The sequence below is a fragment of the Gaoshiqia sp. US2 genome (assembly GCF_059705485.1).
The window spans coordinates 1,153,431-1,210,668 of the sequence record NZ_AP048550.1; the positions used below are offsets into that span (position 1 = coordinate 1,153,431).

Here is a 57,238-nt window from a genome sequence, read left to right on the forward strand (position 1 = left end):
ATTCGGGCATTTCTTCCACGATAAAAAAGACGGGCGAGTCGTCTTCCGTTTCTTTCTCATTGCTGAAAGCCGTCATAACCGGTGTGATGTCAATGGCTGTTTGGCGGTCGGCTTCGGTATCTTCAATGTCCAGCTCAACTTCTATTTCCGTATCGTTGGCGACAATGTTCAGCACTTCGATAACTTTGGGAGGTGGTGGCGGTTCCGGAGGTTTCACCTGCTCCTGCCGGGTGATCGGGATCATCTCATTTTCGATTTCCTGTACCGTGGTGGAGCCCAGTTGGCTGGTTTCTTTCATTGTTGATTTCCATTCAAAAGCAAGTAAGCAAATGCCCAAAGCCACAATCAGACCAATTTCAACAAAAATGTTGTGATACCGGTCCATATCGACATTTGGATATTTCTTGGTTTCCATTTTGGTTTTTTTATTATGTGATCACTGATACTGAGGTACATTAAATTGTTTGTTTTTGACGCATCAAAAAAATAGTGACATGTTAGCCTGAAGGGATAATCCTCGGAAGAGGAGATGAACACGGTTCATGGATTCATGAGTTTTAACGAATATTTTTCAATGAATTATACGATGTTCAGTCGATGCAAGTTTCCAAATGACGAAAGAAGAAGTATGTTAATGAAACTGTTGTTAGACAGAAAACCGGTATCGGTTTGTATTTTTTAGAGTAATTTAATCGAGACTGAAAACCCCCTGTTCCTTCACGCATCCAAAGAACGCTTCTATTTCCTGTAAGGTCGATTCCGTTTTGGGAACATCTTTTACGACTTTGCCTTTATCGAGAATGACAATTCGGGTACAAACATCTGTGATGTTATCCAGTGTATGTCCCGAGATCAGAAAAGTTGTTTCGTTCAGCGAAGCCTGCCTGCGGATCAACGACCTGAGCTTAAATTGTGAACTGGGGTCGAGGTTGGCAAAAGGTTCATCCAGGATCACGAGTTCCGGCCGACCCATCATGGCCGCTGCAATGCCAACTTTTTTCTGGTTCCCTTTCGACAGGTCGCGGATAAATTTCTTTTTACCCCGTATTTCACCGTTAAAAAAATCGTCAAATTCTTTCAGGTAATTTTCCTGGTCGGCTTTGTTCATTTCGCGTAATTCCCCCATAAAATTAAAATACTCATCAGAAGTGAGGTAACCGATCGTAAAGCTTTCATCAATAAATGATCCGGTGAACGCTTTCCAGTCTTCCGATTCGTTTACCGGGATGCCGTTATTGATGATCCGGCCCCGGGAGGGAACGATCAGGTCGAGGATGAGGTTAAATAAGGTTGTTTTTCCGGCGCCGTTGTTTCCTACAATGCCAAATAGCTCACCTTTGTTGATTTTAAGTTCAGGAATATTGAGTACGATTTCTTTTTGATAAGCTTTTATCAGTTCAATCAGTTCAATCATGGCTATGAATTTTTATAGTTTTTAATCAGTTGATGTTTTTTCTGGCGGTATGCTTTTGCAAAATATTCGAACAGTTGCGGCTGAAGAATGATGCCCGCCAAACCCAGACCTGCCAGGAACAACAGCGCCCCGGTACTGCCGGTTGCTAATTTCGCAAGGCTAAAGAAAAGGATTGGTCCAACGATGAGGGGAAAGCTGATCAGCCATTGCGAGGCTCCCATGCCCTGGTAATTAAAAACGGAAGAGCTACTTAAGTCCAGCGCGCGCTTGCTGTATTTTCCGAAAAAGAAGATTACATTCATGTTGACGCCAATGTGATAAAAAAGCATGGCCGTGTGAAAATAAATAATCCGCGTATCGATCAATGCATAAGGTAAGGTTAGCAGGTAATAAATGAAAGACACGACCACGTTGATGTAATAGAATGATTGCAGAAACTGTTTCATCTTAAAATTCTGGCACATCAGCATGGAAAAATAACTGCTGTGCCAAGCCGGGAAAAATTGTCCGATAGAGATGGAAAACATCGAAACCATAAATAATCCGCCAAAAATAAGCATGACTTCCGGGATACCCTGTCCCTTATCCTGATAGAGGATGAATCCGTACAACAAAAAAATGACTGTCATCACGAATTGGGAGCGCGGGCGTTTGTTCCGCCAAATCATTCTGACTTCAAGGGAAATAAATTTGCCGTAATCGCCAAACCTGTTCATCCACGAGAAATCGCGGATCATTGCCGTCTTTTGGTTGCTTTCAACCAGGTTGAGGTACAGTTTCCGCTGAAGGTACCGGTCGTTCATCCAATAGAACAGGACAGGAGCGACGATTAGCGAAACCGCGGGAGCCGGTTGTTCCAGGATGAGGTCGAAGAACCGGCCAAATGCACCGCTAAAATCAACCACGCCGAAATGGTTCAATCCATAGAGGGACGCAAAGACCACCATGAACATATAAATTCCGTAGCTGCTCTCGTTGATCCACCATTTCAGGTACAGCGAAAGAAAATGATTGGTGAATATCATCAGAACCAGTCCGGTAAGCCAGGCCAGTACGTTGGCCTGGCGCCACCAGGGTGAAACAAACAGGCACAAGGAGGAAAAGGGGCAAAAAATTGAAAAAGTGGAAAACCGAACGGAATAGGAGGTAACGTGAGATCTCGCGGCGCCGGATGTTCAACACGATCAGCGGTTTAAAGCTGATGGTCGGTAGGCTTTGAAGCAGCTGTCTGATCAACAGGTCGAAGGCGAAATAAATCAGCAGCAGGCTGTTAAATACGCTAACCGGATCTGAATCGGGATACTTTTCTTTCAGTATCTGCGGTAACGAAAGGCCCAGCGCCAAAAAAATCAGACCAAAATAAAGGGCCAGAAAGCCAAGCATGATGTTTGTGGCAACACTTTTCCCGAAAGCTGATGAGCGGGTGATCTCCTTCCAGGTTAGGTAGAAAAGCTTTAGTTTCATTTAATGGTTTTTTAGTTGAGCCTATTTCAATTGTTCAAAACAAGTTGATGCCTGTTTTGCAATCAGCTTTTTATGTATGAGAAGATACGTCTTATTCCTTGTCCGTTTGTTACATAAACCAGTGTTTTTTTGTTTGGTCTCAAAATAACCGGTCGGTTAAGGTACAGCTTTTCCTGATTTGTTTGACTTGTCCTGCCGGGCTGGTTAACTCGATGTAAATCACATAAATGCCAATGCGGGCTTTGCTTCCGTCGGCCAACATTCCGGTCCATACCCATTCTCCTTCCTGGCCGACTGTTTCGTTTTTCACCAGGTCCTGCAAATAGTGTCCGCGCGAGTCAAAAAGTTTCAGGTTGGCCTGGTAGTCGGGCTCCGGTAATTGATAGTATATGCTCAGGTAATCCCGGTAACCATCGTTATTCGGAGAAAAAACGGCAGGTTCCAGGCGTATTTCGGTTCGAACATATTCCGGGTGCAGTTGCATGGAGTTTGGACAGCCGGGCGTGGCAAAACCGGCTGTTGACGCGGCAGATAACCAATTCTCAGGATCATCGCTTTCCCGGTCGGCCGAAACCCGTTCAAGGGAAACACCTTTCCGGTTGGCCAAAAGCGGGTGGTGCATGGTTTCCCGATAGGCCAGTTCATCAATTACATTCAGCGAATCGTCGAGCAAAACCACATAGCCGGATGCATTCGGGTAGGAGGGGAGTTTTTCCATATGCCAAAAACTTTCGGGGCATGAGCGGGGGTAAAAAAACGGAATACCGGCGGTGTCTTCACTGAGCAGGAGATACGTGCCCGGCTCTATGTAATCGGGCGCTGCCGAAACGGCGTAAATCTGCCTGAGTTCCTGATTCCCGTCGCGCGAAGCCACAAAGAGGTGATCGAGACGGATTGATTTTTCGGACCGGTTGAAAAGTTCTACAAAATCGGATCCTTCGGGATACGGGTTAAACAGCAGTTCGTTGACCAGGATATCGCCTGCCTGCGCCAGGTTTTCGGGAAGCAGGGGCGGATCCTCCGACTGGATGCTTACATGGTCAAAAATTACCTTGTCCGAAGCATAACTGCTGTTCAGTTTGACGATAATGCGGAGTGAATCGCCATTCAATCCGCTTTGACTGACGATCGCCTCGCCCCAGTTACCCTGGTTTGTACCGTTGCTTTCAAACAGCGTTTCCTGCTGGTTGTCCAGTTGGTAAAATACGTACAGGTACTTCCGGCTGGCCGTGTTGCCGCTGCCTGTTTCCCACGCGGTTAATTCGCAGCTTACATTGGTCTTGTTTTTAATTGAGATCCATCGCGACATCCAGATGGCCTCTCCGTCGCAGTCCTGGGCTTCAAACCTCCCCCCGGAGGTAGAAACTGTTTTCACGTAATCGTTTTCGGCGGTGAATTCGCAGAAGTCGGTATTCAGGGTCCATTGATCGATGCCTTCCATGTCGGTATGGATGGTAACACCGTCGGCATCTCCCCAGGTTCCTTTGTTGGGAGAGTTAAATTCTTCGGTCCAGACAGAACCGGCGTAACTTTCAATTGTTAAGAAATTTACAAGTAGAATGAGAAAAAACCAATTATTAGTGTTCATCTGCTGTAAAATTAAAAGTAAACTACTAATTTTGGAACCTTTATGCGTTAAGCTGAAGGGATTTATAAACAAAGATTAAATTAACAAAATTTTTTTAATTATGAAAGTTGCAGTTGTTGGTGCAAGTGGCGCGGTGGGCCAGGAGTTTCTGAATGTACTGGCAGAAAGGGATTTTCCACTGGACGAGTTGGTATTATTCGGGTCGGCAAGAAGCGCCGGTACTGAATATGTGTTTAATGGAAATAAACTGACAGTCAAGGAGTTGAAACACAACGATGATTTTAAGGATATTGATATCGCTTTAACATCCGCAGGCGCATCGATTTCGAAGGAATTTGCATCAACCATTACCAAATACGGCGCGATCATGATCGATAATTCGAGCGCCTTCCGGTATGATCAGGATGTCCCTTTGGTTGTTCCTGAAGTGAATCCGGAGGATGCCAAAAATCGTCCGCGTAATATTATCGCCAATCCAAACTGTTCGACCATTCAAATGGTTGTGGCGCTGAAACCCATTAACGACCTGTCGAAAATCACCAGGATACACGTGGCCACCTATCAGGCTGCAAGCGGCGCCGGTGCGCAGGGAATTGCCGAGTTGGAAGAGCAAACCAAACAACTGGCAAATGGCGACGAACCTACGGTCAGCAAATTTCAGTACCAGTTGGCAATGAATATCATTCCTCATATCGACGTATTTCTTGATAATGACTACACCAAAGAGGAAATGAAAATGAACTGGGAGACCAAAAAGATCATGCATACCGACGCCGAAGTCAGCGCTACCTGTGTGCGTGTTCCGGTTGCCCGCTCGCACTCCGAGGCCATCTGGGTCGAAACCGAAGAAGCCTTATCGGTAGACCAGGTTCGTGACGCTTTTGACCGGTTTGACGGACTGACTGTTATCGACAATCCGCAAAACAAAGAATACCCGATGCCTTTGTTTGTCGCCGGACAGGATGATGTTTATGTCGGACGTTTACGCAAAGACATCACGAATCCCAAAGGACTGACTTTTTGGTGTGTCGGCGATCAGATTAAAAAAGGCGCTGCGCTGAATGCCGTTCAGATTGCAGAATGGTTAATTAAAAACGGAGAAATTAAATAAACAGATTCGGTTTTTGCCTGATAAAGAGCAAGATATGCTGAAAAATAAAAGAAGCCGGGGAGAATTCCACCGGCTTCTTTTGCGAAATGGGTTGATTGGGAAGAAACTAACCTACCGTTTATTCAGAAAAGCGGGAATAAGTAACCCCGCTTTTAAAAATTTTAAACGAATGAATGTGTTTTTTGTGCGAAACATGTTTTTTTTACTAACGAACGACATGTTTTAGGTTATTTCCGCATTTTTTTGAAACAACGTTTATGCCCATTTATCCAACGCGGTATTTAAAAAACGGTTGGCTTTGTATAATTCGCGGAACACCTTCACCGAATAATCGACAAGATCGCCGTTCAGCAGTTGTTTGTCGCTTACTGCGATCCCAAATGTGTAGGATTTGTATTTTAACAGATCGATATCTTCAAAATCTTTATCAAAACCTTTCGGCGCCGTTTTCAGCTTTTCGCCTTCAATCCCGTTGAAATAGGTTTTAAAATTCGGGTCGTTCAGTATTTCTTTCAGTCCGTCGGCATGGTCCAGTATTTCGAAGCGGATCGCTTTTAACTGTTCTGCAGGAGGGCACCAGATTCCACCACCCAGAAATGAATTTCCCGGTTCGATATGGATGTAATAACCGGCCCGTAAACTTTTTCGCCCGCCGTTGGCAATGAAACTTCCAAAATGGGTTTTGTAGGGAGTTTTGTCATTCGAAAAGCGAACGTCCCTGAAAATACGAAATAAACATTCTTTCGGACTGATCAGCGGAATATCCGGATCAAATTTCCGGATTTCTCCGATCAGGATTTCTGTAAGAAAAAGCATTTTGTCACGATTCTCTTCGTACCGGCCGCGGTTGTCGTCAAACCAATCTTTGTTGTTGTTTTTTCGGAGAGTGTTTAAAAATTCCAGTAATGTTTCCATGATTGTATCTGTTTTTTTGATGTTTATCTGTTTTGCTTTCCGTGTGAACAAAACAAAATTAAATCTTTTTAGTTGTCAATAAACAAGAACCTCCCGGAAGTTTTTTTGCTGTTTCAATCAAACGAAATACACGTTTAAATAGAAATGGAACGGGATGGATTGTTATTTTTGTCGTTAACATTCAACATCATGGAAAAGTTTGCATTAATTGTCGCCGGTGGTTCCGGCAGCCGGATGGGAGGCGAACGGCCAAAACAGTTTATGGAACTGTTAGGTAAGCCAATTCTGATGAGGACGATGGAGCTTTTTGTATCGTATGATCCTTCGGTACATCTGGTGGTGGTGTTGCCCGAAAATCAGTTTGAAGCCTGGAACGCTTTATGCCTGAAACACGGGTTTCGCCTGAAACATCGATTGGTGCCGGGTGGTGCAAGCCGGTTTCAGTCGGTGAAGAATGGTCTGGCAGAACTTCCTGACGAAGGTCTTGTCTTTATCCATGACGGCGTGAGGCCCCTGGTCTCTTTTCAAACCATAAAAAACTGCGAACTAACTGCTTTGGGGAAAGGTAACGCGCTCCCGGTTGTTCCCGTTGTTGAATCGCTGAGGCAGATTGGACCCGAAGAAAGCCGGCATGCCGACCGGGCTTCTTTCCGGTTAGTTCAAACGCCGCAAACTTTTCAGAACCGGCTGATAAAAGAAGCCTACCGGCAGCCGGAAAATCATGCTTTTACCGATGATGCTTCGGTTTGCGAAGCGATGGGTGTAAAGATTCACCTGGTAGATGGGAATCCCGAAAATATTAAAATTACCTTCCCAACCGACCTGAAAATTGCTGAATGCCTTTTTAACCGGGATTAATTCGGGCGTCATATCCGTACTATCCGATACTTTTTGGCTCAAATTCTCCATTCCTCGGTATTATCTCGTCGTTTACCGATTCCTGCTAACAGGTTTTTCCCCGGATGAAATACTTTTGGACGGTTATTTTGCGATTGGATTCTGTTTATTTCTTAACGTAAACTTAGGAAACTTTTAATGAAACAATAGTTTCCGTTTATGGAAATGAGCATACATTTGCAGGCATGTTAGAAGACAGAAAAGAAATCATCCTGAAGGAAGTCGGTCAACTTTTTTTGCGATCCGGCATCCGTAGTGTAACCATGGACGATATCTGCCTTGAGTTGGGAATCTCAAAAAAAACATTGTACCAATTCTTTAAAGACAAAGAAGATCTGGTTAGCCAGGTTGTTGATGTTTTTTTTATGAATAACCCGGATTTCCGGATTACCCACGAGACCGGCGAAAATGCGATTGACCGGGTATTGAAGATCAGGGCGCATATCGCGAAAACACTTCGCTTAATTCAAAATAACGTGGATTTTGATTTACGAAAGTTTTATCCCCGTGTTTACCGGAAAGTAGTCGCATTTAAGAGGAATAAGATCTACGAAGATCATTTTGCGTTATTGGAGCAAGGAAAACAGGAAGGTTTATTTCGTGAAGAATTGGACAGCGATTTTATTTCGCGCCTGATTGTCGGGCGATTTTTGTTTGTTTTTAACCCGGATAACGGGTTGTTTTCAGAAGAAGAAGTTCGCGCGATCAACTTGTTTGATGCGGCTGTTGATTATCATTTTCATGGGATTTGTACAGAAAAAGGACTAGAATACTTTAAACAACAATTAAACAACAATTAAACAATGTTCAGAATGAAAACTAAATTGAGGCAATTCGTTCCCTTGCTCTTTTGCCTGTTGGTCGGTGGAACGGTGAGCGCTCAGAACGCACTTAAGTTTTCTTTGGAAGAGGCGAAAGCCTATGCCCTGAAGAATTCTTATGTTGTTCGGAACAGCGGGATCGATGTGTTTTCCGCGCGTAAGAAGGTTTGGGAAACAATTGCTACCGGATTGCCACAGATTAACGGAGAAGCGAATTATTCCAATTTTCTGAATTTGCCGGTTTCGTTAATTCCGGGCGAATTTTTCGGTGAAGAACCAGGGACCTACGTCCCGGTAAAATTCGGGCAGGATTACAGTTCCGATTTTGGATTTACCGTCAATCAGAAGATTTTTGACGGTTCCTATCTTGTTGGGATTGGCTCCGCAAAAATTTACCTGCAGCTATCAACTCAGGCTCTGGAGAAAACCGAGATCGAAATCCGTTACGCAGTTGAACAGGCTTATTATATGGCCTTAATTGGGATCAAAACAGCTTACGGTAACAGCGCCAATTTATTTAAGAACAGTGTCCCCTGGTTTAAGTCATCGATGTGGGGGGTCAATATTTCTGTTCCGATTTTTTCGGCGGGCGAGCGGATAGCCAAGGTCAGACAGGCCGAGTTTGCCTACGAGAAGTCGGTCAACGACCAGAAGCTGGCTGTTCAATCCTTACAAAAAGATTACCTGACAGCGGTTGCCGATGTGGAAAGCGCTATCGATCAGCTTAAAAACGATGAGGACAATAAAATGCTGGCAAAACGGATTTTGGATAAAACCGTGATTAAATATAACAACGGGATGGTGAGCAGCACCGAACTGGCGCAAACCGAAAGCCAGTACATCCAGAGCCAGGGAGCCTGGGTGTCATCGGTGATGCAGCTGTTAACCTATAAGATTAACCTTGATAAAGCAACCGGAAAATAAGAAAACAATGAAAACAATAGACGTAACAACAATGAAAAAAATGAACCGGATCGGAGTATTCGTCCTTGCAGTGACACTGGCAGCCTGTTCCGGTACTCCGGATAACAGCGCCGAAGCGAAACGAAAAGAATTGAACGGGTACAAGCAGGAACTGCATCAGTTGGAACAGAAAATCGCTCTTTTGGAACAGGAGTTGAAAGAATCGGCAGAAGTGGAATATGTTGACGTTGTCCTCAACCGCGTTGAGCCCCGGTTTTTTGAACATTTTTTTGAAGTAACCGGTAGTGTTGAGGCCGACCAGGAAGTAAATGTAAGTCCCGAAGGTTCGGGCCAGATCCTCGAGATTAAAGTGAAAGAAGGTCAGCGTGTTGCCAAGGGCGCCGTATTGGCTGTTCTGAACTCCGAACCCATCAACAGAACCATCGATGAAGTGAAAATCAACCTGGAGCTGGCAAAAACTACTTTCGATCGTCAGCAAAAATTATGGGACCAGAACATTGGCTCCGAATTGCAGTATCTCCAGGCCAAATCGGCCAAAGAATCGCTGGAGCGGCAATTGGAGGGACTGATGGCCCAGCAGGATATGTCGATTATTAAAGCGCCGGTTGATGGTACCATCGATGTTATTTACCAAAAGCAGGGACAGATTGCCAGTCCGCAAATACCTTTTGCCAAATTGGTCAACATCGAAAAGATTAAGATTTATGCCGAAGTCACAGAGGCTTATTTGACAAAGATCAAAGAGGGCGACGAAGTTTTGGTGAACTTCCCCTCGCTTGGTAAAAGTGTCAGCACAAAAATTCAGCTGATCGGTAATTATATCGATCCGGGCAACCGGACATTCCGTATCCGGCTTGACCTTCAAAACAGAGATAAACTGATCAAACCCAATATGGATGCTGTGGTAAAAATCAGAGATTATGTGGCCAACCAGGCAATTGTTATCCCGTCGTTGCTGATTAAAGAGGACTTTAAAGGCAAATACACCTTTATTGCCGAGAACAACGGGAAGTACCTGGCTGCAAAAAAGATTTACGTGAACCCGGGCGTATCGGACAATAATGTGACTGAAGTACGCGAGGGTCTGATAGCGGGGATGGAGGTTATTTCCGAAGGTTTTAGCCAGGTGTTTGACGGATCGGCTGTCAGGGCAAACTAAGTATTCCAAATTTTATTTGCTGTAAAACAATGTAACATGGTTAAAGAACATCAGAGCGATAACACGCAACATATACATCGAAAATTTAAGCCAACCTACCTGGCCCTGAAGAACCGGACCACGGTGTTTATTCTGACCGGGATGTTGGTATTTTTCGGATTGTTTTCATACAATAGCATGCCCCGGGAAACCTTTCCCGAGATTGTTATTCCCTACATTTTTGTCCAAACTATTTATCCGGGCAATTCGCCTGTGGATATCGAGAACCTGATTACCCGGCCCATCGAAAAACAACTGAAAGGCATGGACGGGGTGAAAAAAGTGTCTTCGGCTTCGTATCAGGATGTAAGCACAATTGTGGTTGAGTTTAATACCAGTGTGGAAATCAAACAGGCGCTTCAGGATACCAAAGATAATGTGGACAAGGCGCGCTCCGATTTGCCGGGCGACCTGGAGGATGATCCGCTGGTGATGGACCTCGATTTTTCTGAATTTCCAATCCTGAATGTTAATATCTCAGGTGATTTCAGTATGCGCGAGTTAAAAAAATTCGCCGAAATCCTTCAGGACGAGTTTGAAAGCCTGAGCGAGGTATCCGAAGCAACCATCAGGGGGATTGACGAACGCGAAATTCAGGTGAATGTCGATCCGTTTAAAATGGAAGCGCGAGGCATTTCATACGACGACATTGCTTTTGCCCTGCAGGAAGAGAATGTGACCATTGGCGCGGGTGAATTTATAGCCAATGAAACCCGGCGCGTTGTCCGTACCGAAGCCGACTATACCGGCATGGATCAGATTGAAAATACCATCATCATGCTGAACAACGGCAAGCCGGTTTATGTGCGCGACGTGGCAGATGTGGTTGATGGCTACAAAGAAAAATCGACCATCTCGCGGTTGAATAACAAACCGGTTGTCACACTGGCGGTAACCAAAAGAAGTGGCGCAAACATCCTGGAGGCTACCGAAAAGGTCAACCAGGTGCTTAAAGATCAGGTTCGCCTGGGATATCTGCCCGGAAACCTCGAAATCGTAGTGACCGATGATATGTCGACTTACATCCGGAACGAAATTGCCAACCTGGAAAACAGCATCATCCTGGGGATGATCCTGGTGATCTTCGTGTTGTTCCTGTTCCTCGGGTTCCGCAATGCCCTTTTCTCGGGCCTGGCGATCCCGATCTCCATGTTCCTGTCATTTATTATACTCGACCAGTCGTCGGTCACCCTAAACAGCATGGTCTTGTACAGTTTGATTTTGGCGCTGGGTATGTTGGTCGATAACGCCATTGTGGTGGTTGAAAATGTGTACCGGCTCCACTCGCAGGGATATTCTCTGTTAACGGCTACCAAAAGAGGCGTGAGCGAGATCGCCTTCCCGATTATTTCGTCCACCTTAACCACGCTGGCTGCGTTTTTCCCGCTGATTTTCTGGGATAGTATTGTGGGCGAATTTATGAGCATCCTGCCCAAGACCCTGATCATCGTTCTGGCCTCGTCGTTATTTGTCGCTTTGGTACTAAACCCGCCGTTTATTGCCAAATTCATGAAGATTGACGATATCCGGGTGAAAATTGATTGGAAAAAAACGGTTAAGCGGGCGGCTATTCTTGCTGGTGTTTCGGTTGTGTTTTATGTTTCGGGCATTTATTTACTGGGTAATATCCTGGCTACCATTGCGCTGCTGATGGTGTTGAATGTATTGATGTTCAGGCCGCTGGCCCGGTGGTTCCAGACCCGCTTTCTGGTGTGGCTCGAAAATTTTTATGAGCGGCAGCTACGCAGCGCCTTAACAGGAAAAAGGCCGGTCCTGTATTTTGCCGGAACATTTGTTTTGCTGATCGTGTCAATTTGGTTTTATGGTTACCGGAGCCCGAGTGTGGTCTTTTTCCCGGATACCGATCCGCAAACCATTTATGTGACCATGGAGCTTCCGCTGGGTACCTCCATTGACAGAACGGATGAGGTATCCCGCAAAGTTGAGAACATTATTAATAAAACCATTGAGCCTTATATGCACATTGTGAAATCGGTGACCACTTCGGTGGGTACCGGGAAAGCACAGATGTTTGAAAGCTCGGTTAGCCCGAACAAATCGTTGACTTCGATCTCGTTTGAAGAGTATAAATTGCGCGGAGGCATTAACACGTCTAAGATTATGCAGGAGTTGTCGGCTAATTTTGCAGGTTTTGTGGGCGCAAAAATATTTGTTGAGAAAGAAGATGAAGGCCCGCCTGTAGGAGCGCCGATAAACATTGAAGTAACCGGCGACGATTTTAACCAACTGATTAAAATCACGGACGATTTTATCAACATGATCAACGATGATAATATTGCCGGTATCGATGAACTGAAACTGGATATCAATATTCACCAGCCCGAGATGCTGGTGAAGGTTGATCGCGAACGGGCGCGGCGTTATGAACTGTCGACCCGGCTGATCGCGATGACTCTGCGAAATTCGCTTTACGGCTACGATGTGGGCGATTTTAAAGACGGCGAAGACGAATACGACATTTTCATTCGCTTAAAAGAAGAATACCGGAATGATGTTTCCACCCTGATGAACCAGAAACTGTTGGTTGAAGGGAAGTTGATCCCGATCTCGGCAGTAGCTGATTTTGAATATTCGTCTACTTACGACAAAGTAAACCGGATTAACCACAAACGGGTGATCACCATATCGTCGAATGTGGTGGAAGGCTATAATGCAAACGTCATCAACGAACGCATTCGCCAGGTTCTGTCAAATTACAACATGCCAGCCGGTTACGATTATGCCTTTACCGGGGAGCAACAGGAGCAGGACGAAAGCAGCCAGTTCCTGATATTCGCGCTGTTGATTGCCGTAGCCCTGATCGGATTGATCCTGGTCACCCAGTTTAACTCGTTTATCAGGCCGGTCATTATTATTGCAACGGTATTGTTCAGTACAATTGGGGTGTTTCTCGGTCTGGCCGTTTTCAAGATGGAGTTCGTGATCATCATGACCGGTATCGGAATTATTTCGCTGGCGGGTATCGTGGTGAACAACGGCATTGTGCTGATCGATTATATTGACCTGACGCGTCAGCGGAAGCGGGAAGAACATGGCCTTAGCGAGGGCGCTTTTCTGGCGCTGAAAGAAGAAATTGAGTGCCTGGTGATCGCGGGTAAAACCAGGTTGCGGCCGGTATTGCTCACGGCAATCACCACCGTGCTGGGTCTGGTTCCCCTGGCGGTTGGGTTTAACTTCGATTTTATTTCGCTGTATACCCACTTTGACCCGGATTTTTCACTGGGCGGCGAAAGCGTGGCTTTCTGGGGGCCCATGTCGTGGACCGTTATTTTCGGTTTGACCTTTGCGACCTTCCTGACCCTGCTGCTCGCTCCGGTGATGTATTTGCTGACGATCCGCATTAATTACCGGATTAAAAAGATGCTGGGGATTGTTCCGGAAGACAGCTTCCCGGAGGATTAAGCCGGATCGGTTCGAATTAACCAATTAGACGAAGGCGCAGGTAAAGCCAGGAAGAGCATCGCTCTGATCTGCAGGCGTTACAGGCGCCTTCGTTTTTTAAAATTCCTTTTCAATAATCCGGCAGGCTGTTTCAATAAAACGGGGACAATGGGTGTGGAACAGATCCCGTTCTTTGGCTTCCGCATTGCCTTCAGGAGTGGAGATATTGATGCCGAGCAGTTCTTTGCACACCAGACTGCCGTGTGTTTGTGTGAACAAGTGACTGAACCGCCTGATTTTTTCTTTGGTAGCCGCTTTGGCGTCCGGATTATTAGAACTGTGTCCGTGTTTTAAGCCGATCACCATATAGGCCCCGGTAACGGCCCCGCAGGTTTCGCCGCAAGCCATTCCCCCGCCAAAACCACTGGTAATTTTCAGGGCAGTTTCCTGGTCCAGGTGAAGATCGTTGGCAAAGGCCGAAATAACAGACTGACTGCAATTGAGCTCCTGAAATGTCTCGATGGCTAATTGTGTTTTATCCATAATCTTTTTGGTTAAAGTTAGAAACTGTTTAAATTTTATTTTTGAATTCTGTTAAGTATTAATTTTATCATTGCAATTTGAATCATAGTCTCGCTTGTATCAGTTAGATATTCAAAGTCTTTACTAAGCCTTCGATAGCTTTCAAACCAGGGAAACGTTCTTTCAATATCCCCAGTGTTCTTCCATTTGACGAAATAGTAATAGACTAATTCCCATTTTGGAAAACAGCCCGGGAGCATACGCCATTGACAGCCTGTTTTAACTAAATAATAGATAGTTAATGGTTTATATTGATTTATTTTATTTTCAAACAGTTTCTTTGAAAATTTTGATAAATGAAAAGTTACTAGCATTATATCTAATCACAATAGAAAGTTGTCATCGAGCAGCTAGGAGTTATTATCTAATTTACCAGCTTAGATTCAATTTCCTCCAGGGGAATTCCCTTTGTTTCCGGCATCATATAGCGGACAAATAGTAATTGTAAGATCATAAAAAAAGCGAAAATAGCGAACACAAACCAGGAGGAGAACGCATTAATGATAACTGAACCTAAGAGAGCGATTGTTGCTGCAAATAGATTCAATAAACCTGCTCCCCATGCTTGTCCGAACGGCCTCACACTGTTTGGGAAAATTTCAGGAATAAATACCCAAATTACAGCGCCTTGCCCGATTGCATGCGACGCGATGAAAAGCAGGATAAAAATAAGCATGTAAATGGTTTGAAATTGAATATAAAACCCCAAAGCCACCATCGATAAACTGATTATGTAGCCGGTTGTCCCAATGTACATCAGTTGTTTTCTTCCCTTACGGTCAATTAAATATATTCCGGCGAATGTGAAAATCAAATTAATTATTCCTAACGAAATTGAACTCAAAAGTGATGCTGATGTGCCAAGTCCTGCCTTTTCAAATATCTCTGGAGCATAAAACAAAATAAAACTGATCCCTGAGAACTGGTTGAAAAAGGCCATTAGAAATGAGAGCCGTAAGGCACGGTTATATTTCCCGGAAAACAGGCCGGATCTGTTTGATTTACCAATTAGATCCGTTTTGTTTTTATGATTCACGAACCATCGCGGACTCTCAGGGATCATAAAAAGCAGCGACAGGAATAATGAGGCAGGTAATACTTCCACTCCAATCATAAGCCTCCAGGTGTTGCCGAAGGGGAGACCTTCCAATAAATAATTGGATAAATAGTGTCACTAAGAAAACCTGCAATGATTTACAGATCAACAATATAGTGTTAATAACTTTTTTGAATCTTTTGGGTTAATTGTTTTGATAAGTTGATTACAGTGCAGATATTCAGGGTATTATTACATGAGGATAGGATATTTTGACCACTTGACAAAAAAAGATTGAACCATGAGAAAAAGATTCGAACAACAATTGGGGTTAGGGCAATTGCCAATCGAAGCTACTTATATTAATCCCAAAAGCAAGAATGCTTTAGATCAACTTTTAGCAGCGTTGAAGGCGATCTATTGCAACAAGAAATACAACGAAGAGATATTCAGTATTTTGGAAGATCATATCAATTCCGGAAAGAAAAATACGGGAAGGACAGGAATGGACCTATGGAGTATTTTTGTTTTGGCCCAGGTTCGCTTGTGTTTGAATTTAAGTTATGATGTGTTGCACGATCAGGCAAACAACCACCACAATATGCGGTGTTTGATGGGCGTAGAAAAGGGCTTTGGTTTTGAACGTATCGGGTTTGAATACCAGAATATTTATGACAATGTCGCCCTGCTTAGCGATGAAATGGTTTGGGAATTAAACAAGGTAATCCTGGATTTTGGGCATGGAGAGGTGTTTAAAAAAAAGAACATACAGCATTGCGCTTAAAATCAGATAGTTTTGTTGTTGAAAGCAATGTTCATTTCCCTACAGACTACAACCTGTTGTGGGACTGTGCCCGAAAATGCATCGGCACCGTTTCAAGGATAATGAACAAACATAAGGATATTGGAGGTTGGCGCAAGATCGGCAATTGGCGTACAGAGTTGAAAAAGTTGATGCGCAATTTGGGCCATGCCAACCGTTCAGGAGGCAAAAACAAGAAAGAAAAAGTAGTTGCCGCGGCCGAAGAATACCTCAATAAATCAAGGTTATTGCTCAAAAAACTAAACGAAGAAAAGTCCGGTTTCCCGCTAACGGACATGGGCGATCTGGTATTGATCATTACGTTGGAGCACTACATGGAACTTCTTGAAAAGCATATTGACCTGGTCGACAGGCGTATATTAAAAGGCGAAACCATTCCGCATGAAGAAAAGATGTTTTCGGTATTTGAAACCTACACCGAGTGGATTACAAAAGGGAAGATGAACCCCAGTGTTGAACTGGGCAAAAAACTGACACTATATAATGGCATGATTCATCCGTTGGTTGGCTATGGCATTAAGGGCGTAATTTGGTGCCAGGGTGAAAATAACTCGGGTGATGCTTATCGCTATCGTTCGCTTTTTCCCAATATGATCACTGACTGGAGAAAACAGTGGGGATATGAATTTCCTTTCCTTTGGGTGCAATTGGCCAGTTTTATGGCTTTGGACGACCAGCCTAAAGACAGCGAATGGGCAGAGCTTCGGGAAGCGCAGAATATGACCTTAAGCCTCCCCAAAACCGGTCAGGCAGTCATTACCGATATTGGTGAAGCATTTGATATTCATCCGCGAAACAAAAAAGATGTCGGGTTGCGTTTAGCGCATACGGCCATGAATGTGGCATACCAAAAGAACGTATTGCCGTCGGGGCCTGTATTTGAAGAAATGAAGCAAGATGGCAACCGGATGATCTTATCGTTTTCAGGAACAGGCGAGGGGCTTTCAACTTTGGATAAGAATAAGTATGGCTATGTAAACGGCTTTGCTATTGCAGGCGAAGATCAGAAATTTGTGTGGGCAAAAGCTTATCTGCTCAACAACCAGGTTGTGGTTTTCAACGATGAGGTTCAAAGGCCGGTCGCCGTTCGTTATGGTTGGGCTAACAATCCAATCGAGATCAATTTGATTAACAGTGACGGATTGCTGGCTTCGCCATTCCGGACTGACCAATGGAAAGGGTTGACAGAGAGGAAGTAGAATATTTTTCTTTTATATTAATCGAAAAGAGGCTGAACTCTTATGAGACAGCCTCTTTTATATGCTTTTGCGTCGGTTCTTATTCGCCGCGAACAGCTGCAATACCCGGCAATACTTTTCCTTCGAGGGTTTCGAGCATTGCGCCGCCTGCAGTTGAGATGTAAGATACCTGGTCGGCAATACCGAATTTGTTTACGGCAGCTACCGAGTCGCCGCCGCCCACCAGGGTGAAGGCGCCCTTTTTAGTCGCTTCAACAATGGCATCGCCGATTGCTTTTGTGCCGGCAGCAAAGTTCTCCATTTCGAATACGCCGGCAGGGCCATTCCAGAGAACTGTTTTTGAGTTGCTGATCACTTCTTTGAATTTGGCAATGGTGGCGGGGCCTACGTCCAGTCCCATCCAGCCTTCTTTAATATCTCCGGATGCACAAATTTCGGTGTTGGCATCGTTGGCAAATTTATCGGCAGCCACACAATCCGAAGCAATAACCAGGTTGACGCCTTTTTCTTTTGCTTTTTCAACAATCGTTCTCGCCAGTTCCAGGTATTCGTCTTCGCAGAGCGACGAACCGATATTTCCACCCAGCGCTTTGACGAAGGTGAAAATCATGCCGCCGCCAATAATCAGGTTGTCTACCTTATTCAACATGTTTTCGATGATGGTGATTTTGGTCGAAACTTTGGCGCCTCCCATGATGGCTGTTAACGGGCGAACCGGTTTTGCCACCACTTTGTCCAGACTTTCCACTTCGCTATCAACCAGGTACCCAAACATTTTGTCGTTCGGGAAAAACTTGGCAATTACCGCAGTTGAGGCATGTGCCCGGTGGGCCGTGCCAAAGGCATCGTTCACCCAGCAGTCGCCGTTTTCAGCCAACTGACCGGCGAATGCCTCGTCGCCTTTTTCCTCTTCTTTGTGGAAGCGCAGGTTTTCGAGCATCAGCACTTCACCCGGTTTCAGGGCGTCGGCCATCGCTTTTACTTCGGCGCCAACACAATCAGGAGCCAGCTTTACATCAACGCCCAGCAGTTCGGCCAGGTGTTTGTAAAGGTGTTTCATGGAGTATTTATCTTCGGGCCCGTTTTTCGGACGGCCAAAGTGAGACATAATGACAGGAGAACCGCCGGCTTCCATGATTTTTTTGATGGTTGGAACGGCGGCACGCATGCGTGTATCATCTGTGATTTCGAAATTTTCATTCAACGGGACATTAAAATCCACGCGGATTAATGCTTTTTTCCCGGTGAAATCATAAGTTTCAATTGTCTGCATAATAAGATTACTTTTAGTTTCTTTTTTTCTACGACCAAAGATAGAAAAAAGATAGGTCGGTGCGGAAGACTGTTGTGCAATCCCGTCATTTTTAATAATGACGTAATGAACCGTTTTCCTGTTTTCAACCGGATAAACTTTGTGCCCGATACGGAATAGGTGGCAGGATTTGTTATTTTTGTTTCATTCAAATTTTAGCTTATGTTTTTTCGCAATGTGATCGGGCAGGAAGCCATCAAAAAACGGCTCATACAGTCGGTTGCCGATGAACGGGTGAGCCACGCCCAGTTATTCGCCGGCGGCGAAGGTTCGGGAAACCTGGCGCTGGCGCTGGCTTACGCCCAGTACGTATCGTGCCTCAATAAAACCGCTGGTGATTCATGCGGCGAATGTACTTCCTGTAAAAAATATCAGAAGCTGATCCATCCCGATCTGCACTTTGTGTTTCCGGTGGTGAAAACCCCGAAATTCAAAGAACCGGTCAGCGATAATTTTCTGGAAGAATGGCGGAAAACGGTTTTGTCGAACCCCTATTTCAACCTCGATGACTGGTTTGATGCTGTTGGAGTTGAAAATGCGCAAGGCTTGATTTATTCGCATCAAAGCGAAGAAATCATCCGGAAACTGAACCTGAAGTCGTACGAATCGGAATATAAGGTGATGATTATTTGGATGCCGGAAAAAATGCATGTTTCCTGTGCCAACAAATTACTGAAGATGATTGAGGAACCACCCGTGAAAACCTTGTTTTTGCTGGTTACCGAAAATGAAGAAGAAATAATCAGCACCATCCGTTCACGTTGTCAGCTGATTAAAGTTCCGTTGATTGATTCTGCTGCTTTAACCGGGGCCCTGAAACAATTACCCGCAACGGCAGGAAAGAATCTGGAAAACCTCGTGCACCTGAGCCGCGGAAACTACCGGCGGGCCTTGCACCTGCTTGAACCCGGCGAGCAAAACCGATACAACCTGGAGCGTTTTAAAGAACTGATGCGTTTTGCCTACGGACGAAAGTTCCCCGATTTATTTGCGTGGATGGCCGAAATCGCCGAAATCGGACGCGAACGGCAAAAGAATTTCCTGCAATATGCACTCGGGCTGGTGCGTGAAAATTTTATCTACAACCTGAATAAACAGGATCTGGTTTTTATGGACGAAGAGGAACAGGCATTTTCGAGCCGGTTTTCGCCCTTTATCAACGAGCGTAATATCATTCCGATTACCGAAGAACTGGAGCGCGCGTTCCGTCATATTTCGATGAATGGTCATGCCCGGATTATTTTTACCGACATGGCTTTACGCATTGTGAAACTGATCAGAAAGTAGGGATTCGTCGTGTCGTCTGTCTTCCGTGCCCGGAAAATTTACCGAACCGGGAAGGCATAAAAAAACCGGCCTGAGCCGGTAGGAGAAAAATAGTTATTTGTTGGAAAATTAATTTCTGTAAAAAGGTAATACCAGGTAGGTATAAATGGTGCAACCGGCACAAAAGGCAAACGCGAATTCAAGTCCTGCAAAAAACACCAGCACACCTGCAACGATCGCCGATGCCGGGTTCAATTGTAAAAGATGCAAAGTCGTAAAAACAATTGCCATGGTAAAACCCATTCGGGCTGCAAAAATCTTCGGAGCTTTATCAATTTGCCGTTCAGGCAGATTCAGCGCCTGGGTCATCCGGTAAGCAAGGCCGCTTAGCGGGCTATACTTCAACTGGGTAAAAGCGCGGATATAAAAGTCGGCTGCTATAAATGTCATCAGCAAAACGGAGTTAAAGGCAAAGGCAATGATTGCCGTAATCACAACCAATAGCGCTGTCAGCCGTGTGACTTGCTCGTTAATCCGTTCATGCGAAATAGGGCAGAATAAATTCTTCATCGTAATAACTCCTTTCATTCAGGCAGCTTAAACAGTTTGCGTTTTACCTGCTTATTTATCGGACAAAAATATCTTTTATTTTTGAATTATTTAAAAATATTCTAAATAACATGTACGCGACTTAATAGTTTCTTCATATTCGCAAAAATCAATTCGTCTGATTAAATTTCAGCGTTTAAAAACCGGTTTTATGTCCATATATCGTTATTTGCTCTGGTTGCTGATTGCTGTCTTGTTGTCTGTCCCTCTGGCTAACGGTCAGGATCTGAGGCGTTTTCTGGAGTCGAATCCAATCATCACTGAAGTGAAGGAAATCGAAGGTAATCCGTCGTTTAAGCAGACGTATGAAATCAAGGTCAGGCAACTGATCAATCCGAAAGACAGTTCGGATGGTTTTTTTCTGCAACGGGTTTTCGTTGCCGACAAGGATCCGGTTCGTCCTGTTGTGTTGATCACCGAAGGGTACAGCGCTGAATACGCTTCCCAGCCAAATTACAGGCACGAGTTGAGCCAGATTCTGGAGGCAAACCAGTTGTGTGTCGAGCATCGTTATTTCGGAGAATCCGTCCCCGATTCGATGGTGTGGAAATTTCTGACTGTTGAAAATGCCGCGTTCGACCACCACCGGATTGTGTCGATTTTCAAAGACTATTACCGGGGTAAATGGCTGAACACGGGAATCAGCAAAGGCGGCCAGGCGGCATTGGGCCACCGCGCTTTTTTTCCTGACGATGTTGAGCTGACCGTCGCCTACGTAGCCCCGCTGAACTTTGGTGTGGAAGACGGACGGCACGAAACGTTCCTGAAACAGGTCGGCACGGCGGAAAGCCGGGGAAAAATACGGGATTTTCAGTTTGAAATCCTCAAACGAAAGGCCCAAATGCTCCCCTTGCTGAATACCTACGGTGAAACCCGGCATTACAGATATCCGGTTGACCTGGGAGAAGCGCTGGATTTCGTTGTTCTGGAGTATCCTTTTGCTTTTTGGCAGTGGGGGTATTCCTGTCACGAAATTCCGGATTTATCAGCGGATGATCAGGCGCTTTTCAGGCATCTTGCCAAAGTCAGTCCTCCGGATTATTTTTCGTATGAAGGATCGGCCGGGTATTCGCCGTTTTTTTACCAGGCCGCCCTCGAATTAGGCTATTACGGTTACGATACGGAACCGTTTGGCGAGTTGATGTCGGTTAAATCGGTCAAAGGCTATCTGAACCGGATCATGGTTCCAGGCAATCAAACAGTTGATTACGATCCGGGCACTGCGCTCATGATCAACGACTTTTTATTGAACAGAGCCAACGGCGTTGTGCTGATCTATGGCGAAATAGATCCCTGGTCGGCCAGCGCTGCAACCGTCCGCCGGAACAGGCAGAACCTGAAAGTGATGAAGCCCGGGGGATGCCACAAAACCCGTATATTAAACCTCCCGGAGCAGGACCGGCGCGAGGTCATCAAACGAATTAAAAAGGTTTTAAATGAATAGATTCTGTCAGTTTTGTGTTATTCTTTTGGAGATAACAAATGTTTTCTACAACATGTATCTGCTTAATATCGTCATTATCAGTCGGGTTGTTCCGGGTGAATCTTTTCGGTCAGGTGTCGATTGTGTGTTAAAAGTTGTTAATTTTACATCTCCTAAACTTTAATAGCAGCTACAAACCGATGGCTTTAAAACCAATTGAAAGAAGAAGTTTTCTGAAGATGGCCGCAGCAGGATTAAGTGGAGCATTGATGCCTCTTCCATTGTACGCTGAAACTTTTGGGGCGGTAGATCCCTCCGGGCCCGTTAAGTTCAAATTGGGCAGATCTGAATGGATACTGCACAACGACGGTACCTTCGATTTAATTGCGGGGAATATTCGGCTTCGCAACTGTCGTCCGACGGTTGACGGACAAAGTATTTTTGTTCGTAATACCTTCATGGGCGACTCTCCCAAAGGAAAACGGATTATTTATGAGCTCGATCGCGGTTTTGTCATGCTCGACCTGAAGATTAACTATGGTTCGGTATCCATTGGAGCCGAGTTGAGCAGCATGTCGCGGGCCCCGTTTTATTTCTCGCCACTGGGCGAAGCGCGGGTAGAAGGAGTTAGCCGTTTTTTCAAGCAGGGGTTGGGCTTTGGAGGACAGTCCGGTTTATACGACATTCAGGGGTCAATGCCCCGGGAATGGGGAAACACAGCCGGTGAGCAAGCCTGGTCGTATGATTCGTACCTGACGACAGCCCTCATATCGGCCGATAACGGGACCTTGGGGTTTGGCGCATACGAACATTCCGACTTCATTCAGAAAAGTACCATTTATAACCGTCCGCACCGCAAAGGTTTGCTTGACCGTTTTCCCGACCGGGAAGATGTTTTCTTTGAAACCGGCTTTGTGATGGAAAATATTCCGCTGAAGGACGATTTTATTAAGTTGCCCGATATTTACGTTATCCAGGGAAACCAGCCCTACGAAACGCTTCAGCACCTCGCCTGGAACATCTCGGAAAATATGGTTGCCCGGAAAGATACCCGGACAAGCTACCACTGGAGCTCCTGGTATGAGTACAAAAAGGATTTTTCGTTCGAAAAGTTAAAAGAACAGCTGGGCACCTTGGATAATCTTGACCCAAAAATTCAGATACAAACTGTCCAGATTGACGATTGCTACTGTACGCATGGCGATTGGCTCGACACCAACGATAACTGGCCCAAATCGATGGAAGATGCCGCCCGTGAAATATTCAGAAGAGGTTACCGGGCCGGGATTTGGGTAGCGCCGTTTATGGTGGACGAGAAAAGTAAACTGTTTCGTAATCATCAAAACTGGCTGATTAAAGACCTGAAAGGAGACCCGGTTCCTCAATGGGAAACCCCGGAAGGGAACCATTATGCCCTCGACGGGAGTCATCCCGACGTGCAAAAATACATTGCCAAGGTTTTCAGGAGTTTGCGGAAGATGGGCTACACGTTTTTTAAGACCGATTTCCTCGATTGGGGGCTAAAAGACAGCGCCAACATCAGGCGTTATAACCGGGATAAAACCTCCGTACAGATCTTGGTTGAGATCCTGTCCATTATTCGCGAAGAAATTGGAGCCGGAAGTTACTGGTTGGCCAGCATCGCCCCCTTTGCCCCGCTGATCGGTTTTGTAGATGGCATGCGCGTTTCGAATGATGTGGAAAGTACCTGGTCGCCGGAAGGCGTCGGGAATATGTTTCAGGAAACCTACAATTGCCAGTATTTTAACAATGTATTCTGGCAAAACGATCCCGATACAATTTACCTGCGTAATGTGAATAATGACCTGACCGAAACGGAAAAAACAACCATCGCTCAGTGGAATGGTATTCTTGGAGGAACGGTTCATACCTCCGACCGCTTCTCAACGCTGAGTGACGATCAATTGAATTTCTGGCGTTTTCTTCAGCCGCAGGATCGTCCGCAAAGCGCTGTGATGCCCTTTTGGGGAGAAAACAGGAAATGCAAGGTTGCCGTTCGTCGTTACAAATCGCCGCGCGCCTGGGGAGTTTTGTTTGTAAACGACACCGACGAACCGGTACAGGAAAGCTACCAAATGGTTGACATTAACGGCGAAAGCAAATCCTGGGCATACATATGGGATCCCGGCCGAAGTATGGGACTCGGAAACCTGGATACGATCAGTATTTCGCTTGGAAAACATGAGTCTAAATTATTGTATCTGACTGAGGATAACAGCAATCCCCCCGCCGATCTGTCGATCAGTGGAGTTCAGTTGGAGAAGTACCTTCGCAGGCACGGCTAAGGTCGATGGTACCGCAGCGGCGCCGGCTTTGTGAGCAACACGGGGCCGGCGCCACTGTTTATGCGAATAAAATATGAACAGAAGTTTTTCTGAAAGTTAAAACTATACGCTATTTTAGGGGCTTATTTTAGAAAAAGGTACGATGGATTTTAGCATGTTAACAATTGATACGCCCCTTGAATTAATTAATACGGCGATGAAGAACAGCCTGATCGGTAATCTCCGGATCAGGATTGAAGCGATTGCCCGGGGTGAAGTCAGGGCCAGTATGCCTGTTTGTCCGCAAACCACCCGCCCCGACGGGATCTTGCATGGAGGATCGAATCTCGCCCTGGCCGAAACGATTGCCGGCCTGGGCAGCATGCTCGTGATTGATATGAATGAATTTGACATCCGGGGAATTCATGTCACCGGGAGCCACACCGGAACGGTTCGCGAAGGATCTGTTCTGGCAACTGCAAAAATTATCCATCAGGGAAACCAAACGCATGTTTGGAACGTTGATGTAACGAATAAAGATGGTCGTCTGGTTTCAACAATCCGGGTGACCAACATGATCGTAAAACGAAATGAATAAGGGGAACGAGTACAGCCTATTTTTAGACAAGATATTAGCCAAAAACAGACCGTTTGCCGCCTGGTCGATGCCCGGGGAGCAATTTCCTGAGCTGCTGATCGGCGAAAAGAAAGATTTACTCCTGCTTCCTGATTTTAATAAACTGAACGGGCAGGAGGGATTTGTTTTTGCCCCCTTCCGGATCAGCAGTACCTCTCCGTTGGTTTTGTTAAAACCGGGGACTCTTTTGAAAGATTTCCGCGACCTTCAGGCCTTTGATGCCGATTCGTTGCCGGCTTATGAATCACCGGCTCAGCCGGCCGGTAATTATTTTGTTATTCAGAAGAGTGACTACCTCGAAGATATTGCAACAACCATTGGCGAGATAACCAAGACGAAACTGTCGAAGGTGATTGTTTCGCGGCTGATCCCCCAAAAACGGGAACACGAATCTGTTGGTCAATTATACATGCAATTGCGTTCGCAAACACCCAACGCGTTTGTTTACCTGGTAAACCTGCCCGAAACCGGTATCTGGATGGGAGCCACGCCTGAGGTATTACTTCGTTCGAAAGGGAAAACGCTGGAAACGGTTTCACTGGCCGGAACCCAGCCCCGGCAAACAGATCCGGATTATGGCTGGCACACCAAAGATATTGAAGAACAGGCTTTTGTTTCGCGTTATTTGCTCGATGTGCTTTACCGTTTCAACATTCACGATTATACCACCCAGGGACCCGAAACCATGGAAAGCGGCCGGGTTGCCCACCTGAAAACCAGCTTTTATTTTTCAGCCAAAAAGATCGAAAACAAACTGGGCGATTTTATTGCCGGGCTGCATCCCACGCCGGCTGTGTGCGGTTTCCCCAAATCAAAAGCCGACCGGTTTATCTCGAAAATTGAAAAACACGACCGGCGCTATTACACCGGTTACCTGGGCCCCTGGCGCTTAAACAATTCGGTGGGTTTATTTGTAAATTTGCGTTGTATGGAGCTTACTCCCGATCAGTACATCCTGTATGCCGGGGGCGGAATTACGTCGAGGTCGGTTCCTGAGGAAGAGTGGGAAGAAACCAATAATAAAGCACGGACACTTTTATCAGCCATTGAAGCTGTTCAAAATAAATGATTTCTACTAAAAAACATGTTCAGCAGTTAGCCGCTGTTTTGCTGGCTAAAGGAATTGATGATGTGATCATCTCGCCGGGATCGCGCAATGGACCCCTGACACACAGTTTTGCTGGGAGCGGACTGTTCAACTGCCGCAGTATCGTTGATGAGCGCAGCGCCGGCTATTTTGCCCTGGGCTTGGCCCAGGCGAGACAAAAGCCGGTAGCCATCGTTTGCAGTTCGGGCACGGCTACCCTCAATTATGCTCCTGCAGTAGCCGAAGCCTTTTATCTGAATGTCCCGTTGATTGTGCTTACGGCAGACCGCCCAAACTACTGGATCGATCAGGCAGAGAGCCAGTGTATCCGGCAGGCGGGTATCTACCGGAATTTTATCAAAAAAGAAATCAGCCTGCCGCTGGGCGAATCGGAGAACGAACTGTGGTTTGCTGCACGTGAAATCAATGAATGTATAAATCTTGCTGTTTCGGGGACACCGGGTCCGGTTCACATCAACATTCCGCTGGAAGAACCGCTGCATGATCTACTGGATGCCGGGCTGCCCGTGATTAAAGTGATTGAGTCCGCCGGGATTCAGTTTGTTTTAACGGATGCCGAACTGGAGAAACTGGTTTCAACCTACAACCAGGCAAAAAAAGTATTGATCTTAGCCGGTCAGCAAATACCTGTTCCCGGGCTGGAAACCCGGTTGGCCGGGCTGGCTGAGAAAACCGGCGCCCTTGTATTGCACGAACACCTGTCAAATCTCAGCAGCCCGTGGTTTTGCAGCAGTGTCGATACGCTGATGGCCGCGATGCCTGAAAAAAAGCGGAAAGATTTCAGTCCCGACCTGCTGATCAGCTTTGGAGGGCAATTTGTTTCAAAATCGCTCAAACAGTTTTTGCGGAACAACAAAGCTGCCAACCACTGGCATTTGAGTTTGTCGGGCGAGCATTTCGACACCTATAAGTCGCTTACGAAAGTGATTCGGCAGGATGCAGCTGCCTTTTTTGAGCAGCTTTCGGCGAGCGTTGCGTCAAAGGGGCAAAGCTACCTGACCCGCTGGAAAGAAAAAGAAAAACGGGTCAGCACACGGCGTGACGCTTTTGTCAGTCAGGCCGGATTCTCCGATTTGACGGTGTTTGCTCAGCTTGGCAAAGCCATTCCAGCAAATTCGGCCATCCATTTGGGAAACAGTTCGCCGGTACGTTATGCCCTGATTGGCGAGCGGATAAAAAACGCGATGTATTTCAGCAACCGCGGAACGGCCGGTATCGATGGGTGTTTGTCTGCGGCGGTTGGCTTTGCCTCCGGTTCCCGAAAACTGAACACGGTTATCCTTGGCGACCTATCGTTTTTCTACGACTCCAATGCCCTGTGGAATAAATACATCGGGCCAAATTTGCGGGTCATCGTCATTCACAACGGAGGGGGCAATATTTTCGGACTGATCAAAGGACCGGAAAAATCGCCGGCTTTTCGCGAATATTTCTTCACCGAAAATGAATTCAAGGCAGAGGGCATTGCCCGTACTTTTGGGCTGGACTACCTCAAAGCCAGCCACGAAACAGAACTGGAAGCAGCCTTGAACGACTTTTATTTGCCCACCCGGTCAAAACCTGCCTTATTGGAGATTTTTACCGATGCGGAGGTGAATACGGCGGTGTTCCGGGCCTTGTTTAAAGCGGTAAAAGAAGAATAGCCGAAATAGATGTCTGATTAGATGGAAGATAAAGCTTATTTTCATTTGTATGAAATTGCGAAATATCTGAACAAGGAATTTTCGCTGTATTCAGCGCTGCGGAAAGCGCTGGAAAAAACAGTTGAATTGTTGCATCTGGAAACAGGATGGATTTGGCTGGTGCAGGAAGATTCGGTTTATCTGGCTGCTTCGTATAACCTGCCTCCCGCGCTTAGCCGTTACCCGGAGCGGCTGTCGGGTCGTTGTTACTGTATCGATATGTACCTGGCAAATAACATTTCAACGGCCCGCAATATCAGCGAAATTACCTGTACGCGTTTGAAGGATATTACTTCCGGTACGCGGGGACTAAAGTTTCATGCAACCATTCCCATCACGCTCGAAGGACGAAAGGTTGGCCTGATCAACCTGGTGAGCAAGGAAACGCAGCAGTTGGATGAAATACAGCTTTCCATTTTAAATACCATTGGCGAACTGGTGAGCATTGCGATTCAGCGGACACGGGTACAGGAATCTCATGGCGAAAGAGCGCTGAAAAACGATTCTTCCGTGCGCGATGTACTGGTACGCGTGATTGCCCCGGGCATGGAAGAATTGGTGACTCAGCTAAACGAAGTCAAAACATTTACCGACCAAAAGAATAGTTTACTGACCACGAGCCAGGTTGAAAATACGTTGAGACAGGCCGAGGAACTGCACCGGCAGCTTTCGCTGATCCTGAACGAGGCAGACCTGCAGCCGGTTGACGAAACAAGTGAAAAACGCCTGCACTATCCGACTTCGCCCTTGACGAAGCGGGAACTGGAAGTGCTTGCTCTGGTGAAGAAAGGGTATACAAACAAGCAAATTGCCGAACAGTTGTATGTTTCCGAACGAACCGTTAAGTTTCACGTCTCATCTATTTTATCCAAACTTCTTGCCCGCACCCGAACCGAGGCGGTCGAAACCGCAATTCAGCGTGGACTGACGGGACTTTGAACCACGTTCGGTTGTTCTTCCCGGTTTCAAACGATCGTTTACTCGTTTCAGAACCTGTCCGATCGTACAGGTTAACTTCTGGCCTTTAGTCCGTTTTTTCCTCAATCATTGCTTCTCATCTTTGTAGTGTTAAGTTTACAGCAAACAGGCGGAAGTTTAAGACAAGAGGAGGATACCATCATGAAAATAGCGATGCTTTTAGGAACCGTCAGGGAGGGAAGACAATCTCACCGGGCCGCTTTTTATGTGGCAAAATCCTTGAAAAAACGGGGCAATGACCCCGATATCATCGATCTGGCGAAGTTTCCGTTGCCTGTCTTCGGTACAGCAGAAAAGTCAGGTGCAGAGGCGCTAAAGAATATTGAACTGATCAGTTCCCGACTTCAGGAGGCTGATGCCCTGATCTTTGTAACCCCCGAATACCACGGAAGCTTTTCAGGGGCGTTGAAAAATGCTCTGGACCATTTCTGGCCCGAATTTCAGCGAAAACCGATTGGTGTGGTTGCCACCTCGTCGGGACGAATGGGCGGGATTAATGCATTCACGCAACTGCAGCATGTGATTTTGAGCCTGGGCGCTTTTCCGCTTCCGTATAAGTTATTGGTCGCGGATATTCCTCATGCGTTTGATGATTTCTTTGAACCTAAAAATGAACAGATTGTAAGAATGACGAACAAGTTTCTGGATGAATTTCTTTGGTTTGCCGAGGCGATTCATCAAAAAAAGACAAAAGAAACCATCACCTAACGTTAAAATTAAACCTATCCTCCTGAAAACGTCAGACAGTTACTTATGAATGAATAATATCCCGGTAAAACGGGACAATGGATAATTGAAAAACAAGAAACAATGAAAACAGAAATTGATTTGAATGCTTATTTTGAACGGATTGCTTACGACGGTCCCCGGGAAGCGACCCTGGAGGTATTAAAAGAGCTCCACCTTCTTCACCCGCTGGCCATCGCTTTTGAAAACCTGGATCCCCTGTTGCGAATTCCGGTTTTACTTGATTCGAAATCACTTCAGCAAAAGTTGATTTGCGAAAACAGGGGCGGGTACTGCTTCGAACAAAATCTCCTGTTTATGGATGTTTTGAGATCGTTGGGATTTCGGGCGAAAGGGCTGGCCGCACGTGTACTCTGGAATGTGCCGGAAGGCCGGATCACTCCCCGCGGGCACATGTTGATCCTGGTGGAAGCCGAAGGCAGAAAATATATTTCCGATGTGGGTTTTGGAGGAATGGTAGCCACTGCGCCCTTGCTGCTGGAGCCGGAAACAGAGCAAAAAACGCCTCATGGACCGTATCGACTGGTCAGTGAAGGAGAGGAGTATTTGCTTTTTACCCGGATAGAAGAAGAATGGAAAGCATTGTATCGCTTCAATCTGAGTGAACATTTTCGCGAAGATTACCAGCTAACCAACTGGTATCTTTCCAATCATCCGGAATCTCATTTTGTAACCGGATTGATTGCTGCCCGTCCGGAGGTTAATCCGTCGCGCCGTTATACGCTGAGGGAAAATCAGTTCTCCATTCATCATCTTCACGGCCAAACCGAGAAGCGGACACTGGAAACCGTTGCCGAATTGCGGCAAGTCCTCGAACAGTATTTCTTGGTTGCCCTTCCGGATGTGCCGGAGTTGGACACTATTTTGGGAAAAATAATCATAAAGATGGAGAAAACAGTATGAACGCCGATCGATTTTCCACAAAAGCGGCGCTGTTGCTGGTGAGCAGTTTAACGGTGATGGCCGGAGCCACCATTGCTGCGGCGCTACCATCGATACAGGCCCACTTCAGGGAAGTGAACTATGTTGGACTCTGGGTCCGGCTGATTTTTACGATGCCTGCCTTGTTCATCGTGCTGGCAGCTCCCCTTGTCGGCTGGTTCCTCGATCGGAACGGACGCTTACGTTTACTCATTCCCTCCATGATTCTTTACGGCATTGGCGGCAGTTCGGGGCTTTATCTCGACTCGATCGGCGCAATTCTGGCAGGACGCGCCCTGTTGGGAATCGCAGTGGCCGGGATCATGACCAGCGCCACCACGCTTGTCGCCGACTATTACGAAGGCCAGTCCCGTTTCCGCTTTATGGGCTGGCAGGCGGCTTTCATGAGTTTTGGCGGCGTGATTTTCCTGACAGCAGGAGGCGCCCTGACAGAAGTCGGTTGGCGCTGGCCGTTTACGATTTATTTGTTTTCCATCGTATTGATACCGCTGGTCATCTCGTCACTCAGCGAACCAGTCAATCAAGTGAAAAAAGTGAATACGGAAAATGCAGTGGGAGAACCTGTTGTCAAACCGGTCAGGCTGCTTACACTGATTTACGGTGTGGCCTTTTTGGGAATGATCATCTTTTATTTTGTTCCCCTGCAAATACCGTTTTATCTGAAGACGCTGGTTGGAGCCGGTCCCACGGCCAGCGGAATGGCCATTGCCGTGGCTACCCTGTCGGGAATGGTAACATCCTTGTTTTATGGCCGGGTTCGGGCCCGGATGGGCTATATTTCCATTCTTTCGCTGAATTTCGGATTGATGGGAACCGGTTATCTGTTGATCGGATTGGGTGACAGTCATTTGCCGGTACTCGCCGGACTTGCGGTTAGCGGTTTGGGAACGGGGCTGATGTTTCCCAATCTGAATGTGTGGCTGACCTCCGAGGTTCCCGCAGCTTTTCGCGGCCGTGCTGTGGGCGGTTTAACCACCGCCATTTTCCTTGGACAATTTATGTCGCCCGTAGCCGGCCAACCCATTGCCGACGAGTTTGGCCTCGACTTCCTGTTCCGGGGAGCCGGTGTGGTTTTGCTGAGTGTCGCTTTTGCATTTGTGTTGCTGAAACAGCCCATCCGCGCATTTATCAACATAATGGCCATTCGTTGATTCGGTTTACCTCTCCCCTGGCACATTTCAGACTTCATCCGCAAAAAAAAATGTCTTTTCATGTCCAATTTCAGAAATCCCGTTCATTATAGAAGTGTAAAACAGATTCAATAATCCGTCTGCCTGAAAGCAGACAATTAAACAAAAACAGAATGAAACAGAGAATTAATGCTTTCGAGAAAAGTCCGCGTGCGGTAAAAGCGATGTATGGTTTAGGGGTGTACCTGGCCAAGTCGCCTGTCGAAAAAATGCTGTTGGACCTGGTTTATTTCCGGGTGTCGCAAATTAACGGCTGCGCCTATTGCCTGGATATGCACTCCAAAGACTTACGCGCACAGGGCGAAACCGAACAGCGACTTTACATGATGGATGCCTGGAGAGAAACGCCTTTTTATTCCCAACGCGAACGGGCAGCGCTGGCCTGGGCCGAAGCCGTTACCAAGGTGACCGATGGGCATGTGCCGGATGACGTGTATGAGCAGGCGCGGGAACAGTTTTCTGAAGAAGAATTGATTGATTTGACGATGGCCGTGATTACCATTAACAGCTACAACCGGATCAACATTGCTTTCCGCACCCCCGCTGGTACGTACGAAGTCGGACAATACGCGGTACACGCCAGTTAGGTGATTATTCCTGAAACAGATTTCAGTTAGAATAAAGATTAAAATCAAAAGCAAATGAAAGAATTTATGTTCCTGTTCCGTCAACAAAGTTATGACACCAAAAGCATTTCGCCGGAAGAAATGCAACAGATCGCAAAAAGATGGCAAAATTGGGTAGAAGGGATTGCCTCGCAGGGGAAGTTTGTCAGCCACGGGAACCGCCTTTCAACCGAAGGAAAAGTGTTGAAACCCGGTGGTGTGGTGACCGATGGCCCTTTTGTCGAGATCAGGGAAATACTGGGGGGTTTTATGGTGGTTAAAGCCGATAGTTTGGATGAAGCCACCACCTTGGCCCACGGCTGCCCGGCGCTCGATTCTAACGGCAGTGTTGAGATCCGGCCGTTTTATGAGTAATTTTGCAAATGGAACACGAGTCTCTAAAACAGTTATTTCAACAGGAATTTTCGAGGATGGTTGCGGTGATCAGTAAACTTTACGGATTGCAGCACATCGAAACCGCCGAAGACCTGGTTAGCGAAACTTTTCTTCAGGCTGCCGAAACCTGGGGGATGAAAGGTGTACCCAAGAATCCGGCAGCCTGGCTTTATGCGGTGGCCAAACAAAAAACGCTGCATTTTTTCAGGAGAAATAAAATTTTTGAAGAAAAGGTAATTCCTGAATTAAACCGGGAAATCGATGGTGAACGCGAAGAATTAAATTTCTCGCAGCAGAACATCAACGACAGCCAGTTGCAAATGATTTTTGCCATTTGCAACCCGGCTGTTGCCAGCGAAGCGCAAATCGGATTAGCGCTGCGTATTCTTTGCGGGTTTGGCATCGATGAAATTGCCGAGGCTTTTTTTTCAAGCAAGGAAACCATCAATAAAAGGCTGTTCAGGGCAAAAGAAAAGCTGAGGAATGAACAGGTCAGGATGGAATTCCCGCCCGAAACTGAAATTAACAGGCGCCTCGATAATGTTTTACGCATCATTTACCTGCTGTTTAACGAAGGTTATTACTCCAAAACCAACAACCAGGTTTTACGGAAAGACCTCTGCCTGGAAGCAATGCGGCTGGGGCTCATGCTGACGGAATACGAAAAGACCAGGCAGCCAAAAACAAACGCCCTGATGGCGCTCATGTGTTTTCATGCTTCGCGGTTCAGCGCCAGGCAGACAAACGAAAACGCGATGGTTCTGTACGAACAGCAAAACGACGAGCTTTGGGATACCGCATTAATCGATCAGGGGATGTATTTTTTGAACCTTTCGGCCCAAGGGGATGAGCTGAGCTCGTATCATCTGGAAGCGCGGATCGCTTCGTGGCATTGCATCAAGGAAGATACGCCGGAAAAATGGGACAACATTCTACACCTGTACGATCAGCTTATGTTGGTGAATTATTCCCCCGCGGTGGCGCTTAACCGGACATTTGCCCTGTACAAAGCGAACGGGAGGCAGGCCGCGCTGGCAGAAGCCGAAAACCTGAAGTTGGGGAGCAATCATTTTTATTTTGTACTGCTTGGCGAACTTTATAAGACCATCGATAAGGAAAGGGCAAAATCCAATTTTCAAAGGGCTTATGCCTTAGCCGGAACCCAGACTGAAAAAGAAGTAATTCAACGTAAAATTTTCTTAATTTGATTAAAAATAGTGGTTTTACGGGTATCAGGAAGCACAACAATTTGATATATTTGGCGCAGTTAGTGGAAACAAATTATCGTGAGGATATTCGATGTACAGGAAGGTTCAACGCGTGCAAAAAGTATTGAATGATGCGGCTTTGCACACTGAAAAATTCAGAAAGAATGCAGGGATGGCCTGTGCAGCAAACTGCCATTTGTGTTGCTTAAAAAAAGATATCTCGGCCTCGCCGCTCGAGTTTTTGCCATTGGCGTATCAGCTTTACCGAGATGGAACGGCCGAGTCGGTATACAATCAATTGGAAGAACTGCCCGAAAACAGCCTTTGTATCCTGTTCTCGCCTCTGGGTGACCAACCCGGCGGTTGCCGTTCATACCCGTACCGTGGATTAATCTGCCGTTTGTTTGGCTTCGCGGCTAACCTGAATAAACAGCGGGAAATCCGGCTCATTACCTGTAAAACCATTAAAGAATCGACCGCTTATCAACAGCTAAGCCCGCAGGTGTTTAATAAGGCCCCGTTGGCAACTGATTATTATATGCGCCTGACCGCCATCGATTTTGTTCTGGCAAACGAACAGTTCCAAATCAACGAGGCGATCCGTAAGGCAATCGAATTGGTGATGACTTATTATTTATACCGGGGCAAGCGCAAACCGGCCTGATTTGCTGTCGCGTTAATTTGTTAAGCCTGCGTAAAAGAGAAAGGTATCGCTGTGTTTTTCGCGAAAAAACTTTTTCGGTCTGAGAAAGCCATCTACTTTTGCAAACTGAAAATCCGGTTGTGAACTGAAAAGCATCCGGAATGTTGCTTTCATTAAAATAAGAAAAAGAAATGGCGAAGGGATATTTTCCATCATTACAGGCAATAAACAGGGCAAAACTGACGATTAACGAGGTGTTGAATGCCACGCCTCTGGTCGAAAACCGAAACCTGTCGGAACAGTTTGGCAGCAAGGTATTTTTGAAACGGGAAGATTTGCAGGTGGTCAGGTCATACAAAATACGCGGGGCCTATAATAAAATTAAAAGCCTGACAACAGAACAGTTGAAAAACGGGATCGTTTGCGCCAGCGCCGGAAATCATGCTCAAGGTGTGGCTTACTCCTGCTGGAAGTTAGGCATTCAGGGTAAAATTTATATGCCCACTACGACACCCCGGCAAAAAATAAAACAAGTACAGATGTTTGGCAAACAATTCGTTGAAATTGTTTTGCATGGCGATACCTACGACGCTGCCAGCGCCGAGGCCTGGAAAGACTGCTCGGAAAACGGGAAAACCTATATTCATCCGTTTGATGATCCGCTGATTATTGAAGGACAGGCCACCGCGGCGCTCGAGATCATTCAGGATTCTACCTGTCAGATCGATTATTTGTTTGTGCCCATTGGCGGTGGCGGACTGATTGCAGGCGTGGGCAGTTACTTCAGGCAGGTAAGCCCGACCACTAAAATTATTGGAGTTGAACCGGCTGGCGCTCCTTCCATGAATGAGTCGCTGAAGAAGGGCGAAGTGGTTACCTTACAGGATATCGATAAGTTTGTTGACGGGGCGGCAGTCCAGCGTGTCGGCGACCTTCCGTTCGAAATTTGCAGGCAGGTGGTCGACGACATCGTGTTGGTGCCCGAAGGCCGTATTTGTACTAAAATCCTGGAGCTGTATAACCGCGATGCCATTGTGGTTGAACCGGCCGGCGCGCTTTCGATTGCCGCGCTCGATTATTATGCCGGCCAGATAAAAGGAAAAAATGTGGTGTGCATCGTGTCGGGCAGTAACAACGACATCACCCGCACCGAAGAGATCAAGGAGCGTTCGTTGTTGTTTGAAGGGCTGAAACACTACTTTATCGTTCGTTTTCCGCAGCGGGCAGGCGCCTTGCGCGATTTTGTGGAATTTGTCATTGGCCCGAACGACGACATCACCCACTTTGAATATACCAAAAAGAATAACCGCGAAAAAGGTCCGGCCTTTGTCGGGATTGAGCTGACCGACAAGAACGACTTCGACGGGCTTGTCAGGCGGATGAGCGAACATGGTTTTGTGTATGAATATGTGAATGAAAAACCGGATTTGTTTCAGTATCTGATTTAATCATTCACCGACAGTGCGACTGAGTTGCCATGCCATTATTGTTATTTTCCTTCTTGCTTTTTCCATTTGAATCGTTTTTACAGGAATACAAATTTGCCTTTCAGCATGTTGTTCGTCAGTACAATCGCATTCTCCCTGCTGTAAGCCACAAGCCTCGACCCGTTCCGGGGCGGCATGCCTTTTGTCCCGTCAGGCCTGAAAAACCGAATTCTTTCGTAGAGGAATTTCACAGCCTTCACGTGGCTAAGCACCACATCGTAAAACCATTTGGCTTCAATCATGGAAAAGACCAGGGCAATACCGTTGTTATGCTTCGACATCTTTTCAAGGAACTTTTCCGCCAGCGGGCTGGAATAGGGCAGGTTCATCCATGCCCTGCCACCCCACGGTTGTTTCAATACATCTTCTTTTGCTGTGTAAAAATGCTTTGCCGATTGTTTCGGCCGGTATGCCTACGGAAAGACAGCCGGGTCCAAATCAAAATCCCCTATCCATTCACTCCTCCCCAAATCCTTACCATTTCTAATAACTCCTCATACCGTTTTAAAGCATTCCCGATATTCCGGTCAGCTTTAAATTCTTCCCACATATAACCTAGAATTGCAACGCCATCAAAGTTGTTTTCTACCACATCTCTGATTCTGGCAGCAGCAACACCCCCAACCGCAATAACATTTGTAAGATCTTTATTTTTGATTAAAAAACTTTTAATTGCAGATATATTAAGTTTGCTGTTATAACCAACGTTTGAAATACTATCAAATACGGGACTCAAAAGAACATAATCATATTTAAAGTCTAACTTCTTTAATTCATTTAAATCTTTCAACGAGTGCAAGGTGAAACTGATATGATGAAATTTATCAATTACTTCTTTTACAGTCATTTGATTAGCCTTTGCATATTTTTGAATTGTATTCTGCTTAGTAAAATGCACGCCCATAAGACCCAATTCACGGGCTAATTCAATATGCTCATCAACTATACAATACTTATGGTATTCTGAAGGGATGTTGTTGATATAATCACTTAATTCAAGAAAAGTATAATTTCTTTTTCGGATATGAAAGTATTGCAATCCATGTTCAAAGAGTTTAGTTACTAATTGAATCTCTCCAGGTATATTCTCATAATCTGAAAGCAAGATGATTTTCATGTCAATAATCCTTATATAAAAATTGATGCAAAACTAACATTCTTCTTCCATAAATCATGAAAATACAGCGAAATAGCAATTGTTAAAGTTACATGTCCTTTGTGTTAGAATTATTAGGAAAACATTTAAACGAAGTCAGTTCAAATTAACGAACTTTTATTCACTTACTAAAATCCCATTCATAATCAGAACCTACTTTCGCTACCAAAATAATCTTAAAAAAAAACGAAATGAAACGAATCTATCTTTTAGGAGTATTGGTGGCAATCTTCACTATTAATGCTTGGTCCCAAGGGGTCGTAAAAGGGACTGTAACAAGCGAAGAAGGTCATTTGCCAGGTGCAAGTATTTATTTGGAGAAAACCAAAAATGGTACAGTCTCTGATTTTAATGGCGACTTCAAATTAACTATCAGTAAATCTGGTATTTACTATTTGAACGTGTCATTTATTGGTTACGAACCATTAAAAATGCATGTTGAAATCATTGACGGAAAAGAAATTAATCTTGGTGAGCTAATCTTGAAAAGTAATCAGGCTATTGATGAGGTAGTTGTGCAAGGTTCTTGGCGGAAGACCGAAGCAAACGCATTGAATATGCAAAAAATTTCTATTCGTTCAGTAAATGTAATTACATCAGATGGTATCGGGAAACTGCCCGATAGAAATGCGGCCGAAGCTGTTCAACGAATTCAAGGTGTTTCGATTGAGCGGGATCAAGGAGAAGGTAGATATCCGGCTATTAGGGGATTGCCGGTGCAATGGAGTTCAACTACCTTAAATGGCGACCGAATGCCAACTGCAGAAGAACAATCAGATCACCGCGGAACCATGCTTGATGCTTTTCCTTCTGATTTAATAGAAGTTGTGGAGGTGAACAAATCCCTCACCCCTGATATGGAGGCTGATGCCCTGGGAGGAAATATAAATTTTATTACCAAAACGGCTCCATCAAAACGAACGCTTAACATGAACTTCGGTTCCGGGTACCATCAAAAAGGTCAAGGCCCTATCTATAGTGGAAATTTACTCTTTGGGGATCGGTCAAAAAATAAAAAGTTTGGTTATTTGATTAACTCATCTATTTGGGTAAGAAATTGGGGAACTGACAATTTTGAGCCAAGATATACTGGCACCGAAGTTTTTAGAACAGAAATCAGGGACTATATCGGAAAAAGAACTACTCTCGGGTTTAACGGAAGTGCAGAATACAAATTTAATGACGACAATAAAATTTATTATCGGGGAATGTATGGAATACTCAATGATGATGAAGTAAACTACAAACTGAAGATTGAGTATGCCAAAGAAAAAGTTTCATCGCAGAATATTCACAATATTCTTAATTATTCAACCTTGGGTAATGAAGTTGGCGGGATACACGATTTAAATAATTCAACAAAATTAGATTGGAAGCTATCAAGCAGGACTGCCGAATTCTGGTATGGAGACTTGCCGGATGGAAGTGACAACGGCTATTACTGGACAGAATTCAGCCAACCTATGGATTTTGATGGCATAGATAAAGGAGCAAACTTAGTTGTAGGAGAAGGCGGATCATATAAATGGAATAACATTCCGTTACTTCTTACTTCTGATTTAGACCTTAACAGCATGAGATTTAGCTCTGCGCAATCATCACAAGTATGGATTAAAGACAACGACAGAATCAATGCCTCCATTAATATTGAAAAAAGAACCAATATCGGGTTAACGATAAAAACAGGAGGCAAATACAGGGATAAACAACGCGACAGGACAAGTGGCAATACAACATGGAAATGGGTCGGAACAGAAGAGGCCCCTACAATGTCTGATTACAATACAATAGAGCACCCAAGCAATAACGACTGGCTCATTGAAGAAGGAGCGCCCTATAAAGGACAATTGTTACCGGTTTTGACTGTTGAAGAAATTGACAATTTTTATAAGAATCCGAACCTTGCCCGAGTCTATGAAGGTAAAGAAAGTCCTAAATATGTTGGAGCTAATTTCAACCTGAATGAAAAAACATTGGCGGCATATATCATGGGTACATATATTGTAAATAAAGATTTGATAATAACCGGTGGTTTTAGGGGAGTAAACACCAGTGTTACAGTTAATGGTTATGAAATTCAAACCGACGCCGAAGGCAATAATACATTGATTGAAAGAGTGGGAAAAAACGATTATTTCTTGCTTTTGCCAATGTTGCATGCCCGATATTCTTTAAGCAATAATACCAATTTGAAATTCTCGACAACAAAAACCTACTCCCGTCCCGATTATAACTCATTAAACCCCGGCGGTTTTTACCAGGCACACGATTTCAGGTTTGATGTGGGCAACCCCGATCTTGTTCCAACCAAAGCCTGGAATTTTGACTTGACAGGAGAGCATTACTACTCTAACGTGGGGAATATCATGACAGGTGTTTTCTACAAGCGCATTACCGACCCTATATTTAAATCTTCCGAAAGAGTTGCAGAATACAATGGTATCCCTGATGTTGATGTGCGCCAGGACAGGAACGGCAATAATGCATGGGTAGCAGGACTTGAATTGGGATTCAATAGGCGTTTAGACTTCTTGCCGGGATTCTTTAAAAGCTTTGGTATATCAGGTAACTACACTCTTATGAAATCGGAAATGACTATACCTGAAAGGGAAGGCGAAAAACTAAAAACACCCAGACAGGCCGATAATATTTTTAATGCGTCATTATATTATGAAAAAGGAAAGTTTAATACCCGCTTGGCGCTCAACTACAAAGGAGCTTACGTAATGACCTATGAGTCATCAGCCGAAGAAGATGAGTGGTACGATAAATATACAAGCATGGATTGGCAGGCTTCGTATTTATTGGGGAAAAAATTTAGAATTTATGCTGAGCTAAATAACATTTTGAACGAACCAATGATTTATACAGTTGGCAGTCCTGGCCAAGGCAGGGTAACTCAAGCCGAATATTACGGAATCAGAGGTCAAATTGGTGTAAGATTTAATCTTTAAAAATATCAAGCAGGAGAATTTTATTCTCCTGCCTTTGTTGTGCTTTGAATTTTTGCAATGAAAAAATCTACATTAACACTTCACATTAAATAAACAAGCTTGTATCATGAGAAATTTAGTATTTATAATTATGGCAATGTTTGCTTTTACAGCAAATCAACTGCATGCGCAGCACAGTAGTGATTCCATAAAAATAGTAGTTGTAAAATTCGAAACCGATAGCATAGGCGATTATTGGGACCACAATATATTATGTAAAAAAATAGGCGTTAATAAATATGATTTAGGTGATAAAATGACCGAAGTATTTATATCGGGTTTTCAAAAATATGGTCCTGAAATTAGTGTGCAGCTAATCAATTATGACGATGTAATGGATGTAAACAACAGTTCAGCTTTAATGAATTTATGTAATTTATATGATTGTAATTATCTCGTTATATTGAACAAGATGACTTTTAACTGGAAAGGCGAGCCATATAATTATTATTTTAACAATATACGATATACCACATTTTCTAAAGAGCATTTCGAAAAACAGGAGTTCGAATTTGTCTCTACCGATATTTTACATATTTCAAAGATACAAAAGAAATTGAGTAAGTTAAATAAACAAATTGTAGCCAATTTTGTAAAAATTACACCTGTCGAAGCATCCTCGCCTTTAACTTTAAAGCAGCTGACTTACTAATTGTTAAACGACTGTTTCTGCTCTCATAAAGTTTGTTTTCTGATGTTGATAATTAATCAATATTAGGATCAGCTAATATTTCTAATGAAATATTAAACAGCCATTAATCAACACCTAAAATACGAGAAATACTTTAGCAAAAAAAAGATGGATAGAAACGAAATACTTTGTGAATGTCAATTGGATAACCTTATTCAGGTTATAGCGGATTTTGAAAATCAATTCCATATTGAAATAATTACAGAACCCGGTTTGTGCATGGCTATGGTGAGGGCAAACGACAATCTCGAAAAACAAGAGTTCTATTTGGGTGAAGTTCTGACATCGGAATGTGAAGTTAAAATAGATGACAAAATAGGATATGGAATTGTTGTTGGCGATGAGCCCAAACGTGTTTACTGCATAGCAGTAATAAAAGCGGTTGAAAAACTTAACAACGAAGTTGCGAAAAAACAGATAGAGGAGTTCATGTTGACAGAGCACAATTCAATTCGCCAGGAGCAAAAGAATCGACTCTCTAAAATCATGAAATCTAAAGTAGATTTTAAATTAATGGACTAATGGAAATGTTAAAAGAGATAGAATACGACATTGTACATGATGCGCAGAGTCAGTACAGAATTATTTTAGACTGTTATGCGCATCCTGGAAAAATAGGTGTGTTTGATACACTTTTTCTATCACCGCCTTCTCCGGCTAACACAGCAATGGCCAACATTGCCATGGCTCTTTTGAATGCAGATACCTCAGCGTTTGTCGATGATTGTTTTGACGATTTTGAGAACTATTTAAAAACAAATACATCCGTAAAGATTATGAACGAAAAAGAGGCTGAATTTCTTTTTCTCAGTGAGAATGCCGACCCAAATACAATTCTCAATTGCAATAAAGGCGAACTACTGTATCCGGAAAAAGGGGCCACCGTCATAATATCCGTAAGAAAAATTAGTGAAGGGACAAATAAATGCAGCAAAAAAATTAATCTGACCGGCCCAGGAATTAAAACAGACCGAACTGTTTGTGTTGATGGCATTACAGATGAAACCCTAAATGCGTTAGCTGTTGTAAATGCCGGATTTCCGCTGGGCATAGAAATCATCCTGACTGATAATAACAATTCATTTATTGTCCTGCCAAGATCGGCCAAGATTACAATATTAAAAGACTAAAAATGGGATACGTTGCAGTTAAAGGTGGCGCCGAAGCTATAGAATATGCCGATTTGCTTGTGAATTTTTTCAGGCTGAAGAGCAATACCCCACCTGTTTCAATTAATCAAATAATAGGTCAATTCCGACATGTCATTAGCAAAATAATGGGTGAAGCTTCACTTTATTCCGAAGAATATGCTGCTATTGCCTTTAAACAAGCTGAAGGAGATGTGCTGGAGGCGGCTTTTATTTTAAGGGCTTTTCGGGCTTCGTTGGAACGAAAGTATTATTCGGAGTCTGTAAATACGTCTGACATAGAACTGGAACGTAGAATTTCTTCCTCGTTTAAGGAAATTCCTGGTGGACAAATACTGGGCCCGACCAGAGACTATTCTCCAAAAATAATGGATTTTAATTCGCTTCTGGAAGTTCCGAATGAATTGAATACTTTGGTTTTTAAGCTAAGTCAAAATACTGAAAGCCAAATTTTCATAGAAGATTTAACTTTTTCTAAAGTTACCGACCTGCTTATTAGCGAAGGTATTTTGAAAGAATATGGCGACGCTGAAAACAAAACAGTTGTTGATGTTACAAAAGAGTCATTAAAGTTTCCTGCACCTCGCTCAGCCAGGTTGCAAATGATGGCCCGAGCTGAAACAGGTGGTTTAATGACTATGGCATATTCGGCTATACGAGGTCTGACGGCCTACCACCCGACTGTTGGAGAGTTGAGGATTGGGTATGTTAAAATATATATTACCGACAAGTATGGCGAAAAAAGGTATATAGGAAAAGTTCGCATAACAGAAGCTGAGATGATTTCCAAAGTAGAAGAAAAATCAGATCAAGATAAACCATTTTTTACAATTGGCTATGGTTTATGCTTTGGACACAATGAAACAAAAGCTATAAGCATGGGCATTCTCGACCGGAGCATGAGGGGCGGGAACCCTGAGTATCCTTTTCAAGACCAGGAATTTGTTTTATACCACACAGAAGGTATTGATGCACTCGGATTTACCAACCATTTAAAATTACCTCATTACGTGACATTTCAGGCTAGTTTGGATAATGTGAGGAAAGTTAATGCCGAAGAAGAAAATTTGTTTCATGAATAAAATTGAACTAAATGAAAGAATTTAAAAAATACAGCTTTCAAATTAACTTTGCTTTTATTGATGAAGCAACAAAAAAAGAAATCAGGAGAAAGCTTCTTAAGGCGGTTAGTATTCCTGGTTATCAGGTACCTTATTCATCGCCCGAAATGCCAATTGCCAGAGGGTGGGGAACAGGTGGTTTACATATCACCTTTTCTATAATAGGAAAGCACGATACTCTAAAAGTTTTTGATCAGGGAAGTGATGCCAGCGTAAACGCCTGCACTTTAAGAGATTTTGTTGTTAAAACTACTAACTGCAAAACCACTTTTGATTCGGCAGGTGCTACAATTATTCAAACCCGGCACCGCATTCCCGAAGAAAAATTAAAAAACGGACAGATTATGGTGCTTCAGGTACCACAACCTGAGCCTCTTAAAGAGGTTGAACGTTATGAGGCGATTGCGCGCAGGATGCATGCCGAAATGGACTATTCAAAAATGTGGCTGGTTTTATACGAATCCTACATAAAGTTTGGCGCCATATTGTTAAGCTCTGATTACCCCGTGAGAGTAAACGACCGGTACATCATGTCGCCTACCCCCATACCCCGTTGGGATACCCCAAACCTCAATAATAGCGAGTGTTTGTTTTTATTTGGGGCAGGCAGGGAAAAGCGTTTGTATGCCATTCCGCCATACACCAAAGTGCAACCATTGGAGTTTGAAGACCTTAAGTTTGAAATTGAAAACTTTAAGGATACCACTTGTGCCGTTACAGGTAAAAACATGGCTTTTATGGATGAAATATATGATGATTTCGGGAATAAATCTCATGTCATAAATGACAGTGGTTATCTTGACAAATTGCTCGAAAAAATTGAACCTGAGCAACATTCAAATTATTATTTAAATAAGTTGGGAAATGGAAAATAATAATTGGATTCTAAAAGCAAAGGACCTCACTAAAATTTACGGTGAGCCGGTGAATACAACTACATCAAGAACAGGGCCCTTGTTTAACTCAAATATATGCCCGGATACAAAGGCTATTGTGTCATGTGCTCAAATAGATTTTTGTCTTTACCCGGGCGAAGTGCTTGGTATTGTGGGCGAAAGCGGCTCAGGTAAAAGCACCATTATAAAATTGTTAAACTTTGATTTGGAGGCAACCTCGGGAGAGGTTTATCTCAAAAACTACAAAAACGGAGAAGTAAATATTCTTCAGGAATCAAATTTAAATAAAAGACATATTAAGAATTACCTGATGGGCACCGTTTATCAAAATCCAAAAGACGGATTGAACTTTAAGTTTTCATCGGGAGGGAATATAGCAGAAAAGCTGCTCCTATCGGGTGAATTTAATGTTGAAAAAATAAGAACCCGTGCAGCAGAACTATTAGAGAAAACAGAAATTCCCATTGAACGAATGGATGTATCGCCTTCACAATTCAGCGGTGGAATGCAACAACGGGTGCAGATATCAAAGGCAATTGCAAACAACCCTCCCATTTTATTTTTAGACGAGGTTACAACGGGCTTAGATGTTTCAGTTCAAGCCAAAGTGCTGGACTTAATACAACATTTACAGCATGAGCTGAATATATCAATGATTGTTGTTTCGCACGATTTGGGGGTGATTAAAATGCTTACCGACAGAACTATGGTCATGAAAAATGGACGAGTGGTTGAATTTGGCTTAACCGACCAAATATTGCAAGACCCTCAACATGTATATACACAAACACTTGTTAATTCATTACTCATATAAGCTATGGTATTACTGGAAGTAAACAATTTATACAAGAGCTTTAATATACATATCTTAAATGATAAAAAAATTGAAGCGCTAAGCAATGTAAACTTCACTGTGTTTGAAGGAGAAATTGTTGGTTTAACCGGAAAATCGGGCAGTGGCAAATCCACATTGATTAAATGTTTAAATAGAACCTATTTATGTTCGCATGGTGAAATAGTATTCAATTCAAAACATTTTGGAAAGATCGATTTAATAAAAGCAAGTGATTTTGAAATTATTCAACTCCGAAAATCTGAAATGTACTACTGCTCTCAGTTTCTAAATGTAATGCCCCGAAAAACAACGATTGATTTGGTTTTAGGTGCATTACGCAGAAAGAATAAGCAGAATAGGAAAATTGCTATTGAAAAGGTAACAGAACTACTTGAAAAATTAGGACTTCCACCCGAATTATGGGATGCCTACCCATCTACTTTTAGTGGCGGCGAACAGCAGCGTGTAAATATTGCAATGGCACTTGTTGCCAAACCCCGTCTGTTATTAATAGACGAACCAACAGCATCTCTCGATTTACAAACAAAAAAAACAGTTGTAAATCTAATTAAAGACCTCCGGGCAAATGGTTCAACTATTATACTGATTTCACATGATGAATTTACATTAAACCAATTAATTGACAGAAAGATTGAATTGGTTAATGGAACCATCGAAGAAAAGGAATTAATCTATTAAAAATAGTACAATGAATATTATACTTAAAAATGCGGTGATAGTAATGGCAAATAAGGTTATTTCCAATGCCAATTTGCACATCTGTAATGGAAAAATCGAACACATTTCAACTGAAATTACTGAGGAATACATAAACTCTACCGTTATAGACGTAAACGGCTCTTATATTCTTCCCGGATTAATTGACATACATACTGATGCCCTTGAATTTGAAATCATTCCACGTCCGGGAGCTAATTTGCCTATTGAAGTGGCATATCATGAAATAGAACGCAAAATGTGCAGTTGCGGCATTACCACCGCCTACCATTCACTATACATGGGATTTAAAAAAACCGAGGATTTAATGAAATCCAAGTATTCACGCAAAGAATTGTTTCATAAGGTGTTTAGCTTAAATAATCAGAACAAGCTAATAAATCATAAGGTACACATGCGATTTGAAATAACAGGTAGATATGATTATGACTTAGCCTGTGAACTTTTAGAATCCGGGAACATTAAATTACTGTCAGTTATGGATCATACTTCTGGTCAAGGGCAGTTTAAAAATGGAAATTCTATTGACGATGTTCTAAACATTGGAGATAAAAGTAAGTCAAAAAAATCGGGAGCCCCATTGGAAAAAATTACCGACAAACAATTAGAGACAATGTTTAATATAGCCAGAGAACGGAATATTCCTATTGCCGTTCACGACATGGACACGCCGGAACAAGTAAGGCATTTTCATGAAAAGGGTGCAAATATTTGCGAATTCCCCATAAATGTTGAAACCGGATTAGAGGCTGTTAAGCTGGGCATGTGTTCTTTGGGGGGTGCTACAAACATACTTCGTGGAGGATCTCTTAATGGAAACCTTAATGTGAAAGATGGGATAGAAAAAAGTGCTATAAATGGCATTTGTTCCGATTACTATTTGCCTTCAATTTTACATTCAATTTTCAAGTTAGCAGGCAATAAACCGGAGAATCTTATAGAAGCAACTAACCTTGCAAGTTGCAATGTTGCCAAAGCTGTTGGTATCGAACAAAGTACCGGTTCTATTGAACAAGGGAAAGATGCTGATTTGATAGTAGTTACCCTAACAGATGGAGTGCCTAAAATAGAATACACTTTTAATAAAGGGTTAATTACAAGTAATTACAAATATTATAGTTAAAGTAAGATGACAGATTACAGTTATACTGAATATAATGAGGCTGTCACACGTGCAATAAATAATGACAATCCTGAACTTGTTGTTAAGGATGATAGATTTTATTGTAACAATGAAAGATGTGGAGCTTTGCCCTACCCCGGATACTCAATTATGGCTATGATTGAAATTTCTACTGTCGGCTGCCAACAAAAAGAGGTTCTAATAAATGCGTATAATAGTTTATCTGATCTTGAAAAACAGTATGGTTTGTTTATTCTAAATCCAGATAGTTGGCATATTACCATCGCTAATTTACTGTCTGGGGAAAAATATATCAGCCAAATAGAGCGCAAAGGGCTAAATGATTCTTTACCAAATATAATTGAGAAGTCATTTTTAGAGTTGTCTGATAATCGAGGAAATGGACTGTTGATTAAAGTTGCAGGAATTGGCTTTATGAATTCTTGTATAGTAGCTTATCACATGCTACCATCAGAGAAAGATTATGAGGCGATACTTAATTTTAGGAAAAAACTGTACTCATTAAAAGACCTTGATGAGATGGGCATTGGGTTCACACGCCCTTTTTTAGGCCATACTACCCTGGCATACCTTGGTAGAGAGTTATCCGCTAAAGAGAAAAAGGAATTGAAGATTAGCTTAGAAAAGCTCAATCAAAAGACTCCTGCCAACACTTATTATCAAATTAATTCAGTCGAACTTCGAAACTATCAGGATTTAACAAGCTTTTCACGAAACACTGATAGTCCGATTTATAAAATTTAAGCAAATGAAGATATATCATAAAAACATAACTAATTGGTTAAGCAAGTCCAATAAGGTAATATTCGTTATGTGGTGCATTACAGCAGCATTTATAACCTATTTTTCGATGTATGGTTTTAGAAAACCATTCGCCGTTGCATCTTATGAAGGTTTATCGCTTTGGGGAATGGATTATAAATCAATAATTATCATAACCCAAGTATTGGGCTACATGCTCTCGAAGTTTATTGGTTTGAAGGTAGTATCAGAAATGACACATAATAAGCGGGCCTTAACGATTATTATTTTAGTAGGCATATCGCATACTGCCTTGTTTTTGTTTGGTGCATTTCCTTACCCTTACAACTTTATTTTTCTCTTTTTCAACGGTCTTCCGCTCGGAATGGTATGGGGCTTAGTTTTCGGTTTTCTTGAAGGTAGAAGTGTTACCGAGGTTTTAGGTGCAGGTTTAAGTATTACTTTAATAGTTGCATCAGGCTTTGTTAAATCTGTCGGGAAAGTTTTAATTCTTGATTATAACGTAGGTGATTTTTGGATGCCCTTTTTTACTGCATCTATATTCATAATCCCATTATTGATAGGGGTTTGGATGCTCCGGCACATCCCTCTTCCGGATACTTCAGATGAACAGCAGCGGGTAAAACGTGTTCCCATGAACCGTAAAGAACGTGTTAGTTTCTTCAGAGAATATTCGGTTGGGCTTATTGCATTAATTGCAGTGTCATTTTTAATTACAGCTTACAGGGATTTTAGGGATAATTTTGCTAACGAAATCTGGAATGAACTAGGTTTTGAAAATAATTCTTCAATTTTTGTTTTGTCAGAACTACCTATAGCGTTAGGTCTTATTGCTGTACTCGCTTTGTTAATGTTTATTAAAGACAATAAGAAAGCGTTTTGGATAAACATAATAACTGTTTTTGCCGGTGTTGTAATTATAGGAGCAAGTACTTTTGCTTATTCTGTGAATGCAACTTCACCTTTAGTTTGGATGATTCTTGTTGGGTTAGGTCTTTATATGGTATTTCTTCCCTATCATAGTTTATTGTTCGAAAGATTTATAGCCGTGTCGGGCAGGCAAGGGAATGCCGGGTATTTTATCTATTTGATAGATGCTTATGGATACTTAGGAAGTGTCGCCGTACTATTTTATAAAGATTTTTTATTCCAAATGACAAGTTGGGTCAATTTCTTTCTCAAAATTAGCTACCTGACGTTTGGTATTTCAGTAGTACTTATGATTGTTTCATTTTTTTATTTTGGAACAAAATTCAAGCAGTCAAATATAAAACAAGTTGTTGATCAATCAGAAACAACTGAAGTGAATGAGTTAGAAGAAGAAGAATTACAATTGGAGGAAGCTTATGTCTAATAAAAAAATTAATGGTATTGTGGTAACAGATTTGGATGGAACCTTAATGCGTTCTGACCTTACCTTTAACAATGCCGATATAGAGACTCTTAAAATGTTGAAAGAGCAGAATTATCTGGTAATTATTGCTACCGGAAGAACGCTATATTCTTTTAAATCAGATGTTGACAATAAACTGTTTCCATTTGATTATCTTATTTTTTCAAATGGTGCAGGAATTATTAATACCAACAAGAATAAACTCGATCTAAGTAAAAGCTTTAAACCGTATGAAATTGAAATAATCTTCCAAAATCTTTTAATGGAAGAAGCTGATTTCTATTATACCGCTCCGCCACCGGAAAATCATTATTGTTTCTATTATAAAAAAAATAAGGATAATACGGATTTCGAACAGCGAATTAACGCAGTATATCCATTCGCCAAGCCGGTTACAAATGGAGAGTTGCCCGTTAAAGCAGGTAATTTTGCAGTTTTCTATAATAAACTTAATTTGCAGGATGCTAATAAAAGATTAGCATCCCTGTTTCCTTTTTTTCAAATTACTAAAATGGCCGCCGATGACAGGAAAAGAGGCAACCGGATCGAAATTTACCCGTCCGGTATTTGCAAGGCAAGGGGAATTTCGCATTTGGCCGCAAAGTATAAAATATCAAAAAAGAATATTATGGTCTTGGGCAACGACTTTAATGATGTAGATATGTTGGAGTGGGCAGAAAACAAATATGTAGTAGCAAATGCTCAATATGATTTAACCAAGCGATATGAAAACGTTAAATCAAATGATGAATGTGGGTTTACCCATGCAGTAACTAAATGGTTAGATGGCAAATAAAAGTAAATTTTAAAAGGAGTAATTGAAGGTAGCCATTCTGTATCCAACGTTCCTTACAGTTTCGATATAGTTTTTACCTTCTTTTAGCTTTTTCCTCAAACCTGCAACCTGCACATCAATCGCTCTTTCCGTTATGTTGGCATCAATACCGCTAATTTTTTCAATCATTGAGTACCTCGTATAAACCTTACCCGGGTTATTCATCAAAAGTTGTATAATTTTAAATTCGGTATGCGACAATTCGATTTCGTCATCTTTAAAGAAAAATTTGTATTGATCATAATCTAATTTTAAGTCGCCAATTTCAAGAATATTCTTTTTAGAAGCCCCTGTACTGATATTATTATTATAATTCGATAACACATTCTTCCGTAATATTTTTTTTATCCTTGCCAGCGTTTCTTGTATCCTGACAGGTTTGAGTATATAGTCTGCAACCCCAACCTCAAAAGCTGTTACTGCATGAATTTCTTCTTGTTTTTTGCTTAATAATATGAATGGAATATCAACAGTTTCAGGGTCCCTGGTAACTAATTTGCAAAAATCAAGGCCGTCAATACCCGTTACCTCCCATTCAGAAATAATTAAATTCGGTTTTTCTCTTTTTAGGTGGTTTAAAGCATCAATAGTCGAATTATAGCTTATTATTGAATACCCTTCTTTTCGTAAATAGGAATTCAATTCGGTTGCATCATCCACTATTAGGATTTTATTATTCATATTTTTGTTGTAAAGGAATAGAATAATTATTAACAGATAATTACAAATAAATTAAATATATTAGCTTCACACTATATTAATCTTTATTAAGGATTAATAAAACCTTAACGCAAAGTGGAAATGAATCAATGCATTTAAAAATCCAACCAACACACATCCCTCAAACCGCTATTTCCACTCCCACCAAAATCAGGAACAAGCAGGCTCCAAACCAGCCCATGATTGCCTTTTGGGTATCCGGGTCTCCGCTCTGCCCCTTAATGTACACGCGGACTCCTCCGATCAATCCGACCACCGCGCCAATGGCGTAAATCAGTTCGGTTCCGGGGTCGAAGTACGAGGTGACCATATCGGTGGCTTCCGTAATTCCGGCGGTGCCATCGCCCTGTGCAAATGCGGTTGAAACGGCAGCCAGGATAAAAGCCGCCTGCACCAGAAATTTCTTCTTTGTCATAGTGGTATCTTTGTTTTTGGTGCGGGGCAAATTACACCCCAGGGCAAACGCATTTAAATTTTGAGTAAAGTTTCCCTGTATTTTTCGTTCTGTAAAGCTTTTGATCTTTTTCTCTTTTTGCTGGCTTACCAATGTTGCTCGTTTACCAGCAAAGCCATGACTGTTTTTCGTATGGTGTTAAAATTCTGGGCGGCATAACCTTTTCTTTTTCTGGATTGATCTTCGCCAAAGACTACATCCAAAGTCCAATGCAGGTTGTTCTCGATAGCCCAGTGGTTGCGTGTCCAGGTGTTGAACTGTTTTGCCTGGGCTTCCGGACTTGATATGTAATATCTTGTTTGCCGGGAAGTTTCTCCGGTTGACTTGATAACCCTTTGGGAATCGATCCGGAAAATTGTTTTCAGCCCTTCCCATTGATCCGCGCCTTCGATCATCTCAAGGTTGCTGTACGCAGAGCATTCGCGGGTTTCGATCCGGCCATGCCCGTAATCAACATCTACATCGGAACTGATGGATTTATTGAACCGGATTGTATCCAGAATACCTTCTTCGAGCGACGGCTGGTTGCCTTTGACTGTAAGAATATAATCGGCCCCCTGTTTTAATATTTTCGAGGCAATGTTCTTTTGGCAGCCCATTGCATCAATGGTCACGATGCACCCTTTGACATCCAGGAGAGAAAGCAGTTGGGGAATGGCCGTGATCTCGTTGCTTTTCTCCTGAGTGGCTACCTGTCCCAGGCACAGCCCGTTTTGGGTGGCGAAAGCAGAGACCATGTGTATCGCCGGATTGGTTAAATAATGGGAGTTGCACATGCGCTTGCCATCAATAGCAACCACCTCCTGGTCGCATTGAGCCCGCAAGCTGTTGGCCCACTGGGAAAAACAGGCTGAAAACTCAACTGGGTCAATGGCCGAAAAAACCCGGTTAAGCGTGTCGTGCGAGGGAATGCCATAAACAAAAGAGCCGTACTTGCGCAACCAATGCTGCTGTTCCAGGCCAAAGTCCGCGATTTCCTCCCATTCGTCCATTCCGCACAAAACGGCGGACAGTACCAGCAACAGGATGTCATGCAACTGGTGCCGGAAATTACCCCTGTTTGTCCTTCTTGGTTCGCTCACCTTGCTGAAAATCTGGTGGAAAAGCGAACTCTTCCATGCTTCTGAAATTTGTTCTTCTGTCTTCTTATTAATATAGCAAAACTGGCAAATTTTTTATCCAATCATGTAACTAATCAACAGATATTTAGTATATTAGCAAAACGAAAGGCGGGCCATTTACAACATGCAAAACCCGCCTTTCAAAAATATTAATCATTCAAACATAATGAAGAGTTATGAGGAAACCAAGCTCCTCGGCAGGAGCTTATGGCTTAAACCAAACTTTCTTAAATGCGTTTGCCCTGAGTTGCTCCCGAAAGCGGGATAGAAAATCCCCTAAAAATATTAACTTTGTGCCGCGAAATCAGAATCCAGTTTTATGAGCGACAGCAGGTATATGGCACGGGGCGTATCGGCATCGAAAGAAGATGTCCATCAGGCCATTAAGAATATTGATAAAGGCTTGTTCCCCAATGCGTTTTGCAAAATTATCCCGGATGTACTGGGCGGAGATCCCGACTGGTGTAACATCATGCACGCCGACGGCGCCGGCACAAAATCGTCATTGGCTTATATGTACTGGAAAGAAACAGGCGACCTGTCGGTGTGGAAAGGCATTGCGCAGGATGCGCTCATCATGAATATCGACGACCTGCTTTGCGTGGGGGCAACAGATCATATTTTGTTGTCGTCGACCATTGGCCGCAATAAAAATAAAATTCCGGGCGACGTAATTGCCGCCATCATCAATGGCACCGACGAACTTTGTGCCGAATTGCAGCAGATGGGAGTGGGCATTTATCCAACCGGAGGCGAAACGGCCGATGTTGGCGATCTGGTACGCACGATTATTGTTGATTCGACGGTTACCTGCCGAATGAGGCGCGATGAGGTGATCTCGGCCGGCAACATTCAACCGGGCGATATAATTGTCGGGTTGGCATCGTTTGGGCAGGCCTCATACGAGAAGGCATACAATGGCGGTATGGGCAGCAATGGGTTGACTTCGGCCAGGCATGATGTGTTTTCGAATTACCTGGCGCAAAAGTACCCCGAAAGTTTTGACCCGGAAGTGCCTGCAGATCTGGTTTATTCGGGCAGTAAAAGACTGACGGAAGCCATCGCCGGAATCGGTCTGGATGCCGGGAAACTGGTTCTTTCACCAACCCGTACCTACGCGCCGGTCATCAAAAGAATACTCGACCGGTACCGGAACGAAATACATGGGATGATTCACTGCTCCGGAGGAGCGCAAACCAAAGTGCTTCATTTTGTGGATAATGTACATGTCATTAAAAATAACCTGTTTCCGGTTCCTCCCTTGTTTAAAATGATTCAGGAAGAATCGAAAACTGACTGGCAGGAAATGTATAAGGTGTTTAACATGGGACACCGGATGGAGATTTACCTGAAGCCTGAACTGGCTGATGCTATCATCGAAATTTCACAATTATTTGATATTGATGCCCGGATCGTTGGTCGGGTGGAAGCTTTTGAAGGCAAAAAACTGACCATTGAGTCTGAATACGGAACATTTGCATATTAGAAGGTTAGATTCTTGAATGTTAGAATGAAGGAACTCTTTGGAACTGACTACATGGAACTTGAATCCGTCTGCGCCGGTCCGGCAATTGCCGGATGGAACTTGAAACTGAAAACTTGGAACTGTAACATATGGCAGATTATTCATTATTAAGTAAATACGAAAGCATAAAATACCGCTTCGAAGAAGTAGGGCAGCAGATTACCGATCCTTCGGTAATGAATGACATGAAGCGTTATGTGAAGCTGAACCAGGAGTACCGCCGGTTAGAGGCTTTGGTTCAGGCCTTCAGGGAATACAAAAGTCTGGTCGAAAATATCGAATCGGGCAAACAAATGCTCGCCGAAGAAAGCGACCCGGAAATACGCGAAATGGCTAAGGAAGAGATTGAGCAAACCGAAGAACTTCTTCCTGCCAAGGAAAAGGAAATTAAGCTTCTGCTGGTTCCAGCCGATCCTGAAGATGGAAAAAATGCCATCCTCGAAATCCGTGCAGGAACAGGCGGCGACGAAGCCAGTATTTTTGCCGGCGACCTGTTCCGGATGTATTCCAAATTTTGCGAGCGCCGCGGCTGGCGGTTGGAAGTAACCAACATCAGCGAAGGCACTTCGGGCGGTTATAAAGAAATTGTGGCCAAAGTGACCGGTGACGGCGTTTACGGCGTGCTGAAATACGAATCAGGCGTACACCGGGTACAGCGGGTGCCGCAAACCGAAACCCAGGGCCGGGTGCATACCTCGGCAGCATCGGTGGCCGTGTTGCCCGAGGCCGAAGAGTTTGATGTTGAGCTGAAGGAAAGCGATATCCGAAAGGATACCTACTGTTCGTCGGGTCCCGGGGGGCAATCGGTCAATACCACCTATTCCGCGATCCGACTCACGCATATCCCTACCGGAATCGTAGTCACCTGCCAGGACGAAAAATCGCAGCTGAAAAACCTGGCTAAGGCCATGACCGAGTTGCGTACGCGGATTTACAACATGGAATACCAGAAGTATATTGATGAAATTGCTTCGAAACGGAAAACCATGGTTTCAACCGGCGATCGTTCGGCCAAAATCCGCACCTACAACTGGCCGCAGGGACGTGTAACCGATCACCGCATCAACCTCACCCTGTATAACCTGCAGGCCATTATTGGGGGTGATGTCGACGAAATCATCGAAAAACTGCAAATCGAAGAAAACGCTGAAAAATTAAAAGAAGCCGAAATTTAAATATTGGCCTGGTTGGAATTAGTCATCCCGAATTGGTTTTGCGATCTGTCCGGAAGACGCTGAAATAAATTCAGTCTGACGCAGCCTGAGGCAAGATATCAACCAGCCGCAACGACCCGATTACCATGAACAAAGAACAATTATTCGAACAAATAAGGCAGAAACGAAGCTTTCTGTGTATCGGACTGGATACCGATCTGTTGAAAATACCGGCACACCTGAAAGAAACCTCCGATCCGGTATTTGCCTTCAACAAAGAAATTATTGATGCGACACAGGATCTATGCGTAGCCTATAAGCCCAACCTGGCGTTTTACGAAAGCCTGGGAGTAGCCGGATGGGAAAGCCTTGAAAAAACAGTGCATTACATCCGCGAAAAATATCCCGAGCAATTCATTATTGCCGATGCCAAACGGGGCGATATTGGGAATACCTCGAACCTGTATGCCCGGGCCTTTTTCGACCATATGGACTTTGACGCAGTGACCGTTGCTCCTTACATGGGCGAAGACTCCGTCAAACCGTTCATGACCTACCTGGATAAATGGGTCATCCTGCTGGCCTTAACTTCAAATAAAGGCGCTGCTGACTTTCAGTTTATTAGAAATGACGAAACCGGCGAAATGTTGTTCGAGTCGGTGCTGAAAACGTCGCAACTTTGGGGAACTGTTGATAATATGATGTTTGTGGTGGGAGCAACCAAAGCCGAAAAACTGGAAGAAATCCGGGAAATCGTTCCCGATCACTTTTTGCTGGTGCCGGGTGTCGGTGCGCAAGGTGGTAGTCTGGAAGAAGTGGCGAAATACGGCATGAACGATCAATGCGGATTGCTGGTAAACTCGTCGCGGGCGATTATTTATGCGTCGCCCGATACTGATTTCGCCGAGAAAGCGCGCGAAGCGGCGATGGATGTCCAGGTTGATATGGAAGAGTTGTTGCTTGAAGCCGACTTATTGTAAAAACAGATCATCAACGATTTGAGGCCCGGAGTTTTGTTCGAATTCCGGTCTTTTTGTTTCAGAACATCAAGCTCATTAACGCATATTTCAGAAACAAGCCCAGTAAGCTGTACAGAAGAGCTTCTTTCAGCCGGTGCTTCAACATGCCGGCGGCCAGCAAAATAACCGGGGAGGAAAGTGGCAGCAGGTTGAACACGAAAATGGCAATGTTTCCGTATTTCCTGATTTCCGCTTCTGCTTTGTTGTAACGGCGGCGCCCGATCAGCCGGTCGATAATCCGCTTGCTGAAAAATCGTCCAATCAGGTAGTCGATCATTTGCGACCCGATGGCCGTGCCGATGGCTACGATATTCAGGAGGTAAATATTCAGGTCGGTATGCAGGTAATAAATAAAAGCCAGTTCAACCGGCATGATCAGAAAAAACAAGTAACCCGAAAAGTTGACAATCGCAAAAGAACTGATACTTTCGGCGGTGCCGTAATAAATGTCTTTTCCAATGGTCATCGATGCAATGACGATTGCAAGTATAAATAGGATGACAAGAAGAATCGCTTGTTTAAATTTAATTCGGCGGTACATAGTGAAAGACTTTGGTTTTAATAAATTTAAACGCTTTTACCGGAAAACAAACCGATTGCCTGAAATATTTTTCTTTTCTCCACCGTCGTTTTTGCCTCCCTGCCGGTGAATCGTTCATCATTAGGCTAGTGAATCGCTCACCGTCTGGATAGTGAGCCGTTCTTCATCCGGGTGGTGATTGATAAATACTGGGGTGGCGTGGTTTGTAACCGCGCATTTGCACAATCGTCGATTGAAAATCAACGCAGCCGGATTCTTTACAGCTATGATTATCCGGGCTTTTTCAGGTTCTCACGATTATGGCGGGTATTATCGAATAAAATTTATGAACTCTTAATTTAAAACACATAGCCGGCAATAGAAGGATTCTGAGTCAGCTCCGCACGGATACGCCTGAAGCTCTGCTCCCGGGCGAAACGGGATATTGTCGTATCCCGCCTGTTATTTTGACGTATGTCCACCCCCTGAGCGTTAACCAATTTGCTGAACTTTGTATGGTCAAAGCCGCCAAAACAGATGGTACGACAGTGGAGCAGCAACCATTGCAAAAAACGGGAGGAACCGAAAAGCCAAACGAGTAGGAATACAAAAATGATGGTTATGACAGACAACAATGTTTCTTTACACCGGGTTTTTAAAGCCTCACCCGAAAAGGTGTACCGTGCGTTCACCGATCCATTGGCGATTGCTTCGTGGTTACCGCCGCATGGCTTTCTTTGTACCGTACATGAAATGAATGTCAGGGAAGGTGGTTCTTACCGCATGTCGTTTCAGAATTTCTCGACAGGTAACAGCCATTCATTCGGCGGGAAATATGTTGAGATCAAACCCAATGAATTTTTGAAATACACCGATCGGTTTGACGACCCGAATCTGCCGGGTGAAATGATGACCACGGTTTGGCTCCGGAAAGTTTCTGCCGGCACAGATATAAAGATCACACAAGAAGGAATCCCCGCTGTTATTCATGCAGAGATGTGCTACCTGGGCTGGCAGGAATCGCTGGATAAACTGATGAGGCTGGTGGAGCCTGAAATACCGGATGCGTGATCGATATTTTGTACTTTCTGGTGGGTGCCGCTGAAAGAAGTCTTCCTGTT

Annotated in this window: 52 protein-coding genes and 4 pseudogenes (1 of these 56 running past the window's edge); 39 read left to right on the forward strand and 17 right to left on the reverse strand. The window is 43.8% G+C overall.

Translation table 11 applies throughout. The annotated features are described in order from the left end of the window. The 4 genes and pseudogenes from AC6H3C_RS04395 to AC6H3C_RS04410 all read right to left on the reverse strand — a co-directional run. On the reverse strand, positions 1–415 hold the 5' portion of the coding sequence (locus AC6H3C_RS04395) for an energy transducer TonB (protein ID WP_497519470.1). 281 nt of this gene lie to the left of the window's left edge; 415 of the gene's 696 nt are visible here — the first part of the coding sequence; it begins with the start codon at positions 413–415; its stop codon lies off the left edge, out of view. Between the two features lie 273 nt (positions 416–688). Beyond that, complete coding sequence (locus AC6H3C_RS04400; protein ID WP_497519471.1) at positions 689–1,414, reverse strand: ABC transporter ATP-binding protein; 726 nt, start codon at positions 1,412–1,414, stop codon at positions 689–691. A gap of 2 nt (positions 1,415–1,416) precedes the next feature. After that, positions 1,417–2,878, reverse strand: a pseudogene (locus tag AC6H3C_RS04405) (DUF5687 family protein). Between the two features lie 139 nt (positions 2,879–3,017). Continuing rightward, positions 3,018–4,466, reverse strand: a complete 1,449-nt coding sequence (locus tag AC6H3C_RS04410; RefSeq protein WP_497519472.1) for a lamin tail domain-containing protein — start codon at positions 4,464–4,466, stop codon at positions 3,018–3,020. Positions 4,467–4,566: 100 nt separating this feature from the next. Between AC6H3C_RS04410 and AC6H3C_RS04415 the strand changes: the two genes are divergently transcribed. Continuing rightward, positions 4,567–5,577: an aspartate-semialdehyde dehydrogenase gene (locus AC6H3C_RS04415; RefSeq protein WP_497519473.1), complete on the forward strand. Its 1,011-nt coding sequence runs from the start codon at positions 4,567–4,569 to the stop codon at positions 5,575–5,577. A gap of 255 nt (positions 5,578–5,832) precedes the next feature. On the opposite strand, the gene AC6H3C_RS04420 is transcribed toward AC6H3C_RS04415, so the two are convergent. After that, positions 5,833–6,492: a DUF2461 domain-containing protein gene (locus AC6H3C_RS04420; RefSeq protein ID WP_497519474.1), complete on the reverse strand. Its 660-nt coding sequence runs from the start codon at positions 6,490–6,492 to the stop codon at positions 5,833–5,835. A 189-nt stretch (positions 6,493–6,681) separates the two neighbouring features. On the opposite strand from AC6H3C_RS04420, the gene AC6H3C_RS04425 reads away from it, so the two are divergent. The 5 genes from AC6H3C_RS04425 (at position 6,682) to AC6H3C_RS04445 (ending at position 13,755) form a co-directional block, all read left to right on the forward strand. Next, the gene (locus tag AC6H3C_RS04425) at positions 6,682–7,350 is read left to right on the forward strand and encodes a 2-C-methyl-D-erythritol 4-phosphate cytidylyltransferase (protein ID WP_497519475.1); all 669 of its coding nucleotides are present in this window, start codon (positions 6,682–6,684) and stop codon (positions 7,348–7,350) included. A 224-nt stretch (positions 7,351–7,574) separates the two neighbouring features. After that, positions 7,575–8,189, forward strand: coding sequence for a TetR/AcrR family transcriptional regulator (locus AC6H3C_RS04430; RefSeq protein ID WP_497519476.1), 615 nt, complete (start codon positions 7,575–7,577; stop codon positions 8,187–8,189). A gap of 12 nt (positions 8,190–8,201) precedes the next feature. Then, positions 8,202–9,134 (forward strand): TolC family protein, encoded by a 933-nt coding sequence (locus AC6H3C_RS04435; protein WP_497519477.1) that lies wholly within the window; start codon positions 8,202–8,204, stop codon positions 9,132–9,134. A gap of 7 nt (positions 9,135–9,141) precedes the next feature. After that, entirely contained in the window at positions 9,142–10,293 is a 1,152-nt protein-coding gene (locus tag AC6H3C_RS04440) for an efflux RND transporter periplasmic adaptor subunit (protein WP_497519478.1), read from the forward strand. Between the two features lie 36 nt (positions 10,294–10,329). Next, positions 10,330–13,755 carry an efflux RND transporter permease subunit gene (locus tag AC6H3C_RS04445; protein ID WP_497519479.1) on the forward strand — a complete coding sequence of 1,142 codons (3,426 nt, stop codon included), beginning with the start codon at positions 10,330–10,332 and terminating at the stop codon, positions 13,753–13,755. A gap of 96 nt (positions 13,756–13,851) precedes the next feature. On the opposite strand, the gene AC6H3C_RS04450 is transcribed toward AC6H3C_RS04445, so the two are convergent. The 4 genes and pseudogenes from AC6H3C_RS04450 to AC6H3C_RS04465 all read right to left on the reverse strand — a co-directional run bounded on the left by AC6H3C_RS04450 (position 13,852) and on the right by AC6H3C_RS04465 (position 15,466). Beyond that, complete coding sequence (locus AC6H3C_RS04450) at positions 13,852–14,277, reverse strand: C-GCAxxG-C-C family protein (protein WP_497519480.1); 426 nt, start codon at positions 14,275–14,277, stop codon at positions 13,852–13,854. Between the two features lie 35 nt (positions 14,278–14,312). Then, a pseudogene (locus AC6H3C_RS04455) lies at positions 14,313–14,444 on the reverse strand (IS5/IS1182 family transposase); the annotation flags it as partial. A 3-nt stretch (positions 14,445–14,447) separates the two neighbouring features. Further along, a pseudogene (locus AC6H3C_RS04460) lies at positions 14,448–14,546 on the reverse strand (transposase); the annotation flags it as partial. A 134-nt stretch (positions 14,547–14,680) separates the two neighbouring features. Beyond that, on the reverse strand, positions 14,681–15,466 hold the full coding sequence (locus tag AC6H3C_RS04465) for an MFS transporter (RefSeq protein WP_497519481.1): 786 nt from the start codon (positions 15,464–15,466) through the stop codon (positions 14,681–14,683). Positions 15,467–15,653: 187 nt separating this feature from the next. On the opposite strand from AC6H3C_RS04465, the gene AC6H3C_RS04470 reads away from it, so the two are divergent. Next, entirely contained in the window at positions 15,654–16,136 is a 483-nt protein-coding gene (locus AC6H3C_RS04470) for a hypothetical protein (protein WP_497519482.1), read from the forward strand. A 509-nt stretch (positions 16,137–16,645) separates the two neighbouring features. Further along, positions 16,646–17,374, forward strand: a complete 729-nt coding sequence (locus tag AC6H3C_RS04475) for a sialate O-acetylesterase (protein ID WP_497521249.1) — start codon at positions 16,646–16,648, stop codon at positions 17,372–17,374. A 79-nt stretch (positions 17,375–17,453) separates the two neighbouring features. On the opposite strand, the gene AC6H3C_RS04480 is transcribed toward AC6H3C_RS04475, so the two are convergent. After that, positions 17,454–18,647 (reverse strand): phosphoglycerate kinase, encoded by a 1,194-nt coding sequence (locus AC6H3C_RS04480; protein WP_497519483.1) that lies wholly within the window; start codon positions 18,645–18,647, stop codon positions 17,454–17,456. A 201-nt stretch (positions 18,648–18,848) separates the two neighbouring features. Here AC6H3C_RS04480 and AC6H3C_RS04485 point away from each other — a divergent pair, with 201 nt between their 5' ends. Continuing rightward, on the forward strand, positions 18,849–19,973 hold the full coding sequence (locus tag AC6H3C_RS04485; protein WP_497519484.1) for a DNA polymerase III subunit: 1,125 nt from the start codon (positions 18,849–18,851) through the stop codon (positions 19,971–19,973). A gap of 108 nt (positions 19,974–20,081) precedes the next feature. On the opposite strand, the gene AC6H3C_RS04490 is transcribed toward AC6H3C_RS04485, so the two are convergent. After that, positions 20,082–20,522: a DUF4395 domain-containing protein gene (locus tag AC6H3C_RS04490; protein ID WP_497519485.1), complete on the reverse strand. Its 441-nt coding sequence runs from the start codon at positions 20,520–20,522 to the stop codon at positions 20,082–20,084. A gap of 190 nt (positions 20,523–20,712) precedes the next feature. On the opposite strand from AC6H3C_RS04490, the gene AC6H3C_RS04495 reads away from it, so the two are divergent. From AC6H3C_RS04495 to ilvA, 14 genes are all read left to right on the forward strand, one after another. Beyond that, complete coding sequence (locus AC6H3C_RS04495; protein ID WP_497519486.1) at positions 20,713–22,005, forward strand: S28 family serine protease; 1,293 nt, start codon at positions 20,713–20,715, stop codon at positions 22,003–22,005. A gap of 179 nt (positions 22,006–22,184) precedes the next feature. Beyond that, on the forward strand, positions 22,185–24,290 hold the full coding sequence (locus AC6H3C_RS04500; protein ID WP_497519487.1) for a glycoside hydrolase family 36 protein: 2,106 nt from the start codon (positions 22,185–22,187) through the stop codon (positions 24,288–24,290). 142 nt (positions 24,291–24,432) lie between these two features. Continuing rightward, on the forward strand, positions 24,433–24,867 hold the full coding sequence (locus tag AC6H3C_RS04505) for a PaaI family thioesterase (RefSeq protein WP_497519488.1): 435 nt from the start codon (positions 24,433–24,435) through the stop codon (positions 24,865–24,867). Further along, the gene (locus AC6H3C_RS04510) at positions 24,860–25,975 is read left to right on the forward strand and encodes a chorismate-binding protein (protein WP_497519489.1); all 1,116 of its coding nucleotides are present in this window, start codon (positions 24,860–24,862) and stop codon (positions 25,973–25,975) included. Before AC6H3C_RS04505 ends, AC6H3C_RS04510 begins: the two co-directional genes overlap by 8 nt. Then, positions 25,972–27,657, forward strand: coding sequence for a 2-succinyl-5-enolpyruvyl-6-hydroxy-3-cyclohexene-1-carboxylic-acid synthase (gene menD, locus AC6H3C_RS04515; protein ID WP_497519490.1), 1,686 nt, complete (start codon positions 25,972–25,974; stop codon positions 27,655–27,657). The genes AC6H3C_RS04510 and menD overlap by 4 nt, the downstream gene beginning before the upstream one ends. Before the next feature lie 21 nt (positions 27,658–27,678). Next, complete coding sequence (locus AC6H3C_RS04520; protein WP_497519491.1) at positions 27,679–28,635, forward strand: LuxR C-terminal-related transcriptional regulator; 957 nt, start codon at positions 27,679–27,681, stop codon at positions 28,633–28,635. Between the two features lie 180 nt (positions 28,636–28,815). Continuing rightward, positions 28,816–29,382, forward strand: a complete 567-nt coding sequence (locus AC6H3C_RS04525) for an NADPH-dependent FMN reductase (protein WP_497519492.1) — start codon at positions 28,816–28,818, stop codon at positions 29,380–29,382. 102 nt (positions 29,383–29,484) lie between these two features. After that, complete coding sequence (locus AC6H3C_RS04530) at positions 29,485–30,324, forward strand: arylamine N-acetyltransferase family protein (protein ID WP_497519493.1); 840 nt, start codon at positions 29,485–29,487, stop codon at positions 30,322–30,324. Beyond that, positions 30,321–31,514, forward strand: a complete 1,194-nt coding sequence (locus AC6H3C_RS04535; protein ID WP_497519494.1) for an MFS transporter — start codon at positions 30,321–30,323, stop codon at positions 31,512–31,514. The genes AC6H3C_RS04530 and AC6H3C_RS04535 overlap by 4 nt, the downstream gene beginning before the upstream one ends. A gap of 152 nt (positions 31,515–31,666) precedes the next feature. Continuing rightward, a complete protein-coding gene (locus tag AC6H3C_RS04540) occupies positions 31,667–32,140 on the forward strand; it encodes a carboxymuconolactone decarboxylase family protein (protein ID WP_497519495.1) in 474 nt (157 codons plus the stop codon). Between the two features lie 54 nt (positions 32,141–32,194). Further along, on the forward strand, positions 32,195–32,533 hold the full coding sequence (locus tag AC6H3C_RS04545) for a YciI family protein (protein WP_497519496.1): 339 nt from the start codon (positions 32,195–32,197) through the stop codon (positions 32,531–32,533). 8 nt (positions 32,534–32,541) lie between these two features. Then, positions 32,542–33,762, forward strand: coding sequence for an RNA polymerase sigma factor (locus tag AC6H3C_RS04550; RefSeq protein ID WP_497519497.1), 1,221 nt, complete (start codon positions 32,542–32,544; stop codon positions 33,760–33,762). A 91-nt stretch (positions 33,763–33,853) separates the two neighbouring features. After that, the gene (locus tag AC6H3C_RS04555; RefSeq protein WP_497519498.1) at positions 33,854–34,426 is read left to right on the forward strand and encodes a YkgJ family cysteine cluster protein; all 573 of its coding nucleotides are present in this window, start codon (positions 33,854–33,856) and stop codon (positions 34,424–34,426) included. Positions 34,427–34,596: 170 nt separating this feature from the next. Beyond that, the gene (gene ilvA, locus AC6H3C_RS04560) at positions 34,597–35,853 is read left to right on the forward strand and encodes a threonine ammonia-lyase (protein ID WP_497519499.1); all 1,257 of its coding nucleotides are present in this window, start codon (positions 34,597–34,599) and stop codon (positions 35,851–35,853) included. A 77-nt stretch (positions 35,854–35,930) separates the two neighbouring features. Here the strand turns inward: ilvA and AC6H3C_RS04565 are convergent. Together AC6H3C_RS04565 and AC6H3C_RS04570 are read right to left on the reverse strand one after the other, a co-directional pair. Further along, a pseudogene (locus tag AC6H3C_RS04565) lies at positions 35,931–36,275 on the reverse strand (DNA N-6-adenine-methyltransferase); the annotation flags it as partial. Positions 36,276–36,340: 65 nt separating this feature from the next. After that, on the reverse strand, positions 36,341–37,009 hold the full coding sequence (locus tag AC6H3C_RS04570; protein WP_497519500.1) for a thiamine phosphate synthase: 669 nt from the start codon (positions 37,007–37,009) through the stop codon (positions 36,341–36,343). Between the two features lie 230 nt (positions 37,010–37,239). Here AC6H3C_RS04570 and AC6H3C_RS04575 point away from each other — a divergent pair, with 230 nt between their 5' ends. The 12 genes from AC6H3C_RS04575 to AC6H3C_RS04630 all read left to right on the forward strand — a co-directional run bounded on the left by AC6H3C_RS04575 (position 37,240) and on the right by AC6H3C_RS04630 (position 49,565). Beyond that, the gene (locus tag AC6H3C_RS04575; RefSeq protein WP_497519501.1) at positions 37,240–40,002 is read left to right on the forward strand and encodes a TonB-dependent receptor; all 2,763 of its coding nucleotides are present in this window, start codon (positions 37,240–37,242) and stop codon (positions 40,000–40,002) included. 106 nt (positions 40,003–40,108) lie between these two features. Beyond that, on the forward strand, positions 40,109–40,693 hold the full coding sequence (locus AC6H3C_RS04580; protein WP_497519502.1) for a hypothetical protein: 585 nt from the start codon (positions 40,109–40,111) through the stop codon (positions 40,691–40,693). A gap of 147 nt (positions 40,694–40,840) precedes the next feature. Next, on the forward strand, positions 40,841–41,254 hold the full coding sequence (locus AC6H3C_RS04585; protein ID WP_497519503.1) for a phosphonate C-P lyase system protein PhnG: 414 nt from the start codon (positions 40,841–40,843) through the stop codon (positions 41,252–41,254). After that, positions 41,254–41,862 carry a phosphonate C-P lyase system protein PhnH gene (gene phnH / locus AC6H3C_RS04590; RefSeq protein WP_497519504.1) on the forward strand — a complete coding sequence of 203 codons (609 nt, stop codon included), beginning with the start codon at positions 41,254–41,256 and terminating at the stop codon, positions 41,860–41,862. The genes AC6H3C_RS04585 and phnH overlap by 1 nt, the downstream gene beginning before the upstream one ends. Positions 41,863–41,864: 2 nt before the next feature. Next, positions 41,865–42,962 carry a carbon-phosphorus lyase complex subunit PhnI gene (locus AC6H3C_RS04595; protein ID WP_497519505.1) on the forward strand — a complete coding sequence of 366 codons (1,098 nt, stop codon included), beginning with the start codon at positions 41,865–41,867 and terminating at the stop codon, positions 42,960–42,962. Between the two features lie 11 nt (positions 42,963–42,973). After that, a complete protein-coding gene (locus tag AC6H3C_RS04600; protein ID WP_497519506.1) occupies positions 42,974–43,876 on the forward strand; it encodes an alpha-D-ribose 1-methylphosphonate 5-phosphate C-P-lyase PhnJ in 903 nt (300 codons plus the stop codon). Continuing rightward, complete coding sequence (locus tag AC6H3C_RS04605; RefSeq protein WP_497519507.1) at positions 43,866–44,711, forward strand: ATP-binding cassette domain-containing protein; 846 nt, start codon at positions 43,866–43,868, stop codon at positions 44,709–44,711. The genes AC6H3C_RS04600 and AC6H3C_RS04605 overlap by 11 nt, the downstream gene beginning before the upstream one ends. A 3-nt stretch (positions 44,712–44,714) precedes the next feature. After that, positions 44,715–45,431 carry a phosphonate C-P lyase system protein PhnL gene (locus AC6H3C_RS04610; RefSeq protein ID WP_497519508.1) on the forward strand — a complete coding sequence of 239 codons (717 nt, stop codon included), beginning with the start codon at positions 44,715–44,717 and terminating at the stop codon, positions 45,429–45,431. 10 nt (positions 45,432–45,441) lie between these two features. Next, positions 45,442–46,593: an alpha-D-ribose 1-methylphosphonate 5-triphosphate diphosphatase gene (locus AC6H3C_RS04615; RefSeq protein ID WP_497519509.1), complete on the forward strand. Its 1,152-nt coding sequence runs from the start codon at positions 45,442–45,444 to the stop codon at positions 46,591–46,593. Positions 46,594–46,599: 6 nt separating this feature from the next. Continuing rightward, positions 46,600–47,358 carry a hypothetical protein gene (locus AC6H3C_RS04620; RefSeq protein ID WP_497519510.1) on the forward strand — a complete coding sequence of 253 codons (759 nt, stop codon included), beginning with the start codon at positions 46,600–46,602 and terminating at the stop codon, positions 47,356–47,358. A gap of 4 nt (positions 47,359–47,362) precedes the next feature. Further along, on the forward strand, positions 47,363–48,730 hold the full coding sequence (locus tag AC6H3C_RS04625) for a DUF5690 family protein (protein WP_497519511.1): 1,368 nt from the start codon (positions 47,363–47,365) through the stop codon (positions 48,728–48,730). Then, positions 48,723–49,565: an HAD-IIB family hydrolase gene (locus AC6H3C_RS04630; protein WP_497519512.1), complete on the forward strand. Its 843-nt coding sequence runs from the start codon at positions 48,723–48,725 to the stop codon at positions 49,563–49,565. The genes AC6H3C_RS04625 and AC6H3C_RS04630 overlap by 8 nt, the downstream gene beginning before the upstream one ends. Positions 49,566–49,574: 9 nt before the next feature. Here AC6H3C_RS04630 and AC6H3C_RS04635 read toward each other — a convergent pair whose 3' ends face one another. The 3 genes from AC6H3C_RS04635 to AC6H3C_RS04645 all read right to left on the reverse strand — a co-directional run bounded on the left by AC6H3C_RS04635 (position 49,575) and on the right by AC6H3C_RS04645 (position 51,950). Beyond that, positions 49,575–50,285, reverse strand: a complete 711-nt coding sequence (locus tag AC6H3C_RS04635; protein ID WP_497519513.1) for a response regulator transcription factor — start codon at positions 50,283–50,285, stop codon at positions 49,575–49,577. A gap of 160 nt (positions 50,286–50,445) precedes the next feature. After that, complete coding sequence (locus AC6H3C_RS04640; protein ID WP_497519514.1) at positions 50,446–50,739, reverse strand: DUF4134 domain-containing protein; 294 nt, start codon at positions 50,737–50,739, stop codon at positions 50,446–50,448. Between the two features lie 125 nt (positions 50,740–50,864). Continuing rightward, complete coding sequence (locus AC6H3C_RS04645; protein WP_497521250.1) at positions 50,865–51,950, reverse strand: ISAs1 family transposase; 1,086 nt, start codon at positions 51,948–51,950, stop codon at positions 50,865–50,867. 268 nt (positions 51,951–52,218) lie between these two features. Between AC6H3C_RS04645 and AC6H3C_RS04650 the strand changes: the two genes are divergently transcribed. From AC6H3C_RS04650 to pyrF, 3 genes are all read left to right on the forward strand, one after another. Then, on the forward strand, positions 52,219–53,385 hold the full coding sequence (locus tag AC6H3C_RS04650) for an AIR synthase related protein (RefSeq protein ID WP_497519515.1): 1,167 nt from the start codon (positions 52,219–52,221) through the stop codon (positions 53,383–53,385). A 128-nt stretch (positions 53,386–53,513) separates the two neighbouring features. Next, entirely contained in the window at positions 53,514–54,599 is a 1,086-nt protein-coding gene (gene prfA, locus AC6H3C_RS04655; protein WP_497519516.1) for a peptide chain release factor 1, read from the forward strand. A gap of 125 nt (positions 54,600–54,724) precedes the next feature. Then, positions 54,725–55,558: an orotidine-5'-phosphate decarboxylase gene (pyrF, locus tag AC6H3C_RS04660; protein ID WP_497519517.1), complete on the forward strand. Its 834-nt coding sequence runs from the start codon at positions 54,725–54,727 to the stop codon at positions 55,556–55,558. A gap of 58 nt (positions 55,559–55,616) precedes the next feature. On the opposite strand, the gene AC6H3C_RS04665 is transcribed toward pyrF, so the two are convergent. After that, on the reverse strand, positions 55,617–56,138 hold the full coding sequence (locus AC6H3C_RS04665; RefSeq protein ID WP_497519518.1) for a DedA family protein: 522 nt from the start codon (positions 56,136–56,138) through the stop codon (positions 55,617–55,619). Positions 56,139–56,738: 600 nt separating this feature from the next. On the opposite strand from AC6H3C_RS04665, the gene AC6H3C_RS04670 reads away from it, so the two are divergent. Next, positions 56,739–57,188, forward strand: coding sequence for an SRPBCC family protein (locus AC6H3C_RS04670; RefSeq protein ID WP_497519519.1), 450 nt, complete (start codon positions 56,739–56,741; stop codon positions 57,186–57,188). Positions 57,189–57,238 lie beyond the last annotated feature (50 nt).

What these genes read in the sequence shown, in the direction of transcription:
- AC6H3C_RS04665 (WP_497519518.1), bottom strand. Translation starts at nt 56,138, where the DNA reads ATGTACCGCCGAATTAAATTTAAACAAGCGATTCTTCTTGTCATCCTA.
- AC6H3C_RS04625 (WP_497519511.1), top strand. Translation starts at nt 47,363, where the DNA reads ATGAAGATATATCATAAAAACATAACTAATTGGTTAAGCAAGTCCAAT.
- prfA (WP_497519516.1), top strand. Translation starts at nt 53,514, where the DNA reads ATGGCAGATTATTCATTATTAAGTAAATACGAAAGCATAAAATACCGC.
- AC6H3C_RS04530 (WP_497519493.1), top strand. Translation starts at nt 29,485, where the DNA reads ATGAAAACAGAAATTGATTTGAATGCTTATTTTGAACGGATTGCTTAC.
- AC6H3C_RS04425 (WP_497519475.1), top strand. Translation starts at nt 6,682, where the DNA reads ATGGAAAAGTTTGCATTAATTGTCGCCGGTGGTTCCGGCAGCCGGATG.
- AC6H3C_RS04430 (WP_497519476.1), top strand. Translation starts at nt 7,575, where the DNA reads ATGTTAGAAGACAGAAAAGAAATCATCCTGAAGGAAGTCGGTCAACTT.
- AC6H3C_RS04640 (WP_497519514.1), bottom strand. Translation starts at nt 50,739, where the DNA reads ATGACAAAGAAGAAATTTCTGGTGCAGGCGGCTTTTATCCTGGCTGCC.
- AC6H3C_RS04520 (WP_497519491.1), top strand. Translation starts at nt 27,679, where the DNA reads ATGGAAGATAAAGCTTATTTTCATTTGTATGAAATTGCGAAATATCTG.
- AC6H3C_RS04510 (WP_497519489.1), top strand. Translation starts at nt 24,860, where the DNA reads ATGAATAAGGGGAACGAGTACAGCCTATTTTTAGACAAGATATTAGCC.
- AC6H3C_RS04400 (WP_497519471.1), bottom strand. Translation starts at nt 1,414, where the DNA reads ATGATTGAACTGATTGAACTGATAAAAGCTTATCAAAAAGAAATCGTA.
- AC6H3C_RS04630 (WP_497519512.1), top strand. Translation starts at nt 48,723, where the DNA reads ATGTCTAATAAAAAAATTAATGGTATTGTGGTAACAGATTTGGATGGA.
- phnH (WP_497519504.1), top strand. Translation starts at nt 41,254, where the DNA reads ATGGAAATGTTAAAAGAGATAGAATACGACATTGTACATGATGCGCAG.
- AC6H3C_RS04610 (WP_497519508.1), top strand. Translation starts at nt 44,715, where the DNA reads ATGGTATTACTGGAAGTAAACAATTTATACAAGAGCTTTAATATACAT.
- AC6H3C_RS04635 (WP_497519513.1), bottom strand. Translation starts at nt 50,285, where the DNA reads ATGAATAATAAAATCCTAATAGTGGATGATGCAACCGAATTGAATTCC.
- AC6H3C_RS04440 (WP_497519478.1), top strand. Translation starts at nt 9,142, where the DNA reads ATGAAAACAATAGACGTAACAACAATGAAAAAAATGAACCGGATCGGA.
- AC6H3C_RS04470 (WP_497519482.1), top strand. Translation starts at nt 15,654, where the DNA reads ATGAGAAAAAGATTCGAACAACAATTGGGGTTAGGGCAATTGCCAATC.
- AC6H3C_RS04450 (WP_497519480.1), bottom strand. Translation starts at nt 14,277, where the DNA reads ATGGATAAAACACAATTAGCCATCGAGACATTTCAGGAGCTCAATTGC.
- AC6H3C_RS04605 (WP_497519507.1), top strand. Translation starts at nt 43,866, where the DNA reads ATGGAAAATAATAATTGGATTCTAAAAGCAAAGGACCTCACTAAAATT.
- AC6H3C_RS04550 (WP_497519497.1), top strand. Translation starts at nt 32,542, where the DNA reads ATGGAACACGAGTCTCTAAAACAGTTATTTCAACAGGAATTTTCGAGG.
- AC6H3C_RS04600 (WP_497519506.1), top strand. Translation starts at nt 42,974, where the DNA reads ATGAAAGAATTTAAAAAATACAGCTTTCAAATTAACTTTGCTTTTATT.
- AC6H3C_RS04485 (WP_497519484.1), top strand. Translation starts at nt 18,849, where the DNA reads ATGTTTTTTCGCAATGTGATCGGGCAGGAAGCCATCAAAAAACGGCTC.
- AC6H3C_RS04490 (WP_497519485.1), bottom strand. Translation starts at nt 20,522, where the DNA reads ATGAAGAATTTATTCTGCCCTATTTCGCATGAACGGATTAACGAGCAA.
- AC6H3C_RS04540 (WP_497519495.1), top strand. Translation starts at nt 31,667, where the DNA reads ATGAAACAGAGAATTAATGCTTTCGAGAAAAGTCCGCGTGCGGTAAAA.
- AC6H3C_RS04670 (WP_497519519.1), top strand. Translation starts at nt 56,739, where the DNA reads ATGACAGACAACAATGTTTCTTTACACCGGGTTTTTAAAGCCTCACCC.
- AC6H3C_RS04615 (WP_497519509.1), top strand. Translation starts at nt 45,442, where the DNA reads ATGAATATTATACTTAAAAATGCGGTGATAGTAATGGCAAATAAGGTT.
- ilvA (WP_497519499.1), top strand. Translation starts at nt 34,597, where the DNA reads ATGGCGAAGGGATATTTTCCATCATTACAGGCAATAAACAGGGCAAAA.
- AC6H3C_RS04445 (WP_497519479.1), top strand. Translation starts at nt 10,330, where the DNA reads ATGGTTAAAGAACATCAGAGCGATAACACGCAACATATACATCGAAAA.
- AC6H3C_RS04585 (WP_497519503.1), top strand. Translation starts at nt 40,841, where the DNA reads ATGGATAGAAACGAAATACTTTGTGAATGTCAATTGGATAACCTTATT.
- AC6H3C_RS04480 (WP_497519483.1), bottom strand. Translation starts at nt 18,647, where the DNA reads ATGCAGACAATTGAAACTTATGATTTCACCGGGAAAAAAGCATTAATC.
- AC6H3C_RS04525 (WP_497519492.1), top strand. Translation starts at nt 28,816, where the DNA reads ATGAAAATAGCGATGCTTTTAGGAACCGTCAGGGAGGGAAGACAATCT.
- AC6H3C_RS04620 (WP_497519510.1), top strand. Translation starts at nt 46,600, where the DNA reads ATGACAGATTACAGTTATACTGAATATAATGAGGCTGTCACACGTGCA.
- AC6H3C_RS04545 (WP_497519496.1), top strand. Translation starts at nt 32,195, where the DNA reads ATGAAAGAATTTATGTTCCTGTTCCGTCAACAAAGTTATGACACCAAA.
- AC6H3C_RS04595 (WP_497519505.1), top strand. Translation starts at nt 41,865, where the DNA reads ATGGGATACGTTGCAGTTAAAGGTGGCGCCGAAGCTATAGAATATGCC.
- AC6H3C_RS04410 (WP_497519472.1), bottom strand. Translation starts at nt 4,466, where the DNA reads ATGAACACTAATAATTGGTTTTTTCTCATTCTACTTGTAAATTTCTTA.
- AC6H3C_RS04505 (WP_497519488.1), top strand. Translation starts at nt 24,433, where the DNA reads ATGGATTTTAGCATGTTAACAATTGATACGCCCCTTGAATTAATTAAT.
- pyrF (WP_497519517.1), top strand. Translation starts at nt 54,725, where the DNA reads ATGAACAAAGAACAATTATTCGAACAAATAAGGCAGAAACGAAGCTTT.
- AC6H3C_RS04495 (WP_497519486.1), top strand. Translation starts at nt 20,713, where the DNA reads ATGTCCATATATCGTTATTTGCTCTGGTTGCTGATTGCTGTCTTGTTG.
- AC6H3C_RS04555 (WP_497519498.1), top strand. Translation starts at nt 33,854, where the DNA reads ATGTACAGGAAGGTTCAACGCGTGCAAAAAGTATTGAATGATGCGGCT.
- AC6H3C_RS04435 (WP_497519477.1), top strand. Translation starts at nt 8,202, where the DNA reads ATGAAAACTAAATTGAGGCAATTCGTTCCCTTGCTCTTTTGCCTGTTG.
- AC6H3C_RS04650 (WP_497519515.1), top strand. Translation starts at nt 52,219, where the DNA reads ATGAGCGACAGCAGGTATATGGCACGGGGCGTATCGGCATCGAAAGAA.
- AC6H3C_RS04415 (WP_497519473.1), top strand. Translation starts at nt 4,567, where the DNA reads ATGAAAGTTGCAGTTGTTGGTGCAAGTGGCGCGGTGGGCCAGGAGTTT.
- AC6H3C_RS04575 (WP_497519501.1), top strand. Translation starts at nt 37,240, where the DNA reads ATGAAACGAATCTATCTTTTAGGAGTATTGGTGGCAATCTTCACTATT.
- AC6H3C_RS04420 (WP_497519474.1), bottom strand. Translation starts at nt 6,492, where the DNA reads ATGGAAACATTACTGGAATTTTTAAACACTCTCCGAAAAAACAACAAC.
- AC6H3C_RS04570 (WP_497519500.1), bottom strand. Translation starts at nt 37,009, where the DNA reads ATGAAAATCATCTTGCTTTCAGATTATGAGAATATACCTGGAGAGATT.
- AC6H3C_RS04500 (WP_497519487.1), top strand. Translation starts at nt 22,185, where the DNA reads ATGGCTTTAAAACCAATTGAAAGAAGAAGTTTTCTGAAGATGGCCGCA.
- menD (WP_497519490.1), top strand. Translation starts at nt 25,972, where the DNA reads ATGATTTCTACTAAAAAACATGTTCAGCAGTTAGCCGCTGTTTTGCTG.
- AC6H3C_RS04580 (WP_497519502.1), top strand. Translation starts at nt 40,109, where the DNA reads ATGAGAAATTTAGTATTTATAATTATGGCAATGTTTGCTTTTACAGCA.
- AC6H3C_RS04535 (WP_497519494.1), top strand. Translation starts at nt 30,321, where the DNA reads ATGAACGCCGATCGATTTTCCACAAAAGCGGCGCTGTTGCTGGTGAGC.